Raw genomic sequence first — 57,671 nt, forward strand, 5'->3', positions numbered from 1 at the left:
TCGAAGCAAACGGCATGGTATATGACACGAATGCTTGAAGGGGTTATGGCTGAAGGAACGGGTGCAGGTCACGGCTATGGGGGAGCGATTGCCGGAAAACAGGAACGACACAATATGATGCCGTCCAAGGAGGAAATCGAGACCTATGGTTTGCCGGCTATACGCCCAAATGGACCGGTGTCGTCTGGATGGGGTACGACAAAACGACTACAGAGACATACATCAATGAAGGTAGTCAGGCGGCAACGAAGCTCTTCACGTCTGTCCTTCCAGAAGATCATGAAGCACTTGCTTTCCAAAAGCCAGCTGGTGTGAGTGATATGGAAGAACCAGTGCACCTTGCAGACATAAACGATTTATCCGTCGATGATACATTCCACTTGTTTGATTGGAATCGAATGGAGTTGTCTTGGACACCACAGGAAGACGAGCGCGTCATATATCGAGTCTATCAAAAAACAGCGGACGAGCACCGGATGATTGGTGAAGTGACAGGAAAAGGCTCTTATACCCTCTCGCATCTGCCTGCGTTTTTTTCGGGAAGCTTTTATGTTGTGCCTTATAACCCACAAACAAAGCTCGAGGGAAAACAGTCTAATGTCGTAGAGGTGTCTTAAGTGACGTTACATGTTACACGATGATCGGAGGAGATGGGGGACTTGAATAAAGCATTTCAGGAAGAAAAGGTACGGCTGGAAGCTGTGCTTCACGTGATCGCTAAGCAACACAAAGCGATTTATGAAGAACTAGAAGCGTATCGTGCGGATTTACAAATGGATCGCAAGCATTTTGGGATGGGCTGTCAATTGATAATTCAAGCTGGGAAAGCAAGATGGAAACTTCTGTCGAAATTCGCTCAAAAGCAGTTGAGCTCAAGCGGCTTGAAGATACGTATCGGCAAAAAAGGGATGCCTATGTGAGGCTTGAGAAGCAATTAAATACACCATACTTTGGACGGGTCGATTTTCAGGAGCAAGGAACAAAAGAGGTTGAGCAGCTGTATATAGGGACATTTTCTCTCCGTGATGAACACGGCGAGCTCCTCGTCTACGATTGGCGAGCCCCTATCTCGAATTTGTTTTATAATACGGTGACTCTTGGCGAAGCGTCGTTTCCTTCCCCCGCGGGTACTGTTCGTGGTGACGTGCATTTAAAAAGACAAATTGATATTAAACGAGGCGAGCTGTTGCATGTCTTTGATACCGAAGTGACCGTTGGAGATAAAATGCTAGAATCACTTGCTGGTGAAGCTTCAGATACGAAGATGAAAACGATTGTAGCGACGATTCAAAAAGAACAGAACGATATCATCCGCGGTCAGTTGAAAACGACGATGGTCGTTAACGGTGTCGCCGGCAGCGGAAAAACGTCTATAGCACTGCAAAGGGTCGCTTATTTGCTTTATTCATATAAAGACAAGCTCACACATGAAGACTTTCTTTTACTGTCACCCAACCCAATGTTTAGAGAATACTTGTCTAATGTACTGCCACAGCTCGGTGAAAAAAATATCCACCAGCTCATGCTGTATGATCTTATGGTTCAGTTAAGTGGAAAAGAAAACAAAGTCGAACATCCATATGACTTTTTAGAACGGACACACCGACAGTCTTCGAGTACTGCGAGCGATGCCGTTTATGCATTTAAGACGTCAATGGCTTTTGTTCATTTAGTCGAAGCGTATGTGAGATCACTCAAAGACAAAGGTCCAGTTTTTCGCGATATACGGATTGAAGACAAAGTGCTGCTGTCTGCTGCTTTTCTACAAAAGACATTTAAAGACATGCCGCTTGACCAGCCGATCAGCGAGCGGTTACAACGCTTAAAAAAAGAGGTAAGGCAGCGACTGGCGCATATGGAAAAGCAGGTGTTTCAAAAGCATTTAAATCGCCTGCAAAACCGTGACGATTATGTTGGTGAAGAAAGTGAATTGAAGCAACGGAGTAAAAAGTATGCTCGCCGGTTAATGCAGTCAGCGCTTACGCAAGTACAACAATTGACGTTTATTGATTTTTATCGCACTTACACGCAAATGTACTCACAAGAGCTACCAGACATTGCACATTGGGACGACATATCACGTCAATCACTCGCAGCGCTTCAAAAAGGTCAGCTTCCGTACGCAGAAGCCGCTGGGTTGATTTATATGAAGAATGTGTTGCTCGATCGGCGGTCTTATAAAGAAAGACAGGTCATGGTTGATGAAATGCAAGATTACACGCCAATTCAACTACGCTTGCTTACGCACTATTTTCCTAGAGCGCAGTTTACGCTATTTGGGGACATTCATCAGGCAATTTTTCGATTTCCTACCGAGGACGACCCATTTGCTAAATTTCGCACGCTCTTCGGAGAAGTTCAAGTATCATCTTTGTATACGAGCTATCGATCGACGAAACCAATCGTCTCTTTTGCGTCAAATCTGTTACCTCAACCGATTCGGATGGAGGCCATTGATCGACCGGGAAAGCCACCTGTAGTTCAGCAGTTTTCGGATGAGAGCGAATGGGAGGAGCAGGTTTGTCAAGCGATTCAAGAATGGGAAGGTGAGGGGCTACAAACTTTTGCGATCGTTGCGAAGCATTCTAACCAGGCAGAAAAGCTCTATCAAGTGCTACAGCCTCATCTCGATTGCCAGCTCATTTCGAAAACATCTTCTTCAATATACAAAAAGATTGCCGTCATCCCATCTTATATGAGTAAAGGGCTAGAATTTGATGGCGTTATCGTCGCGGATGCCGGGGAAGCCTATTATAACGATACACAGGATCGATACTTGCTTTATACGATTTGTACGAGACCACTTCACCGGTTGCTCGTACTGCATCAATCGTCTTTTCAAGCTCAATAATTGGTGCTAAGGAGGGACGCATTTGCGTTGCCTCCTCTTTTTGAGATACTTTTAAAGCATTCAGTCTATTAGGCGTCACATGTGATATTAAACGACACATCCTAGGTGAACGGTATGGAACATAAAAAGAAACGTACGCTATATAAGCTGTTAAGGAGACTCATTTTAGTACCTATTGGCGCTATGATTATTGCCATTGGCTTAGAAATCTTTCTCGTGCCTAATGAAATTATTGATGGTGGAATTACGGGGATTTCCATTATGCTTTCAACATTGACGCCAGGTGACCTTGGCTTATACTTGTTTCTGTTAAATTTACCATTTGTATTTTTAGGATACTCACAGATGGGAAAGACGTTTGCACTCACGACCCTTTTCGGTATCTCTTGTTTAGCCGTCAGCACTTATATGCTGCACTCAGTTCCAGCGTTTGTCGATGATACATTGCTTGCTGCTGTATTTGGAGGCTTGCTCGTTGGTTTTGGAGTAGGATTGGTGATTAGAAACGGTGGAACGACAGACGGGACGGAAGTGCTCGCGGTATTATTTACGAAAAAAACGTCGTTCTCTGTCGGAGAGATCATCATGTTTATGAATATCTTTATCATTTCAGCGGCGGGTTTTGTTTTTAATTGGGAAAGTGCGCTTTATTCGATGATTGCTTATTTTATTGCTTATAAAATGATTGACGCGACGGTGGCCGGAATGGATGGCTCGAAATCGGTATGGATTATTTCCGAAAACGCACATACGATTGGTGAAGCGATTAATGAGCAGCTTGGTCGAGGGGTCACTTATTTATACGGGGAAGGTGCTTTTTCAGGCGATAATAAAAAAGTTATCTTTACCGTCATTACACGTGTTGAAGAATCAAAACTACATAATCTTGTGGAAGAGATTGATGAGGACGCATTTCTAGCTGTAGGTAACATTCAAGATGTCAAAGGCGGACAGTTTAAGACGAAGGACATCCATTAAGTCAATCGGATCGATTGATGCGATCCAAAGCGGTTTTCCATGATAGAAAACCGCTTTGGATCTGCCGAGTTACTTTGTCCAGTTCGCTTCGATCCAAGCAATGACTTCGACAAGCGCATGCTCATCGTTGCTACAGCATTGATACGGAGCACATTGCAAAATGGGTCCACAAGCATTTGACACCGCAAAACCAGCGCCGGCAGTTTCAAGCATCACTTTGTCGTTCATATTGTCCCCGACGGCGCACACCCGCTCTATCGGGATCTGTAAAGAAGCAGCCAGCTTTGTCAGTGCTTTTCCTTTAGATACCGCTGGCGGTAGCAACTCTAAAAACATCGCATCTGACCTGACGTAATGTCCGATCGGTGTCTCTTCAGGTGCTTCCAGCTCCATTTGGTCGATTCTTTCATGCTCATCGACGAAAATGACTTTTTGCCATGGCTGCGGCACGTCAACAAGTGAATTGACTTTTTCACTCGTAAATCGCTCAACGCGGAGGTGTTCATCAATTAAGCGGTGGTGACGAGCGATATACAGCACGCCGTCATGATAAATTTCTGTCCCGCAGGTTGGATAAATCGACATATAATTTTTCGTCAGTTCAACCGCATGATTTGAGAGTGTTTCTTGATATAATACCTTGTTTGTATGTAAGTCAAATATGGTGCCGCCATTATAAAAAATACCAGGTGCGTTTATCGTGACATCATTAAGGTAATGCATTGCCGATTCAGGCATGCGGCCTGTTGCTAATGTAAAGGTGCCACCATGTTCGACAAAATAGTCAATCGTCTTTTTATTTTCACGGCTGATTCGTTTATCTGAGTCTAGCAGCGTACCATCCATATCGGATACGAGTAAGATTCCAGAAAATTTTTTATCCTTCAAGGCAATCACTTCCTTCTAGTGGTGATAATCTCACGTTACGGCCATTTGTTCAAGTCCTTTTCGTTGAATAAGCCCTTATGTGGCATAGGTCGTACGTTTCTTATATAATTGAATACGTTTCAATTGATCGACTTGAAAAAGTCGTTTCCGTATGTTGACCTTGAGGCTCACTCGTCCTCTCGTGACTTTTGCCTTCGCTCGCTTCTTTTTCCAGGATTAAAAATTATAGAAGAGTTGCTAAGCAGACGCTAAAAAGCTGTTGAAAAGAGTTAGCAAAGAGTTTATCTATACTTTGCACCGGCTTGAAAAAAGTCGATTTCATGACAATCGCATACGAAGGCTGTTATCTTTATGAAAACTTCGTTACGATATAGTAAAGAAAACGTGATGATTATCGTTGGAAAGGGGTCGTTTAAATGGCGATCATAAATGATGCATATTTGCGGGCGTGCCGAGGGGAGTCGGCTCCGCACACACCTGTTTGGTATATGAGGCAGGCGGGTCGTTCGCAGCCTGAATATCGAAAAATTAAAGAGACCCACTCTTTAAATGAAATTACGTATGACCCAGAATTATGTGCTTATGTCACGCGTCTGCCTGTCGAACAATATGGTGTAGATGCGGCAATTTTGTATAAAGATATTATGACGCCTCTCCATGGGGTAGGACTTAACGTTGAAATTCAAAGTGGCGTAGGTCCAGTCGTTGATGAGCCTGTACGAACGTATAAAGACGTGGAAGCGATCGGGCAATTAAATGCCAAAGAAAGCATTCCTTACGTACTTGATACGATCCGTTTATTAAAAACGCAGCTCGACGTTCCACTTATTGGTTTTAGTGGGGCGCCGTTTACTTTGGCAAGCTATTTAATTGAAGGTCGTCCTTCCAAAAATTATCATCGTACGAAAGCGATGATGTATAGTGAGCCAAAGACGTGGTCTCTGCTGATGGAACGCCTTGGAGACATGGTTGTCACTTATGTCAAAGCGCAAGTAGACGCTGGCGTTGATGCCATTCAATTGTTTGACTCTTGGGTAGGCACTTTAAATGCGGAAGAATACCGCCGAGCGGTTAAGCCAGTGATGCTTCGAATTGTTAAGGAAATTAAAGCGTTTGGTGTTCCAGTGACCATCTTTGGTGTCGGAGCAAGCCATTTAGCATTGGATTGGCATGATCTAGCTGTTGACGTCGTCGGATTGGATTGGCGTTTGCCAATTAATGAAGCACGCGGACTTGGGATTCAAAAAACAGTGATGGGGAATTTAGACCCAGCCTTGCTGCTAGCGCCATGGGACGTGATTGAATCGCGCGCACGTGCCATTATTGATCAAGGAGTGCAAACTGACGGCTTCATTTTCAATTTAGGCCATGGTGTTTTTCCACAAGTGTCACCAGCTACTTTAAAAAAGCTAACGCAGTTTGTACATGCTTATTCTGAAGAAGCTAAAGCGAAAAGAGGCGATGTCCGTTGAGTAAAAAAAGAATTGGGCTACTCGTGATGGCATACGGTACTCCCTATGAAGAAAAAGATATTGAACCTTACTATACACACATTCGCAGAGGAAGAAAGCCGTCTCTCGAAATGCTAGACGATCTAAAAAATCGCTACAAGGCGATTGGCGGCATCTCACCGCTCGCTAAAATAACGAAGGCACAGGCGGAAGCGTTGCAGGATGAGCTTAATAAACGCTACGAAGATCGTGAATTTGTCCTATATATAGGCTTAAAGCATATTACGCCGTTCATTGAAGAGGCTGTCGATGCGATGAAAGCTGACGGAATTGAGGAAGCGGTCAGTATCGTTCTTGCGCCTCACTACTCGACTTTTTCAGTTAAGTCCTATAATGGAAGAGCACAAAAACACGCTGAAGAGATTAATGGACCAACCATTACGTCTGTGGAAAGCTGGTATGAGGAGCCGAAGTTTATTCAGTATTGGGTCGATGCAATCGAAGCCGTTTATCAGGAGCTTCCGGCTGTCGAACAGGACAAGTCTGTGTTGATCGTTTCAGCGCACTCCTTGCCAGAGAAAATTTTGCAGGATGGAGATCCTTATCCAGAACAGCTTCAAGCAACAGCACAGGCGATTAAAGAAGGTGCTCCTTCTGTAGGAGAGATAGCGATTGGGTGGCAAAGTGAAGGAAATACACCCGATCCGTGGCTTGGACCAGATGTCCAAGACTTGACGAGAGATTTATACGAATCACACGGATACGAGGCTTTTATTTATGCTCCCGTCGGATTTGTGGCTGATCATCTTGAAGTGCTTTATGACAACGATTATGAGTGTAAGGTCGTCACTGATGAGCTCGGTGTGTCTTATTACCGGCCGCCGATGCCAAACACATCCCCTCAATTTATTGAAGCGTTGGCAGACGCCTGTCAGCGGAAGTTGACTTAAAGGAGCGTCGAACGATGACAAAGAACATTGTCGTGATTGGAGGAGGGATCACTGGCCTTACAGCAGCGTATCGGTTAGAACAAGCTGCACGAGAGTCAAACGGCCAACTGTCATACACCTTATTAGAAGCGTCACCCCGTCTTGGAGGAAAGATTCGTACTTTGTATAAAGATGGCTTTATTATCGAGCGTGGTCCCGATTCTTTTTTAGAACGAAAAACGAGCGCGGCCGAGCTATGTAAAGAAATAGGTCTTGAGGACGAGCTGGTCAGAAATACGACCGGGCAGTCTTACGTGTTGATTGACGAGACTCTCCATCCTATACCTAAAGGTGCAGTGATGGGGGTTCCGACATCATTTCGGCCTTTTATCACTTCAAAGATGTTTACTCCTGTCGGCAAGCTGCGAGCGAGTGCTGATATCTTTATCCCTAAAAGCAATGAGACCGGTGACCAATCCGTCGGTGCATTTTTTCGGAGACGTCTCGGCGACCAAGTTGTCGATCATTTAATTGAACCTTTACTCTCAGGGATTTACGGAGGCAATATCGACCGATTGAGTCTCTTTGCGACCTTTCCGCAATTTTATGAGGTGGAGCAAAAGAAGAGGTCACTCATTTTAGGAATGAAGCAATCCCGTACCAAGCCTTTACAAAAGAAGAAAGGTCAATTTCTGACGTTGAAAAATGGGTTGGAAACCATCGTTGAGCGTTTAGCTGAAGAATTGACACTTGGCGACATACGAACAGGAATGGCTGTTACAGATGTGGAGAGAAATGGCGACCGGTATGACGTTCATACTGAGGAAGGTGTCATTCAAGCGGATGGTGTCATCTTTGCTGCAGGGCACAGAAACCTGTCAGAGGTCATAAAAGATGAAGCGATCGTGCAACCGATTGTCGACATGCCTTCAGCCTCATTAGCGACGGTTGCGATGGCTTTTCGCGAGGAAGCCGTTGAAGGGCTAAAAGATGGCACTGGGTTTGTCGTTTCAAAGAAAAGCGACTATGACATTACCGCTTGTACATGGACGCAAAAAAAATGGCCGCATACAACTCCGGAAGGACATGTTCTCTTGCGTGCCTATGTAGGAAAACCAGGGAATGAAGGCATCATCGAGCAGTCTGATGATGCGATTGTCGGAATAGCGCTGCACGATTTGAAAAAAGTGATTCAAATTCATGAGGCACCCCTTTTCTCTGTCGTGACCCGTTGGAGACAAGCCACGCCGCAATATGTTGTTGGACATAAAGAACGAATTGAACAACTAAAATCAGCCTTGAATGAGCACTATCTACGGTTTGTACTAGCTGGATCTTCATACGATGGTTTAGGCTTACCCGACTGCATTACACAGGCGAACAAGGCCGCAGAGACGATGCTGTCATTCGTTCAGGATAAAAAGATCTTATCTTAAATAGGCGACCCTGCTTTCTTTTTAGAAATGCAGGGTCATTTTAACGTTCTTCCGATCTGCTAACGTGTCATCATTTCCCAAAGATAACAATCATTATGGAACCTCTTACTCAGCCGTAAAGGTGATCAACAATAGGGAGATCACAGGTCGTGTTTTGGCTTTGCGTTTAATAAGCCGTATACGTCTCGGTAACGCTTCAGCAAACGGAGCCATGCGGGTGAAAGCATTGTCAAAAAAATCACGTTGGATACTGCGTGAGCGGCATCAAACCAAATACTTTGCACATACGTAAAGGCGATCACTTCCCATGAGAGTGTATCTAAGAAAGGGAGAAGAACAGACAAGTTCATCCACCAACCGAATAGCAATCCTGTCACAGCCCCGTATATCGAGAGCGGCGTTCTTAAAGTGAGGCGGTCGTGCCGCCCTAGCCATCCCGCACCAACCCCCATCATTCCCCAGGCGACCATTTGAAAGGGCGTCCACAGCCCTTGACCGAGAAAAATATTTGATGCACAAGCTGCGACCGCACCGACTAAAAATCCTGCGGTCGACCCAAAAGTAACCCCTGTCATAATGACGACAAACGATGTTGCCTGAATAGAAGGAAGGGCAGCAAAGGGCAAACGCCCGAGGGCTGCAATGGCAGCCAAGCTCGACAGGAGGACAACCTCCCGCGCTTCTAAGGCCCTTTGTTCCAAATGGAGAACGAAGCTCAGCAGTGTACCGACAAAAAGCATAACAATAGAAAGTCCGTATTTTGCATACCACAGAAATAGTCCGGCGAGCGAAAAGGACAAAAAGGACAAGGAGAGCAGTATACGTTTTACGCCCATCTTTCTAGTGCCTCCTCAAGCGTTAAAATGTCTTTTGCATAGGGCTGCAGGGCGCGGTGAATTGCCGTTGTATAAAATGCATTATCCGTAAGCACCTCAGTGGGCGACCCCTCTAACAATAGACGCTGGGCAAATATCATAGTGCAGCGATCAGCAGTCCGCGCTGCAAATTCGATATCATGTGTAGAAAAAAGCACTGCTGTTCCATTCTCCGCCCATTTTTTTAGGAGCATATGAAACTGTTTCTTTTCCGCATGATCCAGTCCCTTTGTCGGTTCATCTAAAAGGACGACCTCGGGCTCCCGCAGAGAAAGGCAGGCAAGCGCCACCTTTTGCATTTCACCACCACTCAAATCAAAAGGATGCCGATACAAAAGAGGACGTAGGCAATAAAGGTCGATCGTTTGTTCAATATCGACCACCGAATGATTGCTTGAGCTGGCGTTTTGTAATTCTTGAAGAACGGTGTCTTCACTAAAATAAAACGCAGGCTGTTGCGGTAAAAATGCCAGCCGTTCGTAGAGAGAGGATTTATAGTGTTTTAAAGGCTTAGCGTGTAGCAAGAGGCGCCCGGAATTAGGTTTTTCTATGCCCGCCAACAGTTTCAACAACGTCGTTTTCCCTGAACCATTCCCGCCTAAAAGTGCCGTGATCTCCCCTTTATGAAGTGAGAGAGAGCAATCTGTTAGGATGGGTTCTGATGTCTTGTAGGAAAAATCAAGATGAGACGCACGCATAAGGATCTTTTTCTGGGTACGATCGTGTTTGTCGGTGGACGGTGGCTGAATGGTGGGCGGTTTTTTATGAAGCCACCTCCGTGCATCACGCACATGGAGCGGTGGGTTACCTTCATTTTGGTTTGTCGCCAAGTAGAGTTGCGTAACGTCGGGCAGATAAGCAGCAGCCAAATGATTTTTCGACATCTCTGTCTGTTTAACGAAATCTATTGGTCGCCCTTGAAAAATGAGCCTGCTCTCTTCCATCATCCACAGCTGATCGGCAACGCTAAAAAGGTCTTGATAGCGATGCTCGGAAATCATGACAGTGAGCCCCAATTCTCGATGAATCTGTTGTAAAAGAGAAAGGAAGTGTTTTGCTGAGACTGGATCGAGTTGCGATGTAGGTTCGTCCAATAATAAAACACGCGGACGGAGCATTAGGATTGAGCCAAGGGCGACCCGTTGCTTTTCCCCGTTGGAAAGGGAGTGCACTTGCCGCCCGAGCAATGGCTGTAACTGCAAATAATATGATATTTCCGCCATCCGTTTTCGAATGGTGAGCGAATCAATGCCGACATTTTCCGCTGAAAAAGCAAGCTCTTGAGCGACCTCATCCATGACAATTTGCCGATCGGGGTCTTGGAAGACCATACCTACGAACTGAGCTAGCTCTCGCTTAGACAATGTATGTACAGGTCGTCCATCCACGAAAGAAGAACCAGAAAAGCTCCCTACAGGTAAAAGGGAGGGCAGCCATTGCTTAAGTAATGTTGTCTTCCCGGACCCCGTTGCCCCGAGCAAGAGAACGAAGTCACCTTCCTTGATTTCACCAGTGGCCCGGTCAAGCGAAGCCCTCGTTTCGTTTCCGAAGAAAAATGAACGATTGGTTAACGTAAGCATTGCCAAAGCCTCCTTTCAGCAGCAAGTGGACAAAGAATATAAAAGATGCCGCAAGCCAATGCGGATAGATCAATGAACGATAACGATAGCGGCTCTGCTGCGGGAGATAGTGTCAGTTGGGCACCATCAGAGAGAACGAGTGCCAGATAAAAGAGCAACAATAGTCCAGTGCTCAAGGTCCAATAAAGGTCAAGCTTTTTCCAAATGTATGGGTTGTAGCTTGTTCGCGGACCAGAACCATACCCACGGACATTCATCGCATCAGCCATCACAATGGCTTTTTCCAATGCGTGCTGTGCCATTGCGGTAAACACTTGCAGCTGTCCGGAACGATGGTGTAAACGACGCCACGATGTGCTCGATTTTGTTTTTTGGACTTTATAAAACGATAAAAGCTCATTTTTGTATAAAGGGATGAGTCGTAAAGCAGATACGATCAACATCGCAAATGTCGGGGACAATTTCCCGATGATCGAGAGCCACTTACTAGGGGTGAGACTCGCTGTCATGAGAAGAAAAACAAGAACAGTCATCCAAAAGGATATCCCCATCCGCAGTCCGTAAAGGACAGCTTCCCATGTAATCGGGCGATCACCGAGATAAAAAAGCACGACTGTTCCACGTTGAGAGGTCAATGGATTAAGCAATATGATGAATATCGCCGGAATGCTCGTGGCAAGAAGCAGAGAAAGACTTCGCCGCCCGTGATAAAAAATGACGATAAAAAAAAGAAATAGTCCTAAAAGACTAAGGACAATTGGGTGGCTTGTGCTAAAGCTCATGGTCAGTAAGCCAAGGCCGTAGCATAAAACCGCAACAGGGTGCAGTTCTTGATAGCCGCCCGTTTTTAGGAAGAAGGGTCTGGAAGAACGGTCGTATACACCCACTCGATCACATCTCCTTCTCTTACTTCGTAAGCCCCCGCACTTTTAGAAGCGAGCTTTCCATTGACACGGTAAATCCAGCCGCTTTGTGGCCCATGGTCAAATTCATATACGTTTTGAATCCCTTGGACGTATGCAAAAGGACCAGCCCCTTCGTATTCGATCGGGATGCGTTCTTCCTTTGCCTGTGTGATAAGAATATCTAATACGGTATCTCCTTCATCTATAGCGACTTCATGTGCAGATAGAATTGAAGCATCAACACCTTGAATCGTCAAAGAAACGGTTGTTTGCTTTTGCTCAGACGCTTCTGGTTGTGGGTCAGGCTCTGATGCCTTCTGTTCAGGAGCTGATACCAGCGGGGGTTCGGCTCGTTCTTCTGAAGACGGCGTATTTTCTCTGCTATGAGAAGTAGAAGGTGTCGGCTCCGAGGGGGCATCTTGATCAGATTCATTTGCTTCATCGTCTTTTTCTACTGTCTGAGTTTCAGGCTTTGGGGCGACAGCATCTTGTTCAGAAGGGAGTGCTGGCTCAATGTCCACAAGTGGCTGAGTTCTTAAGATGTCTCCGCTCTTCTTCGTTTTTTGTTCAGCTCGATCAGCAGCCAGCTGTGCAGGTGTTGCTTCTGAGAGGTCTGCCGGTTGGCAGGCTGCCAGTAGCAGCGTAAGCCATGTAAAAATAAGAAAAAAACGAACGTTTTTGCGCCACATTAGCGGTCACTCCTTTTCAAAAAGACTTACAGGAACATCGTGTGATCGTAAAAAAAGAGGGCGCATAGAGCGCCCAAACGGAAGACTAAGGGGTGGCATGCATCCATTTATCGATGCGATCAACGATAACAGCAGCCGATTCCCGCGAAACATCCTCGTGCGGGTGAAAGGCATTACCGTCTCCCTTTAGCAGTCCGGCGGCTGTTAAAGAATAAACAGCGTCACGTGCGTTTGTCCAAATGCGATCTTCGTCAATGTATGAATTGGCATCCTCGTACTCAGGGATTGAAAGCATTCGGTCTATTATCAGAGCGAGCTCTTGTCTCGATATGGCCTGCTTAGGCAAAAACTGACCTTCGTTATTCCCTTGAATCCACCCTTTTTGATAGGCGGCTGCAACAGCGGAATACGAGGGTGTGCGTGACTCGACATCAGTAAATGGCTCAGTCACCTCAGTTGTTTGTACGTCAACATCCATTACGTTAATGAATAACTGAACAGCTTCCGCTCTCGTGACAGATTTATCAGGCAGGAACGCTTCCGTTTCAGCTACGGTGTCCATCCATCCATGTTCAACGGCAGTCGTTACAGACTCAAAAGCATACGGTTCAATCCATAGCGCATCTGGAAAGGCAGGAGACGTATCGGAAAACGGTTCAGCTGTAAAGGATAGTGGTGTCGGTGCGATCTGTGGCAGGTCGGATTCAGCACCAGACTGTGCACGTCCTGTAAAAAGGTCAGCCTCAACATTTGAAAACACGGCGATTCCATGCTCATTTGTTTTTTCGGTTTGTCCATTCAGTTGAACGTCCACTTGAGCAGCCGGGCTCGTTGTTTCGCGTGCGATTCCTTGTTGGTCATAGGTTACGATCATCTTTTCAAGTGCAATGGCTAAAGTATTTTCTTCGATCATCGCAAATGAATAGTCACTCACTGGTTGAACACCAAATCCGCCATAATAAAACTGGACAACATCACCTTCGTGCAAGACATCGGTTGATCCTGCACCTACATTTGGAATAAACGTTTTTCCATCACGAGTTATTGTAAATTGCCATCCGGCATTGCTATCGTAAGTTCCCGCCTCAAGACCGTCGACCGCCGACAGGTAGGGACCAAACGCAGTGTCTTCAATTTGATAAGAGACCGACTGCTTAGTGAGTAACTGTTCAAAGCCATCGATTGGAGTGGACGCATTCACATCCATAGAGAGCCACTCATTTCCTGGCAGTGCAACAGAGACCGTCACGGGAAGCCCAGACTGTCGATCCTCGTTTCGTGTCTCACCTTCTTCTGTCGGCTTTGTAGCAGAAGCATCCGTACGCTGTTCTAATAAGTCATTGTATATTAGACCACTGCCAGTGTTGACGTATGCATCGTATGCCATTAAGGCATGGAACGCATCTTTCGTAGCTAAAGCATTGCTGTCTTGATATTCATGATTCCAAAAAAATGTTCCATCTTCCAGCGCATAGCTTAATAAAGCGTCAATGAGTGTCGTTCCTTCAGAAGCAGTATAGTCACTGCCTGCTGGGTCAATCCCATTTGCGCTTAACGCAATGATGAGCTGGGCGACTGAGTTACTGTTATCAGGAATCGAACCTTCAAAAGCCGATGCAGCTTTTGCTAAGGCGCGTTGAACTTCAGGATAAGCTTCCGTATTGTAAGGTGCTAAGGCTGTCATGACGACAGTTGACATATCCGGCTGAAATCCAGGCCATAATCCGTCTTCGGTTTGCTGCTCGAGTAGAGCATCAATCAGCCAGCCTCTGTCAATGCCTGTCTCAGGTGTGTAAGACCCGCTGTCTAGCGCGATCAGCGTCCAGGCTAGTTCGTTCACACCTGCAGTGTAATAGGATTGATCGAAGCCGACTAAATGATCGACTAAGCCGTCATAAGCAGGTGCAGAAGCATCCTCGCCAGCGGCAGACAATCCAGTCACAATGCGGGCGACAGATGTCGGTTTGGTCGGCCATGGTTCTTCTCTTGATTGATGATTTTTTATGTATTCAACATCTGGTGCCGAATCAATAAACGACCTGTGTAAACTTGACCAGTCATCGGGGGTGTCAACGTTCTCCTCATAATATGCTTTCGTTTTTGCAAGCTGCTCAAGAGCAGTCGGCGTAGGTTGTGCGGATACAGTTGAACTGGCGCAAAGTAAAATGAAAATGGTCAACCAAAAACGTATCATTGATAAATGTTGAAGCTTTCGGTGTTTTTTCTGCATCACAAACATGTCTCCTTTCAAAATGTGTACATATAAAAAAGCCGTCACTCATGTCTTGCAAAAGTAAACGTGCCAGATGAATCGTGCTTGATGGAATGGGTTTAATCGTTTTATTGAGGTTAATCGGTGAAAATAAAAATACAGTTTAAAATATATGCTTGTTGCAACACTCCAAGTCCAGCAAGACACATTTTATCCTACATGAAAAGTACAAATGCGTCTATTAAGATTTCTCGGATTTTACACACGAAAAACACGGCTGAAGCACGTGCCATCATTTTTGCAGAGTGCAAAAAAGAGGTGGTCAGCCAAAGGTTAGGGAAGGGTACAGGGAATATCAAGTTTTCGGGCAAAGATCAAAGGGATGTTGATTTATATTTCAGTGTGAAAGATGCGCTTTACGCGCGGATATCAACAATAGAGCAACATAAGGAAAAAGGAAGGAGAAAACAAACAACAAGAGACAAATGATCGGCAGCAAAATTCGTTACAATGAAGGTAAAACGTGTCATCCATGAAAGGAAGTGTTGTTGTATGGAATTGGTAAATGTCGGTGTGATTGGACTTGGCAATATGGGAGCTGTTCACGCACAGTACCTCAATGATGGTGCGATTGAAGGCGCAAACTTAACGGCTGTCTCTGATGTGAACAAGGAGCGCATTCGCTGGGCTGATGGTGCTTTAGGTGAGCGTGTAAACACATATGATTCAGCCGAAGAGTTGATAGAGTCAGGTAAGGTTGATGCAGTATTAATCGCAACGCCACATTACAGCCACCCAGAGATAGCAAAAAAGCTTTTCAACATGGGCTCCACGTTTTGTTAGAAAAGCCTGCAGGTGTCTATACGAAGGTTGTACGAGAAATGAATGAGGAAGCTAAAAAGAGTGGCAAAGTGTTTAGTATGATGTACAATCAGCGCACAAATCCTCTTTATCAAAAACTTCGAGACTTAATTCAGTCTGGGGAGCTAGGAGAAATCAAACGAACCAACTGGATCATCACCGACTGGTATCGTCCCCAAAGCTACTACGATTCAGGGGGCTGGCGCGCTACTTGGGCTGGAGAAGGAGGAGGCGTGCTGTTAAACCAAGACCCTCACCAACTCGACTTGTGGCAATGGACGACAGGACTCATGCCAAAACGCGTACGATCCTTTTGCGGATTTGGAAAATTTCATGATATTGAAGTTGAAGATGATGTCACCGCCTATGTGGAATACGAAAACGGAGCCACCGGACTGTTTGTTACATCCACTGGTGAAGCACCAGGCACAAATCGATTTGAAATTTCTGCGAACAATGGGAAGGTCGTTGTGGAAAATAATCAATTAATTTTTCACCGGCTGCGCGTACCTGAGCGTCAATTTAATGCCGAGCATACAGGTGGATTCGGAGCCCCAGAATGTTGGGAAATTAATATTCCCGTTCGCGGAGAAACGACAGGTCATCAAGGCATCACGCAAAATTGGATTTCTTCCATTCGGACAGGCAGCCCGTTGCTTGCCCCAGGTGAGGAAGGTATTCACGGCTTAGAAATTTCCAATGCCATCCATTTATCGAGCTGGCTTGATGATTGGGTCGAGCTACCGATCGATGAAGAGTTGTATTATCAAAAGCTCCAAGAAGCAGTTCTTCAATCTGATACTAAAAAGGAACCGACGCACCAAAAAACTTTAAATGTCAAGGGAACCCATTAAAAGGAGGTCATGATCGGTGCAAAAAATGATGGAATGAACTATGCACCCGTTGGCAAAACAGAGCCTGTCGTCCAGCAAGGAGAATTTGTCTTTTCAGTGATTGGCTTAAATCATGGCCATATCTATGGGATGTGCAATGGACTTTTAGAGGCTGGTGCGACGTTGAAATCAGTGTACGATCCTGATCCTCGGCTAGTGGAGGCGTTTCAGGAAAGACATCCAACGGTGCAAATCGCAAAAGCTGAGGAGGACATTTTACAAGACGGTGAAGTAAAGCTTATCGCTGGAGCTAAAATTACATCAGAACGTGCTGCTTTAGGGATGCGGGTGATGGATCACGGTAAAGATTATTTTACGGACAAAGCCCCCTTTACGACATTGACTCAGCTTGAGGAGGCGCGTGCCAAGGCAAAAGCGACCGGCCAAAAATATATGGTCTACTACAGTGAACGACTTCATGTGGAAAGTGCCATTCATGCCGGCCATTTAATTGAGGATGGAGCGATTGGTCGTGTCATTCAAGTGATTGGCACAGGTCCACATAGATTGAACGCACAGTCACGACCAGACTGGTTCTTTAATCATTCACAATATGGCGGCATCTTATGTGATATCGGCAGTCATCAAGTCGAGCAGTTCTTGCATTTTTCCGGCGCTCGTGGAGGGAAGGTGCTGCATAGTAAAGTGGGTAATTATGCAAACCCAGACTATCCTGAATTAGAGGATTTTGGTGATGCAACGATTGTTGCAGATAATGGAGCGACCAATTATTTCCGCGTAGACTGGTTTACGCCCGACGGTTTGTCTACATGGGGAGATGGCAGAACGTTTATCTTAGGAGAAAAAGGGACGATCGAGCTCCGAAAATATATCGACATTGCAAGGTCTGCTAATGGGGATCAGCTGTTCCTTGCCAATCATGAAGGGGAATTCCATATGGACCTTAAAGGAAAAGTAGGGTTTCCATTTTTCGGTCAATTGATATTAGATGTGCTGAATCGCACTGAACGTGCGATGACTCAGGAGCATGCCTTTTTAGCTGCTGAGCTTTCCTTAAAGGCTCAAGAACAAGCGATTCATATTCAAAAAGAGGCTCAATCGCTCATCAATTCATAACCGTCGTTTGAAGAAGAAAAAATAAACAGCTCTCCTATTTGTTTGTTAATCTTGATCGTATGTTTCGCAGGGCTATAAGCGAAAGGTCCGCATATAGTCTATGAAGGAACTAGTGAAAAGAGGCGGATGAGCGTGTTTTCTATAGGTTGGGCCATCGTCTTATGTTACGGTGGCTCTTTTTTATAATATGAATGAACTTCATTGAAATGGTTGGACATTATAGATATGCTTAACGTAAATCTGTGGTAGGGGGAAGAGGAATGATTGAGTTGCAATCAATTCACCATGTTTCATTGGTCGTCACAAATATGGATGATGCCCGTGAGTTTTATGAAAAAAAGCTAGGACTAAAACCACAGGATGACCGCCCTGACTTTGGCTTTCCTGGGGCGTGGTATACGATCGGAAGCCAACAGCTCCATTTAATTAATGCGAATGATGGGCGGAGTCTGCGGGGGACGAATGACATTGATAGTAGAGATGGGCATGTCGCGTTTCGTGTGCAATCGATAGCGGCATTGCTTCAGCATCTCGAAGATACGAATGTACCGTATTTAGATCGACCGAATAATAAGACGCCTTGGCATCAAGTGTATGTGACAGATCCTTCTGGGAATGTCATTGAGTTTAATGCCCCACGCTAAAACTGAAGGATAAGAAGGACGTGCAATTGTGAAGACTTCTTGGAGTGTATACATCTTTGTTCTTATGGCAACGTTGTTTTGGGGCTTTAATGTGCCAGTGTTGAAAATTGTCGTCACGTCGTTTGCCCCATTACCGATCAATGCTTTGCGGATTTTTGTAGCTGGCAGTGTTTTGTTGCTCATCTGTGCAGTAACCAAGCAGCTAAGGTGGGTATCCAAGCAGGAAATGTTTTATGTGTCCGGAGCAGGCTTCATCGGCATTATGGGCCATCATTTTTTTCTTGCACTTGGATTGTCAACGACTTCCGGTACCAATAGTGGACTTATTCTTGGACTTGTGCCGCTGGCCACAGCGATAAGCGCGGCTTTTTTTCTTAAACAGCGCTTTCACCTCATCCGCGTTTTAGGTGTGTTATTAGGGTTGCTTGGTGTATCGCTCGTCGTACTGTTTGGGAGCGGACAATTTACAGGGCTTGTTCAAGGTGATATCAGTATTTTGCTTGCTGTTGTTACCCAGGCCATTGGCTTTATTTTTGTTTATAAAGCCAGTCAAACCGTGCCGTCTTTGCTCCTGACTGCCTATTCTATTTTAATCGGAGCGAGCGGGTTACTATTACTTGCTTTCATGACACAACCAGCGGGCTTCACGACCTTATCATCAGGAACAGTGTCTGCGTGGGGTAGCTTTTTCATGTCCGCGATTTTTGCAACCGCGCTCGGTCAATTGATATATAACCAAGCAATTCCAAAACTTGGACCGGCCGAAACCGCCATCTTTACAAACCTCACGCCTTTTTTTGCTTTAATTGGTTCGGGACTCATTCTAAATGAAGTCGTTACTTGGCGTCATTGGATTGGGTTTATTGCCATTGTCGTTGGTGTTTTTCTTGGATCTGGTGCTTTTGAGTATTGGAAACATAGCAGGCGGATGAAGCATCACATGACACAATCAATATCTAAAGATACTTAAAGGAGAGTGCTTCGTGTGAAAGTGACAGTATTAGGAATATGGGGAGGGTTCCCAGGAGCTGGGGGAGCGACAGCCGGTTATTTATTTGAGTACGATCACTATCGCTTGCTTGTCGATTGTGGGAGCGGCGTGTTGGCACAATTACAAAAGCATATAAAGCTAGAGACGCTTGACGCGGTCGTACTTTCTCATTCGCATCATGACCATGTGGCTGATATTGGTCCACTACATTTTTCTAGCTTAGTGCATCAGCGGATAGAGTGGCGCGATCACCCTTTAACCATATATACAGCGCCAGTGGATACTCCTTACATATCTTCACTAGTTGAAGAACCATTTACAAAAGTCGTTCATTACGATCCCGAGGACGAACTCAACATCGGCCCTTTTCAAATACGTTTTTCTAAAACAGCGCACCCCGTGTCTTGTCAAGCGATGAGAATAACAGCTGCTGGTACGGAAGTCGGTTATACTGCGGATACAAGCTGGCTAGATAAATGGCCTTTATTTTTCAAAAATGTTGATTTGTTAATTGCTGAATGCAGCTTTTATGATGGACAGGATGGGCAAAAGGCAGGACACCTAACGAGCACCGATTGTGGGCACCTTGCTGCAGAGGCCAACGTGGGGGAACTGATTTTAACTCATTTGCCACACTATGGAGATCATGAAACGTTACTAAGCGAAGCAGAAGCAGTTTTTCAAGGAAACGTTCAAATTGCTTCAACTGGACTTGTTTGGCAAAAAGAGTCCACACGATAATGAGAACTTTGTCGAAAGGTGTAAAACCTCCCTATTATGATAGCGTTTTTTAACTTTTGAAAGGAATTTTGAAAAAAAATAGGCTTACGCCTTGCGTTTCTGACAAAAATGCGGTACGATGAATATGCTTATTTTTGTACGTTGCTCGACCTGGAAGAATAACATGAGTTTTCGTCTTGATCAGTTTAACGGCAAGAATAGGGTACTACACATGTGCGCTAAGAAAGAGCGCGCGAGGAGGATTTTAAGATGGTTGAAGGTACAGTAAAATGGTTTAACGCAGAAAAAGGATTTGGCTTTATCGAAGTTGAAGGTCAAGACGATGTATTCGTACATTATTCTGCAATCAGTGGTGAAGGCTTCAAAACTTTGGAAGAAGGTCAGTCTGTTTCTTTCGAAATCGTTGAAGGCGAGCGCGGCAAACAAGCAGCTAACGTTGAGAAAAACTAATTGATACCAAATGTCCAAAGGCAGTCTCTCTTCGGAGAGGCTGCCTTTTTTGGTGTTCTCTACAATATAATTGTTGAGGTTTAAGAAAAACATCCACAAACGCCAAGTCAACCTTGCTAGTGACAAAAGAGTTGTGTAAAGGGGGGAGGGGAGAGTTTGCTGATTCCCCATGACGTATTGACCTTCGTACACAAAGTGAGTTTTTACTTGGTGGGTGAAGAGTCTATCCCCCGCTTGAGTGTGCGTATGTAACGATTACAAATGACGCAGAGCTCGTGCCCGTTGCATAAAGTCGTTTGGAAAAGGTCATGAGGCAGCCTCTAACATTCTTCACACAAACCTCTTCCAGCTATTTCTTTAAAATGCCCTTTAGTACAAATGCCACATTGGCAGGCCGCTCAGCTAAACGGCGCATATTGTAGCCAAACCAGTCCTCTCCGTAAGGTAAATAGATACGTACTTTATAGCCTTCATTTAACAAACGCTCTTGAAGCTCAAGGCGAATTCCGTAAAGCATTTGAAATTCAAATTGCTCGCGTGGAATGTCGTGGGCTTGTTCAAGCTCTTTCGTATAAGCGATGATTTCATCATCATGCGTCGCGATGGCTGTATAATTTCCATAGAGCAAATTTTGTTTGATGATTTTTTTATAGTTTTGATCTACATCAGCTTTATCCGGAAAAGCAACAGTCGCAGATTCTTTGTACGCACCCTTTACTAATCGTAAATATGGGTTATAGTCGTTTAATGCTGATACATCTTCTTCTACACGATACAAATAAGCTTGCAAAACAGTACCGATATTGTCGTACTCTTGTTTGAGTGTTTTGAAGATATGCAATGTTTTATCTAAACGAGCATAATCCTCCATATCAATCGTTACAGTGACATCATGTGCTTTGCCTGCCTGTAGTATATCCCGCATATTCTCCATCACAAGTTCATCTGATATATCTAATCCAAGTGAAGTCAGCTTTAAAGATAATTCGGATTGTAGTTGCTCTTCGGCAATGACTTTGATCGCTTTAATACACTCTTGCGCTGACTGTTTTGCCTCCGTTTCACTATCAATAAATTCCCCTAAATGGTCAACAGTGACAACAAAACCTTGGTGGTTTAAAGCTTTTATTTTTTTCGCTGTTTCATTAATATTTACACCTGCGACAAAGCGCGAAGCTCCGAAGCGGAAGCCGTATTTCTTCGCCGCTTTTGTAAGCGTTTTATTATTCGAGAGAAACAAAAAAAAATTACGCATGATTTGTTCCATGTCCATTTACCTCCAGACCATCTCATAGCTGTTTTTGATCAATGCAATTTGTTTGATAGCGAGTGCTTATGTAAATATTGAATCAATCGTAAATGACATTTTAGCTCTTGGAGTATCAGCTCAAATGATAGGACGAACATGTCCTTGGAAATCCACTTCTAATCGTGCTTTTTCCTAGAATTGGATGAGTATCTCATCTCTTCGAAGTGGGCTTATTTGTGTGTGGATAAAAGTATCTCCCTCTGTTCGCGTGAGATTGAAGCAATCGGCGAATAGAGGGAGCAGTAACTATTCAGTTTGGCACATTATCCGATATTTACTTTTCCATCATTTTTTATGTCAATCTTTAAAATCAGATTAAAACATTTCCGAAGTTGTTTTCCCTTGCATATGGTGGATCAAGTAATCTGGTCCGCCTGCTTTAGAATCTGTTCCAGACATATTAAAACCGCCAAATGGCTGGTAGCCGACAATTGCTGCTGTACAGCCACGGTTAAAGTAAAGGTTTCCAACATGGAAATCTTCCCGCGCTTGCTCAAGGTGAGCGCGGTTATTCGTAATGACGGCTCCTGTCAAACCATAATCGGTGTTATTCGCGATTTCTATCGCTTCCGTAAAGTCCTTTGCCTTAGTCAAACCGACGACTGGACCAAATATTTCTTCCTGCATAATTTGCGCTTGAGGATCCACGTCTGCGAAGACTGTTGGCTGAATAAACCAGCCATTGCTGTCATCACCTTCTCCACCAGTTAAAAGCTCTCCTTCTTTTTTGCCAATGTCAATATAACTCATGATCTTATCATACGCGGCTTGGTCAATGACCGGCCCCATATCATTTGCGTCATTTTTAGGATCGCCTACGGTTAATGCTTTTGTTAACTCAATCACCCGATCCTTTACTTCGTCATATACATCCTCATGGATCACAGCTCGAGAACAGGCGGAGCATTTTTGTCCCGAGAAACCAAAAGCAGATTGTACAATGGATTGAGCGGCCAATTCTAAATCCGCTTCACTATCCACTACGATCGTATCTTTTCCGCCCATTTCAATAATGGTTCGTTTTAACCACTTTTGCCCTTCTTGGACGACAGCCGCACGTTCAAAAATACGTGTACCTACTTCGCGGGAGCCCGTAAAGCTGACAAACCGTGTACGGGGATGGTCAACTAAATAATCGCCAACCTCTTTCCCAGACCCAGGAATAAAATTAATGACACCAGCAGGAAGACCAGCTTCTTCTAATACTTCCATAAACTTATATGCAATTACAGGTGTTGCACTAGCTGGCTTTAACAAAACTGTATTTCCAGAAACCATAGCTGCAGCGGTTGTCCCTGCCATAATGGCGAATAGAAAATTCCAAGGTGAAATAACGACACCGACGCCTAATGGGATATAATGAAATTGATTATGTTCAATTGGGCGACTATTTACTTTAATTCCGTCTTTCAACTCAAGAATCTGTCTTCCGTAATATTCCAAAAAGTCAATAGCCTCAGCCGTATCTCCATCCGCTTCTTTCCAAGGCTTGCCGCCTTCTTTTATTAAATGGGCAGTAAACTCATGCTTTCTACGACGAATAATGGCGGCTGCACGAAATAGCAAATCAGCGCGGAATTGCGGGTCAGATTTCCGCCATGTTGTAAATGTTTCATCAGCGACTTGCATTGCTTTTTCAGCTAAGTCTTGATCTGCTTTGGAAACATAGCCAATGACTTCATCTTTATTTGCAGGATTTACGGAGATCAATTTTTCTTCCGTCGTAATTCTTTCGCCACCTATAATTAAAGGATAATCTTTACCAAGGTCTTGCTCTACTTTTTCTAAGGCTCTCAACATGTCTTGTCTGTTTTCATCTTTTGTAAAGTTTGTAAATGGCTCATGCGTATAAGGTACTACCATACTAAAAAACCTCCTCAAATGTGATCGTTCCCTTGGTCTGGGAAGCGTTTTCAATTCCTGATAAGTGTTCATGTAACCATAACTTAATGTGCGTAACAATGAATGCTTATGCTTTTTCACAGGTGGTCACCAGAATTAATAAATAAAACGAAACATTTGATGAACATGTAGTTTAAAAATAATAGCTTTCTAAAAATTAAATGATAAACTATTCATTATTAGTTAAATTATGGTTACCAGAATTATAAGATAGTTTCAGCTTTTTCGTCAACTCATTCTGACGACAAAATGAGCCAACAGGAACAGTCTACGCAAGCTCATAAAGCTAAATAGTCAATGACACAAAATGATATAAGAAAAATTCAGGAGCAAAAATGAACGCTAAAAACCTGTAGGAAATGATCATTGTGTTTGAACTAAATCATTTCTGCTGTGCGCAGGAGATCACTTTTAGCTGATAAATTAAGTGAAATCATTGATGATCGTAATGTTAAGGTAGTCAAAGAAATCATAGTGATGAGGATCTTTTGCAGGTTATTTTTCATAAGATTTGATGGCGTACACTCAGTTTCCAGAAATAAACTCGTTTAAATTTAATGCGATATGGAGAAAACTTGAATGAATCATCATGGCGTATTATAATAAGAATGTAAAGTTTGTGAAAAAGTGAGCAAACAAATTGTGGGGGTGCTTTTTATGAGAGCAGCAGTTGTAAATTCTACGAAAGACAAACTTGTTGAAGTAAAAGACGTGACGTTGCGCCCGTTAAATACTGGTGAGGCTCTTGTTGATATTGAGTTTTGTGGTGTCTGCCATACCGATCTCCATGTTGCCCAAGGCGATTTTGGCGAAGTGCCTGGACGTGTGCTTGGTCATGAAGGCGTAGGCATTGTAAAAGAAATTGCTGATGATGTCACTAGCTTGAAAGTTGGCGATCGCGTCAGTGTGGCGTGGTTTTTTGAAGGATGCGGGGCATGCGAATATTGTGTGACCGGTCGCGAAACGTTCTGTCGTGATGTGAAAAATGCTGGTTACAGCGTCGATGGTGCGATGGCGGAGCAATGTATCGTCGCAGCTGATTATGCCGTCAAGGTACCAGATGCCTTGGATCCACAGCAAGCAACAAGTATTACATGTGCGGGTGTGACTACTTATAAGGCGATTAAAGTCTCCAATGTCCGACCTGGTGAATGGATCGTTATTTTTGGGGCTGGTGGTCTTGGGAACTTAGCGATCCAATATGCTAAACAAGTATTTAATGCTAAAGTCATTGCTGTTGATATTAACGACGATAAATTACAGCTGGCAAAAGAAGTTGGCGCAGATGTGACTTATAACGCGAAAAAAGTCGCAAACGTCGATGAAGCCATTCAAAAAGACTTCGGTGGCGCGCATGCTGCTGTTGTGACGGCTGTATCAAAAGCGGCTTTTAACCAAGCTGTGAATGCCGTTCGTCCGACATCTAAAGTGGTTAATGTCGGTTTGCCACCTGAAAAGATGGACTTGGACATCATTAAAAGTGTCCTCGATGGAATTGAAGTCATCGGGTCCCTCGTTGGAACGCGAAAAGATTTAGAAGAAGCGTTTATGTTTGGTGCGGAAGGGAAAGTCGTTCCAGTCGTTCAACCGCGAAAACTAGAAGAAATCAATGATATCTTTCACGAAATGGAAGAAGGGACGATTCAAGGCAGAATGGTCATTGATATGAAAATGAAATAAGGTCTTGTCACAAGCGAAGGCGTTGTCGAGGAACAATTCCTTCGTTTTTTTATCGTTTCCATCTGCATACGTTTAACTATGTAAGAAAATAGTGCGCTGTCACCACTTTTTTGATGAGCAAAATATTGCTTTTGAAGTTCAATCTCTCTTTAACATTTACATCATCATAGAAAAAATGAGTGATTTAAACAAACTGTCACAAAATATACATGTGAAATTGGCCAATTTCTATATAGGATATAACTATATGTAGTTGTTTGGTGGATTTGTTATACTATATATAGGATTTTATATTTGAGTTAGACCATAATAACAGTTTGGTTAGAGAGGGAGTAAATCATGGCACCAAAGAACGATTTTTATGTCAGTGAAACAGATGAATTAATGACCATCTTTGATGAAATTGTCTCAAATTCAAACCAAGACCTCATGCAGGAAAATGCAAATGTCGATGGGCGCTCTCCGTGTGGACAAATGAACAAATTTGCGAGTGAAAGTGCCAAATTATATGCAAAAAAACATTTACTCAGTAACGAAGCGAACGAGGCAATGAAGGAAAACTACATTCACATACATGACCTTGATTATATGCCGACGGGAACGACGACATGTTGTCAAATCCCTTTAGGAAAGCTGTTGGAACAAGGTTTTAATACAGGGCATGGTCACATGCGTCCTCCACAAACGATCATGAGTGCGCTAGCTTTAGCGGCGATTGCTTTTCAAAGTAATCAAAATCAACAGCATGGCGGGCAAAGCTTCCAAGCGTTTGATTACGACTTAGCGCCATATGTCAAAAAAACCTTTCAAAAAAGGCTACATAAGCTTCAAGGGTACAACCTTCAGCTTTCGCAGGACGAATTGGAGAATCTAGCATGGGAAGACACGAATACGGAGTGTTATCAAGCTTGTGAAGCTTTTATTCATAATTTAAACAGCCTGCATTCTCGAAGTGGCGGTCAAGTTCCGTTTACGTCGATTAATTACGGGACAGATACGAGCACTGAAGGGAGAATGATCGTAAGAAATTTGTTATTGGCTACACAAGCCGGTTTAGGAAATGGTGAAACGCCAATTTTTCCGATTCAGATATTCAAAATGAAAAAAGGTGTTAACTTTTTTCAAGAAGATCCGAATCACGATTTATACCAATTGGCATTAAAAACGACTGCCAAGCGTCTGTTTCCGAATTTTAGCTTTATCGACGCGCCTTTTAATTTAGCCTATTATAAAAAAGACAACCCCGACTCAGAAGTGGCCTATATGGGATGCCGCACGCGTATTATGGCAAATCGACACGGTGAAGAAAATAGTGTAGGACGAGGGAATTTGTCTTTTACAAGTATTAATTTAGTTAAAATCGCTTTAACATCGGCAACGATTGCAGCGTTTATGCACAAATTGGACAGCTACACCGATGTCGTCATTCGCCAATTGTATGATCGGTATGTATTTCAGGCGCAAAAACTTGTGAAAAACTTCACATTTTTGCATGCTGAAGGTGTTTGGAAAGGAAGTACTGAACTACAGGCGAATGACCATTTGGAAAACGTTTTAAAGCAAGGAAGTTTAAGTGTAGGATTTATCGGACTTGCCGAATGCTTAGTTGCACTAACAGGTAAGCACCATGGTGAGTCAGATGAAGCACAAAGTTTGGGTGAGGAGATTGTCGCCTTTTTAAGGGAAAAATGTGATCAAGCGTCTGAGCAGTATGATTTAAATTATTCTTTAATCGCCACACCAGCCGAAGGATTAAGCGGAAGATTTACGAAGCAGGATCAGGCTGATTTTGGCGAAGTGAAAGGTGTAACCGATCGAGCGTACTATACAAATTCTTTCCACATCCCTGTGTATTATCCAATCTGCGCAATAGAGAAGATCAAAAAAGAAGCAGTCTATCATTCTTACACGAATGCAGGGCATATTACGTATATTGAGGTGGATGGAGATGTCAGTAAAAACATTCAAGCGTTAGATACGCTCATAAAAGCAATGGCAGAAAGCGGTGTTGGCTATGGCAGTATTAATCATCCAGTCGATCGATGTAAAAACTGTGGTTATAGCGGAATCATTGCTAACGAATGTCCTACATGTCAAACAACGGACTTTGTACACATTGAACGAATTCGCCGTATTACAGGCTATCTCGTTGGGACGATGGATAAATGGAATACAGCTAAAACGAAGGAAGAAGATGATCGTGTGAGGCATATATGATGGAAACGGCACATATTCTATCCATCTACCATGATTCGGTTGTTGACGGGGAAGGTTTACGTACAGTTATCTTTTTTGCGGGCTGTCCACATCATTGTCAGGGGTGTCACAACCCTTCGTCGTGGAATAAAAGAAATGGGCATGAGATGACTATTGAGCAAATTGTTCAACAGTCACTCAACCCGTTAACCAATATCACGTTCAGTGGGGGAGAACCTTTTGATCAAGCAAGGACAGCAGCGAAAGTAGCTCAACAGCTTAAAACATACGGGAAAAATATCTGGGCCTATACAGGATGGACACTTGAAGAGCTTTTGGAAAGTCAGCACCCCGACCAGTTAGAACTTTTAAACTATGTTGACGTGCTAGTCGATGGACGATTTAAAATAGAGGAAAGGGATATTGCGCTGTCTTTTCGTGGCAGTCGTAATCAAAGAATTATTGATATGAAGCAGTATCGTTATCAATAGTAAAAAAGGAATTGCTGAAGTGTAGATAGCCCATGTGCTCTTGTCTACACTTCTTTCTACTGGATTGACGTAGACACTATTTTTTCATGTAATTTGATTGAACGGATGTGTGAAGGTGTTCGTTCGCACTGACCGATAATGAGTGGGACCTGTAACAACATGGTGTATCTCTTTTAGAATCGAAAAATGTTTTGTGGAACTTAGTATTGCTGGACATCCACATGAAAGAATATCCGAATTTTTTACAGAGAAGTATTGCCAATGCGAAGCAGTATCGTGATTGTGGTCTTTAGGTCAGGGGTAATTGTTAAGAGGGAGCAAAAAGTGTAATCTCAAGGTTGTTTTCAGAAAATTACTATGTAAATACAGTGAGAATTTGGCAGTGGTGTTATGACATCATGAGTAAGTTTGTTTTATGTAAAGTTATTACATCTCATCATTAAATAGATGTTACCTATAAAATGGATCATGATTAAAAGGATTGAAATGACAGTGCCATAGATTTTTTCATAATCTGCCAAGAAGAATCATGGATTGATAAATTATTTTTTTCTGTATAATTTACTCAATGAAAGCGAAAAAGCAGGAAAGCAGCAATGTAGTAAAAAAGGGGGATTTAATATGATGGAGAAGCAGAAGTTTTTGATTATTTTAGCAGCGTTCTTTCTTCTTCTGCTCGCCGCGTGTGGCGGGGGACAAAACGGAGAAGCAGATGGGGCGGAGACAGAAAGTACTGAAACGGAGAGCACAGACACAGATCAGACTTCTGAAACTGAAGAAGCAACAAATGAAAACGACGAGTCATACCTCGTTGGCGTTTCGCAAATTGTTCAGCATCCGTCGTTGGACAATGCAACAGAAGGGTTTAAAGCAGCTCTCGAAGAATCTGGTTTAAACGTTGAATTTGACGAGCAAAACGCCCAAGGAGATCAAAATAACGTTCGCAACATTGTAAATAATTTTATTAGTAGTGAAGCGGATCTCATCTTTGCCAACGCAACACCAATGGCACAAGGTGCGTTAGCGGCAACGCAGGATATTCCGGTTGTGTTTACATCCGTGACCGATCCAGTTGGTGCTGAATTGGTCGAGTCGTTGGAAGCGCCGGGTGGGAATGTCACAGGGACAACCGATTTAGCTCCTGATGCCATGCAAAAATCCGTCGATTTTATGGCGAATGAGTTAGGTGCACAATCGATTGGCATGGTGTATAGCGCCGGGGAACAAAACTCGGTTCGCCAAGTTGAATTAGCGCAAGCAGCTGCTAAGGAAGCAGGCGTGACGATTGAAGAAGCAACCGTTGCGACAAGTGCTGACGTTTTGACATCAGCAGAGAGCCTTGTCGGAAAAGTCGATGCTTTTTATATTGTGACAGATAATACGGTCGTATCTGCGCTTGAATCTGTCATCCAAGTCGCTGAGGACAACGGAATTCCGTTGTTTGTCGGTGAATTAGACTCTGTAGATCGAGGCGGATTTGGCGGATTTGGCTTCTCTTATCATGATATCGGCTATGCCGCCGGTGAAATGGCAGCCGCGATTTTGGAAGGGGAAGACCCGGCGGATGTTCCTGTTCAAACGCCTCAGTCGTTAAAATTGACGTTGAATAAAGGCGCTGCTGAGCGTATGGGCGTTGAATGGAAAGACGAGTGGGACGACCTCGCTGAAGACATTATTGAGTAAAAAGATCATTTAAGAAAGGAATGAAGCCCTGTGTCGATCTGGTTTACTGGCTCCTTAGAAATGGGATTAATCTACGGCATCATGGCACTCGGCGTCTATCTCTCCTTTCGCGTGCTTGACTTCCCCGATTTAACCGTTGATGGAAGTTTTGTCACAGGGGGAGCCGTCGCTGCGCTTATGATTACAAATGGAATACATCCCTTGCTGGCTACGATTGCTGCACTTGCAGCAGGGTTTTTGGCTGGATGTATCACGGGATTATTAAATACTAAAGGAAAAATCAATGCGCTGCTCTCAGGTATTTTAATGATGATTGCATTGTATTCCATTAATTTGCGGATTATGGGACAGCCCAACCTGCCATTATTAAACGATGAAACATTGCTTTCGCAGTTTGAGGGCGTGCTTGGCGGCAACGAGTGGAGCACGATGATTTTCATGGTTGTGCTCGTTCTGCTCGTCAAGGTCATCGTCGATCTCTTTTTGAAAACAGAGGTCGGTTTGGCTTTGCGCTCCACGGGAGACAACGCGCGGATGAGTCGAAGCTTTTCCGCGAATACGAACACTTTAACGGTACTAGGGCTCGGCCTTTCGAATGGTCTTGTTGCACTTTCAGGTGCGTTCTTCGCTCAATACAGCAAGTTTAGTGATGTAAGCATGGGAATTGGGATGATCGTGATCGGCCTTGCCTCTGTCATCATCGGCGAAGCACTTTTCGGCAAAAAAACGATCATGCGTGTCACGCTCAGTGTTATTCTTGGGGCGATTATCTATCGTATCGTCGTGGCGCTCGCCTTACGAGTCGGCTTTTTAGACACGGGAGATATGAAGCTGATTACAGCTGTGATCGTTATTATCGCGCTCATCGTACCGCGCCAAGTCGATGTATACCGAGAGAAGGCACGCCGGAAGCGAAAACGGCAGGCTCTCCAAATGAACGGTAAAGGGGGGAACGGGATTGCTCCAGCTAAATCAGATCTCTAAAGTGTTTAACGAAGGGACCGTCGATGAAAAAAATGCTTTGGAACAAATTCAGCTGATCCTTGAGCCAGGAGACTTCGTAACCATTATTGGCAGTAATGGTGCCGGGAAATCGACGTTGATGAATACCATTTCAGGAGCCCTTGAGCCAGATGTTGGCGAAGTTATTTTAGATCATAAAGATGTGACACACTTAAAGGAGCATCAGCGAGCGCGTATGATTGGCAGGGTCTTCCAGGATCCTATGGCCGGCACAGCTCCAACAATGACCATTGAGGAAAATATGGCCATTGCTTACAGCCGAACGGCACGTCGTTCCTCTTTTCGTTTAGGAATTCTCAAGTCAAGAAAATCATTTTTTAAAGAGCAGCTTGAATTGCTCGGTCTAGGTTTGGAAAATCGTTTTGGTGCCAAGGTCGGTCTTTTATCGGGTGGTGAGCGCCAAGCTTTGTCCTTATTAATGGCGACATTCACTTCACCTTCATTATTACTTTTAGATGAGCATACAGCTGCACTAGACCCATCAAGGGCTGAGTTAATTACGAGGCTTACGAAAGAGATCGTTGAGCGGGTTGAGCTGACGACCCTTATGGTGACGCATAATATGCAGCAAGCGCTCGATTTAGGAAATCGTCTAATCATGATGGATAAAGGGCAAATCATATTTGAAGCATCCGGTGCCGACAAAGAGGCACTGACGATTGAACAGCTGATGAAAGCTTTTGAGCAAATTCGCGGTGAACAGATGGGGAATGACCGTGCGTTGCTCGGATGAGGGAATGCAATATATAGTGCGGAAAAGCTGACGGCCTTTTATAAAGTAAAGGTAGTCGGCTTTTCTTTTTAAGAGTGTCCGTCTACAATGAAAGAAGAGATTATGTTGGAAGGAGATTAATGATGTTATTTTTAGATAATTTAGGTCATACAGACCCTCGTTACAATCTTGCTATGGAGGAGTACGCTCTTAAAAACCTCCCGTTAAATGACTCTTATTTATTGTTTTACATCAACCAGCCCTCGATTATTGTCGGAAAAAACCAAAACACGCTTGAGGAAATTAACCCTCAATTTGTCGATGATAATGACATCATCGTTGTACGACGTTTGTCCGGCGGGGGCGCTGTCTATCACGATTTAGGAAACTTAAATTTTAGTTTTATTACAAAGGATGATGGCGAAAGCTTCCATAACTTTAAAAAATTTACCGAACCAGTTATTCAAGCACTGCAGCGTTTTGGCGTTCAAGCTGAGCTAAGCGGGCGAAACGATATCGTTGCTGAGGGTAAAAAGATTTCCGGAAACGCCATGTTCGCAACGAAAGGACGCATGTTTAGCCACGGCACTTTGATGTTTGATTCGGAGATCGAAAATGTCGTTTCGGCACTTAATGTAAAAATGGATAAAATTGCTTCGAAAGGCATTAAATCCATTCGTAGTCGCGTGACAAATATTTTAGAATTAATGGACGAGGAAATGAGTATTGAACAATTTAAACAACTCTTGCTTCGTTACATTTTTGATACAGAAGGAGATATACCGAAGTACGAATGGACGGAAAAAGACTTACAAGCCATCCAGGAGCTTTCTGAAAAACGATATCAGCAATGGGATTGGAATTATGGACGTTCACCTAAGTTTAATGTCCAGCACTCTCATCGCTTTCCCGTAGGACAAGTTGATATCCGGCTTGACGTCGTCAAAGGGAAAATTAAAGACAGTAAGATCTTTGGTGACTTTTTCGGTGTTGGCGACGTAAATGATATTGAAGCACGGTTAAATGGAGCCATTTACTCAAAAGAAGGCATTGAAAAGGCCCTAGAAGATGTGGATATTCAACATTACTTTGGCAACGTTTCTAAAGAAGAAATTGTAAGCTTATTATTTTAATATTTTTTGAAAAAAGTCCCAATAAGACCCCCAATAATTCCCTGTAATAAAAGAACGTGCGTTCGATTATAATGGGCGTTAAGGGGGTTCTTTTTATGGGGCAACGTTGGTCGGATGAGGAAGTGCAAATCATTGACAGATTTATTGAGGTGTCTTATGCACGGAAGGTGCTTACGAGAGACTTAGCTTTGCTGCAGGCTGGGCAATGCGCATGGAAGCTGCTACAGCCATATGAAAGACTGCTAAGACGTGTGTTGCAGCAAATGTCGGAAGAACTTTATCAAACGAAAAATGAGCTGGCTGCAAATCGTATCGTGATTCATGAAGAAGAGCGCCAAAAACAATATGATGGTACGACGCGTCTTATTTTTAGGGTCTTTTTCAGAGGGTATGAGCGAAAAAGAGAATGGCAGGGTACACACCTGCGCCAGCGCGTTGAAAAGACCATTGATGCTTATTTTCAGCGCAATTGTCAACAGACCTCTTAAAAATTGGATGATGATTGAGGAGGGGTAACTCTGAAAACGTGGTATCGCTATATGGTTTTTGGATATGTAGGTTATGCGCTTTGCATCGTGGCGTATTTTACATGGGGAGTCTCCTTTAACGTTCCAGAGGTTTATAAGGGAACACCTGCAGATCCTCATACATTTCTATCAGCAGGGGAATGGTCAGCTCATGTCGCCATGGTCCGGCTACGTGCAGTCGTTTTTTTTCTGAAGTCTCCTCTAATATGGCTTGCCTTAGTGGGTTTGATTTGGACTCCAGCTGGGAAAGAGCTTCAGTCGCGCATTAAACAAAAATTTCCCGAAAAAATTCATGTCCCTATATTTGCGCTGTTCGTGCTCACTATCGCGCAAATCATTTCCCTGCCTTTTCGTTTTGCACAGTATCGTTTGGCATTTAGAGAAGTGTTAAATGTACAGTCGTTTTTTGAATGGTTTACTGATTTTTGGCTTGGCTTTGTCGTCAATGCATTGTTACTCGTTTTTCTTGTCACTTTTGTCTTCATTTTGATCAAAAGGTTTCGCTATTGGTGGCTGATTCTTTGGACGTTTGTCACACCGCTGGCTATAGCCTATGTGCTCATTCAGCCCGTTTGGATTGAACCACTATTTTATGAAACGACTCCATTGGAAGGTACACCGATCGCACACGAGATTCGCTCGTTTGCAAATCGGCATGATATTGGCGTAGAGCATTTGTATGAAATGAATCGTTCTTCGACTAGCACAGCTTTAAACGCATTTGTTTATGGGATTGGGGATAGTGCTCGCATTGTCGTTTGGGATAATACATTAAAAGCATTGCCTCTTCAGGCGGTTTTATATATTACAGCTCATGAGTTTGGACACTTTCAAGACAAACATTTTTATCTCGGTCTTGCTAGCGTTATATTGTTCATGTTTCCTGTTTTGTATATTGTTCATCGCTGCATCCATTGGTTCGCACATAAGGCTGGGCACCTTTCACTTACAGATGCGCGCACCGTGCCGTTTCTTCTTCTCATTGTGAGCATCATGATGTTTTTATCTTCTCCCCTTCAGCAAGGCGTCTCGCGTGGTATGGAGTATGAAGCAGATCGCTTTGCATTAGAAGCCTCCTCAGAGCCAGAAGCTGGGATAGCAGCGTATCAAGCCATTGCAAAACGTAATTTCTCCACAGCGTATCCACCGCCATGGGTGCAATTTTGGACAGCAAGTCACCCGCCTATTGTTGAGCGAATTTATCGAATTTGGCGTTATCTTGAAACATCTAGGTCAAGTGTTCCGTAAATAATTGTAATGAGTGAATAGATCAGAAGGTGGCGAAGGAATGTGAAGGTCATTAATGAACGATTGTGGGATATCGAAGAATGCTTACAGAAGGAAGAGAGATTCAAACGACGGTTAGATGATGTCATGCAAGAATTGGATGACATTCGACAGAAAAAGGAGCATCTCTTAGAAAGATTGCAAAAAGAAGAAGAAGATGTGGAGCAGTTGACAGGCTTTCATCCGTATAATGTATTTTACCGTTTAATGGGAACGAAAGAGGAACGGCTTTTAAAAGAAAGGCAAGAAGCAGCACAGGCAAAGCTTTCGTATGATGAAATTATTCAGGCTGAAAATGACCTTCAACAAGAAGCGGCAGCTTATCGAGAAGAGATTGCAAAGCTAGGCACTCTGCATCAGGAATACGAGGAACTCCTAAAAGAAAAAGAGGACTTTTTAAAGAACCAGGATTCATTTACCCGTAAAGCGTTAGAGGAACTTATTCAAAAAGAACAAGAGACTCACGCGCTAGGTAAAGAGTTAGATGAAGCAGTCAATGCAGGAAAAGCTGTTCAAAGGGCTCTAAATGAGGCGATTGCTTCGTTTGAAAAAGCAAGCTCATGGGGGACCTTTGACATGTTTGGCGGTGGTCTAATATCGACCGCAATAAAGCAGTCGCATATGGGAGATGGGAGAGAGATTGTGCATCGTGCTCAGCAGGCTTTACGTAGATTTAAAAGAGAACTAAAAGACGTCCAGCATTCACTTGACCTTCACCTTGAAGCTGATGGATTTAGTCAATTTGCAGACTTCTTTTTTGACGGATTGATTACGGATTGGGTTGTTCAAGGAGAGATAGAGCTTTCATTAGAGCACCTAAAAAAGCAAAATCAAGAAGTTCGGCGCGTTTTACGAATCATTGAGCAGCATAGTCTCGAGGTAAAAAAAGAGGAAGACCAATACAGCGATGCGCGAAAACGACTGGTTATGAATTCGTAAATACGTCGATGATCTAGAAGGGTATGACTTGATCATCGGCGGGAAACCCTTTAAGCTTAAAACAATCCGCAGAATCAGTCGTTAAAGAAATAGAGAAAAAGCCTAAGGAGGGTGTTTTTTGGAAACATTGCAATCGGTTACAGAAATCTTAAATCAACGTGGCAGAGAGCTGCCATTGCGGCCAAAGACCTTGTGGGATGAAGAATTGTCAGAAAAAATAAAAGATCTTCCGAACAGTGAGTTGGCTCGAGAAGATGCACCGCACTGGGGCGCAGACGCACTACGTAGCGCACTTTTGTTATGGAATGATGACTTATACGCGTCTCACGAACTTTCACAGAAAATAGAACAGCCGACCGGAAGCTTTCTTCATGGTGTGATGCACCGACGAGAAGGGGACTTTTCCAATGCAAATTATTGGTTTAGAAGGGCAGGAGTACATGAAATTTATCCGGAATTAAATAAACACGCCTCGGAGCACTTGCCTGATTTTAACAAGTCAGCTTGGGATCCGGTAGCGTTCGTCGAAGAAGTCGAGAAAGCCACTTCACAAAAGGATGCCGTTTTAATTGTGAAATGTCAGGAAGTTCAACGTATTGAAATGGATTTGATTATTCAGTATATACGTACTCTTTAAAAGTCAAAAACAGCCCGTTCGCTGAGATGAACGGGCTGTTTAATGTCATTAAACATGAATAAATGAGAGCTTTTGGGCGGTTAAAGGGAAGACATTAAGCGATGATATTCTTTTGAATACACCATAAACGCTTCCTTGTCTTTACGTTCTAACGCATCATCAATCTTGTCCTGTAGCTGTTGGATCCGGGCTTTTGTAAGTGCCTCATCAAGAACCATATCAATATACAGGTCAAGGACAAAGGACTTGACATTCTTTCTGTTCGACGGTGCAGATGCATACATCTTTTCAGTGTAAGAATATTCATTGTTCATATCAATCACCCCTGAGCCCTTTTTTTATTATAGAGAGTTCATAAATCCGATGCAAGTATTTTTAAATAATTTAGAAAAAGTTATGAGAGTAAAAGTTACAGGCTGGATAAATCAGTCTTGGCGAAAGGATAAATTTTGAATTAGAGAGAAGATTACGAAAGACGAGTAACGACCAACGAGAGTGTTTGTCAAAAGAGTGACACGCCACAAGAAAGTGGCGTGTCGAATGGTGCTTTAAGACAATCTATGAACCGACCAAATCGTTCCTTCAGGAGATCCGCCGCCTAAGTTTAAGTCGATCGTTAACCCATCTGATTGATAAAGGATGCTAATGACGTCGCCTGCATTTAACTCAACATCTCCTTGTAAAATGACTTGACCATTTCCTAAAATTGCTCGTAATGTGAGAACTAAAGCAACGTTTACATTTAATAATGGGAATAGTCCTTCAACAAGGTTTGTAGGAGTAGGCGAAGTACGTTGGACGACGAATGATGGATTAATACCGCTACCAAGCGAGACTGAAAGTGCAGCCGTTGTCTGATAGCTAATAATCGCTTTAATGGAATATCTTCCAGTTGCAGGAACAGTGTATTCACCAGTCGTTGGGTTAAAGTCAGGTGATCCATAATAAGGACTTGTCACGGTCCAATTGTCTAATACAGTGTTAGCAGAAACAGTTGCGGGTGTTCTAGAGGCAGAAAAGCCAACACTCGTTATATCGCCTCCAGTAGGTCCGATGGGTCCAGTAGGCCCCGCATCACCTTGCGGTCCAGCAGGTCCAGTAGGCCCCGCGTCGCCTTGCGGTCCGGCAGGTCCAGTAGGTCCGGTAGGTCCTCTTTCTCCACCAGCGGGTCCAGGCGGTCCAGGTGGTCCTTGAGGCCCTCGTGATCCAACTCTTCCAGGTGGTCCAGTAGGCCCTCTCGAGCCACAACAGAAATCATCAAAGTCCATGACCATGTCCTCCCTAATACGAATAAATAATTTATCCGCAGCGATTTAAAAAACTAAGGGTCTTGTTATAGCAAGACAAGATCATCTTATGAGCCGCAGAGCACAATGCTTGTGCCATTGTTCCAATAAAACAGAGAAAAGCAAGGAAAGATAATAATGAAAAAATAGGTGGAATATTACTATAGGACTTAATATTATTAGCGAATAAAAAAGACACCTGTCATGAGAGAAAGCAAATGATATTTAAGAGGTCGCCATTTTTATGTTGACAAATATATCCATCATCGATAAGATAAAGATAGGTCGGAGGTACTAAATATTAAGGAGTGAATTTTTTGAAAAAACTATTTCCTTCGTCTATTTATAATATTCAATCTAAAGCCTTGGCTGTTTTTCCGGAAATATGCTCAAATGGACAATTATTCTCGAGAGTTTTGGAAGAGAATGCTGATTATTTGCTCGATATCAAACCGTTCGATCTTGTAAGGCTTAGCTGTGAATATTATGGCAGTAGTTTACGTGGACGCCAGGACGGAACAAAAGCGTTATCGGGAATTACATACAAACCTCCAATTGTTCTATCCACATCAGCTGACATTTATTTGTTCCCCACAACTTCACCATCATCAAGTCAATGTTGCTGGATTTCTTTTAAATGCATTGAAAAGATTAAACCCATTTCTAAAGAAGTATTTATTCAGTTTAATGAAAAAGAAAAATGGAGAGTAAATATCTCCCCATCCTCCTTGAAGACACAAATTAATCGCATTACTCATTTGCGACAGTTAATGAACAATCGTGTGATTTAATCCTCTTGTTGCACATAACGTTTATCCTTCATGAATAACCTCCAAAACAAATAAAATCCAGGCACTAAAATAATTGAACCAACAATATACGTGACAAAAAGCGCACGAAATGTATTTGGGGTTGTAAAGCCAGAAGAGATTGTCACATCCGGATAAATCATGTAGGGTAAGTGAGCATTTCCATAAGCATAGCTTGCAAGCACATATTGAAACACAGTCAAAAGGACAGCGGTTCGTGGCAGTATGACTGGCACCGCACGATTTTTAGCGGTGATTAAAAGAGCATAACCGATCATGAAACAAGCTGTCGAAGCGAAGAGCCACAATTGATTGTCCCATAAGCCAGCATATAACCATGGAGCCTCCGACCGAACGCTCCATACAATCCAAAGAGCAGAGACAAACGATAACGGACCGAGAATCAATGCGTTTTTTCGATATACGTCATACGCTGTGCGCGCTCCAGCAACGTTAGAATAATCTGCAAGCAGTAGCGCAGATAAAAAAAGCGTTGAAAAAACGGCGAATAAAATGAACGCGTAGATGCTAGGGCTTGTCAGTAATGCGTCAGGTAAAAGGGAAGGACGACCTTCAATAAAGCCAATGTAATTTCCATGAGTAATAGGTAAAACGAGGATTAGAAGCGCTGGAATTAAAATACCAGACAATCCGGAGATCACTTCCAGCGTTCTTTTATACCTTGGGTGTGCTGATGCCGAAAAAACGAGAAACGCACTTCTCAATGCCAGTAATAATACAATCATGCTTCCGGGAATCAATAGAACTGTCCCTAATGAGAAGGAAGCCCCTGGAAAAAAGCTAAACAGTGCGACGACAATCATGACAATAAATACATTTGTAACTTTCCACGATGGAGAAAGGTATTTATTAGCAATGGTTGTCGCTCGCGTTTGAGGACGTTTTCTGTAAAGCATTGAATAAAAGCCTGACCCAAAATCAATTGTTCCAGCGACAGAGTACAAAACGACAAAACCCCAAAGTAAGGTAATTGCCAAGACATCGTCATTCATGAGGTTGCCCTCCTTTTTGCGAAGCCAGAAGTGGTTCTAATGGGTTTCGCTTAAAATAATGGAAAAGAACAAGGATTACGGCAATGATTAAAATGACGTAGATGACTAAGAACGCCATAAACATTTCTGGCAGTCCAGCTGCGACCGTCACAGACTCAGACGTTTTCATCATTCGATAAATGACCCACGGTTGTCGACCAGAGCAGGCAAATATCCATCCTGTTTCAATTCCTATAAGCGCAATTGGGCCAGAAAAGACAAATCCCCATAATAGCCACTTTGGAAAGGGCTTTTTTTTCCGAATAAAATACATAATCGTTGCAAGTGCTGACCATGCAAGTAAAAAAACACCTGAAAAAACCATCGTATTGAAGAGGGTGTGTGAAAAAGAGGTGGCCACCATTCCTCGGGAAATGCGTTTAAGCCTAGCACTTCCTCATCAAATCGATTGTTGGCCAAAAAACTGAGTGCCCAAGGGATTTCAATGCCGAATTTGACTTCTTCTGATTCACGATCCGTATACCCGCCAATAGAAAGTGGGGCATAGGTTGTCGTTTCAAACAAACCTTCAGCCGCAGCGAGTTTTTCAGGCTGCTCTTGATGAAGGTGTTGAGCTGATTCATGGCCATTTAGACTTGTTAAAAATGAAAAAATCCCACCAGTAATGAGTGCCATCAGCAAAGCTCTTTGGTGAAAGCGACGAACCTTTTCATTTTGTCTGTTTTTGAGAAGCTTAAATGCAGCGATAGAAGCGATAAAAAAAGCGCCAGTCATAATCGCAGTTAAACCTACGTGTGTTGCAGTGACCAAAAAACTGGAGTTAAAAAAAGCCTTCCACGGGTCGACGTCCGTAATCTCTCCATTTACAAGAGAAAAACCAGCAGGTGTTCCCTCAAAAGCGTGCACATTTGTAATCAGGATCGCAGAAGCCAATGCACCGATCGCAACAAAGACAAGCGATATAATACGTTGGGTTGATGAGAGCCTGTCGGCCGCATAGACATAAATGGACATGAACAGCGCTTCGAGAAAAAAAGCAAACACTTCGATTTGAAAAGGCAAGGAAATAACTTTCCCAACAACCTCCATAAATCCAGGCCATAAGAGCGCGAGTTGAACACCAGCAATTGTGCCAGTCGGAATACCTACACCGAGTATGACGGCGAAGCCCCGAGTCCATCGATCTGCCATAATTGCATAATCTCGTTCACTCGTTTTTTGATACAATAGTTCAGCGAGTAAAATCATGACAGGCAAACCGACACCAAGTGTTGCGAAGATAATGTGTACACCCATTGTCATGCCAAAGAGAGAACGGGCAATCGTTAAATCTTCCATTTATCGTGACCTCTTTTCGTGAAGTTAAGCTTGGTGTGTTACAGTATGACTAATGCCGTTAACCTTTGATTGGTCATATCATTTGATAGAAACAGCGACTTTATTCACAAAGTCTGGAGATATGTTTCCATCAGCTATGAATATGATTGTGGATGTAGTAAACTAAAGTGGAAGATAGCAATAATGAGGAGCTAATAAATGCATGAGAGAATGGTTAGATGAAGTCAACATCTGGATAAATGAAGGAAATGTATCTCATTTTGTGGAACAATATGAAGCATACCCGGTGCTTGGCTTTCTCTTGCCTTTTATCGAAGCTTTTATTCCAATTCTTCCAGTGGTGCTGTTTGGTCTTGCGAATGCTCAAGCTTTTGGACTTTTACAAGGGTTTATTCTTTCGTGGACAGGCGCAACGGCTGGGGCGTTTTGCGTCTTTTTGATCGTTCGATCGCTTGGAGAAGCGCGATGGCTACGCTTTATTCGTGAGCAGAAAAATGTAAAAAAAATGACGCTGTGGGTCAAAGAACGTGGCTTCGGTCCACTATTCATCTTACTTTGTTTTCCATTTTCGCCGTCATCATTAATTAATGTTGTGGCAGCCTTATCGCGGGTGAGTATCCATCAGTTTTTGTTAGCCCTCATGATGGGGAAAGCAATGATGTTTTTTTTAGTATCTTATATAGGTCATGATCTACAAGCGTTGATTACTCAGCCTATTAGAACAATTTCAGCATTACTTGCCATCACTATCTTATGGTACATTGGAAAGAGGATTGAAAAACGATTGCAAATGAAGGTTGAACGCAGTCGTGAAAGGTAGCGGGAAGGGAGTTACAAAAGAGCGTATGGAAGAACAAGACCAACAAGACCAAAATCGACGTAATGAAAAACAACGAAGTCAGTGGTTTGATTGGGTGAAAACCATTGGAATCGCTTTGATTGCAGCTTACATTATTCGAAGCTTTTTGTTTTCAAGCTATGTTGTTGAGGGAAGCTCTATGGAGCCAACGCTTCAAGATGGCAATTTGTTACTAATCAATAAAATTGGTTATACCATTGGGGATATTGAGCGTTTTGATGTGCTTGTCTTTCATTACAATGATAAAAATGATTATGTAAAGCGCGTCATTGGTCTTCCGGGAGATCATGTGGTCTATAAAAATGACCAACTCCTGATTAATGAAAAGCCACTTCCTGAGCCTTACTTGTCTGAGTTAAAAGAACAATCCCTTGGAAGATTAACTGGAGACATTGACCAGATTGTCCCTAAAGGAAGTTTGTTTGTTTTAGGTGACAACCGACGAGGAAGTTCAGACAGCCGTCATTTCGGTTTTGTACCAATTGATCATGTTGTTGGAGAAGTCAGTTTGCGTTTTTGGCCATTAAATCAGTTTGATTTTAATTTTCATTCATGATGATGAGACGTACGCCGGGGAAACTCGGCGTATCACTCATATTGATCAAATGAGTGGATTGACATTTTTATAAAACATTGTATGATGCAATCGATTACATTTATAAGTTCGGAAAGGATGCGAGTATGTATGACAGTAGAAAAATTGCGAGTAGGTATTGTTGGTAGTGGTGGTATAGCTAAAGCTGCACATATCCCTAACTACAAGAAGTTAGAAGACGCGGTTGTTTTAGCTGCTGTAAGTGATGTAGCAATCGAAAGAGCAGAAGAAGTGAAAGAAGAGTTTGGTTTTGAGGTTGCGTATAGCGATTATGAGGAAATGTTCCAGAAAGCAAATTTAGATATTGTTTCTATTTGTACCCCTAACAAATTTCATGCACCTATTGCTGTGGCTGCCCTTAAAGCTGGCATTCATGTTCTTTGTGAAAAGCCGCCGGCAATGACTGTTGAAGAGGCTGAACAAATGAAGCAAGCTGCTGAGGACGCGGGCAAAATTTTAGCGTATGGCTTCCATTTCCGCCAGCAGCCACAAACGCAATTGCTCAAAAAATATATTCTTAACGGAGATTTGGGCCGCGTTTATGCAAGTAACGCGATTGCACTTCGTCGCCGCGGTATTCCAGGATGGGGCGTTTTTACAAACAAAGAACTGCAAGGTGGAGGTCCTTTAATCGATATCGGTGTTCATATGCTTGACACGGCCTTATACTTAATGGGATATCCCGAGCCATCGGTCGTTATGGGTGCGACGTATGCAGAAATTGGCACAAGACAAGGTCCTGGCCTGATGGGTGCATGGGATTGGGAAAACTTCACAGTTGAAGACATGGCTCGTGGAATGATTCGTTTTAAAGATGGTGGTTCTTTAGTAGTAGAGAGTTCATTTGCAGCAAACATTGAAAAGAATGAAACGATGAACGTTAAGGTAATGGGGTCCCACGGAGGAGCTGACTTGTTCCCATTACATATTTTCCAAGAGAAGCACGGATCATTAACAGATACAAAACCAGCTTACTTGCAGGAGATCAACCCGTATGAAGAGCAAATACGCTTATATGTAGAAAGCATCCAAAACGGATCACTTTCCGATAAATTATGTTCAGCTGAACAAGGGGTGATCGTCCAAAAGATTATTAATGGATTGTATCAATCTGATGAAACTGGTGTGCCAGTTCAATTTTAATTTTATGTGGGGGTAAATTCAATGGCTATTCGAGTAACGATATGGAATGAATTTCGCCATGAGCAACAAAATGAACAGGTAAAAGAAGTGTACCCAGACGGAATCCATGAAGCGTTAGCCTCTTATTTAAACAAATGCAAAGGAATAACAACAAAAACAGCCACTTTGGATGAGCCGGAGCACGGGCTCACTGATGACGTTTTAGAGAATACTGATGTGCTTATTTGGTGGGGGCATACGGCTCACCATGAAGTAGACGATGCTGTTGTTGAAAAAGTGTACAATCGAGTTCATGCTGGTATGGGGCTTATCGCATTGCATTCAGCCCACTTTTCTAAGATTTTCAAAAAGCTAATGGGGACAACATGTGATCTAAAATGGCGTGAAGCCAATGATAAAGAACGTCTTTGGGTCACTGCGCCAAATCACCCTATTGCTCAAGGCATTGGTGACTATATCGAATTGCCAGCAGAGGAAATGTATGGTGAGTTCTTTGATATCCCTCAACCTGATCACGTCATTTTTACGAGCTGGTTCACAGGTGGGGAAGTTTTTAGAAGCGGATGTACATTTACAAGGAGTAACGGAAAGATTTTTTACTTCCGCCCTGGTCATGAAACATATCCAACTTACTATAATGAAGAAATTCTTCATGTGATTGAAAACGGTGTGCGCTGGGCTGCACCAGTAGATTGGAAAGACTTTAACTTCGGCAACGCACAACCCCTTGAAGATATGTAAATGAAAAAAGAACCGGTCATTGGGAGCGGTTCTTTTTTAGGTGCATTTAGTTTTCAATAACAATTTGGTTTACTTTTAATTGCACAGGTTGCGCTAACGTGTCACCGACAGGGCATGTCTGTTCAATAAAGGCAACAAATTCTTCCACTTTTTCTTTTGGCGCATCCGTTTTAATATGAATGTTGTAGCGAATATCTGTATAACCTTTTCTAACATCGGCTTTTAATAAAAATCCGTCTGGATCAAGGTCTCCTTCAAGCTCTATCCAAAAATCACTAAACTCGATTTGAAATTTTTTAGCGTAAATTCTAGCCACAATCGCCTGGCATGCGCCAAGTGCCCCTAAAACAAGCTCTACTGGATTCATTCCTGTATCAGTTCCGCCTAAGTTTTTAGGCTCGTCCACAGTAATTTCAAAATTTCTTGATTTAACCTTTACTTGAACCCCGTCTTGTAAATGAGCAGTCGTTTTAAATACCGTTTTAGCCATAATCATCTGACCCTCTTTCTTTGGAGTATAATTACACCTTCAGTATACCTCTTAAATGTGAAACAATCTACATGTATTTGTGAAATGTTGAACAATTTTTTTACTAGAAGAAAGCTTAACAGATTTTTTACTCTCTTTTTCTATTTAACATTTGCTAAAGTTTTTAAACAAATATTAATTTGATATAACGAAGGATAGTAAGAAATGCTGATAAAATAAGGAGAGATTATTTTGTGCTTTATTAAGAACGATTTAAACAATAATACAAAAGCGCAAACGTAAGTTATTTCAAGTATTAGCAAGTAAACACGGTGTTTATTGCTAAAAATGATCAAATTTGCCGAAAAATGATTGTTTTAACTATTCAGTTCTATGGATATACTAAATGCGGTTGTTCTTAAAAGAGAACAATAGTGATCATGTTTTAAGAATTTAAATGATAACAGAGGAGGGAGGGGCAATTCGAAAAAAAAGAGTCACTACTTATCGTTCTCAAAAAAGAATGGTTCGACATGTGATTGTTTCTACATTCTGCATTTCACAAATGGGTATCTGGGCATTTGTGACAACAGTAGATGGAACGCTGGCAAAGTATAATGATGTCATTCATTATAATGGAGAACTTCATGTATCATGGGAACCAGCATTTCCGTGGGACGGAAGTGAGCTAGTGATCGAAAGTGGGGAATTTCACTTTACAGATCAAGCTGTAGAGTTTGTTGTTACGAATGATACACCATATGAAATGCTTGGAGAGACGATGTACATGTTCGACGGTCCTGGGTATGAAAGTGAAGAAAAAGTATTTAAATCATTAAAAGGTCATTCTAGTAAGACGCTTTCGTTTTCAGTTACTGAACCGGGAACATATACGCTTACTGTACAACAAAGATATGGATATCAAGGTGAAAAGGAAACTGTCACAAAAAGCATAGAATACACGAGTGACATGGCACGCCTTGCAGAATTGCCTCACATCAATTCAAAAATGATTGATGAATTTCAACAAGGAAAGTGGACACTTGCAGAATTGGAACAGTGGTCTGAAAAACCGGAATATTATGATGTCTATAAAAAAGGTACAATATCACAAAATGTTTGGCGGCTATGGCTTGATGGAGAGCTTTCAGAGGATACAATCGACCAAATCATTGATGGAAACCGTTCTGAATCAGATATCCAGAAGTTTGTTGATCTTCCTTTAGATCCTGAGCTTCGCCGCAAGCTATTGGAACAAAATATTTCTAATGCGTTATTGAAAGCGATAGAGGAACAAAAAGTATCGGAAGAACAATTGAAATCATTTTTAGAAGGTTCCATGAATGAGGAAGATCTGTTATCAGCCGCAAGCGAACGTTCTGAAGACGTTTCGAAATCAGAAGATTTACTTAATGAGATGGTAAACAAAGGGTATGACCTTGATGAATTAAATGCAAAATTAAAAACTGGTGAAGTTACAGCAGAGGATATTCATTCTTTTCTTGAGGGGACGTTGAGTAAAGAAGAATTTGAGAAGCAGTTATTTAATGATGAAGTCGACGCTGAGACGCCAGGAACAACGGAATTAGAAGGTGAAACTGACCAGCTCCCTGAGCATCCCGCTTCAAATGAAGAAGGGGTTCAGGAAGGTCATGATTCAACGGAGGACACAATTCCTGTGGAAGAGGGAGAAAGCGGTCAAGGTGAAGAGCTTCCGCCACCTGATGGAACTCAGGAGGAAAATGTTTCAGAAACCGATAAATCTGAGGAAGATACTTCATTAGAAGATAAATCAACCTCGGGAGACGAGGATGGGACTCCACCAACTGAAGATGGTACATCGGAAGAAGATACTCCAGCAAAAGAAGAACCAGTCGCTGAGTCAGATGAATCTGCCGAACAAGATCAAGATGCAGAAACGCCGACGTCTGACGAGGTATCGGAGAACGAGGATTCTGATGCAACGAAAGAAGAAGGTTCCGAGAAAGAACAAGCACCTTCTGAAAGTCCAAAAGATGCTGTTGAAGAAAAAACAGCTGAGCGTCAACCGAGTGATCTCACCGATGCGAATCAAGTCGACAAAGACGAAAAAGAATCTTCAGCAAAAAATCAAAAGCAAGACGTTAATGAACAGCAAGCTAAACGAGAAAAAACTGACACTCCAGTGAGTGAAAAATCAAATGCTGAAAGGGGTGAAAAGTAATGTCAGTGCTACGTCTTTTGAAAGGTCTCGGTAATGTTTTATTCTACACAGCTGTAATTACAGTGGCCATAATGTTTATTCTAACGAAAGCTGGTCAAGGAGAAGCATCTTTATTTGGATACCAGTTTAAGGTGGTTCTTTCTGGGTCAATGGAGCCTACGATGCAGACAGGTTCAGTCATTGCAGTAGAGCCGGTAAAAAGTGATGCGGACATAGGTGTTCAGGACATCGTTACGTTTATCACTCCAGAAGAACAACTCGTGACTCACCGCATTATCGAAGAGCGGTCCGAAGGTGTTTTTCTAACAAAAGGAGATAACAATGACGCTGCTGATGCAGAATTGTTACGCTCTGAAAATATTACTGCGACGTACGCAGGCTTTACAATTCCCTTACTCGGATATTTGATCATGTTTATGAAATCGAACTGGGGTCCAGTCGTCATGCTCATTGTCCCTGGCATCATCCTTATTGCCCATGCCATCTTCACTGCATGGAGCATTATTCGTGAGCTTGAGAGGAAAGCCAAAGGAAATGAGGCAGTAGCAAACCAACAAAACAAAGCACAGGAGGAAAAACAATGGGTTTAAAAAAGAAACTAGCAGGTAGCGTACTTTCAGCAAGCTTAGGATTATCATTAGTTGGAGGAGGAACGTGGGCAGCATTTAACGATATTGAAGAAGCAACAGGAACGTTTGGCGCCGGTACGCTTGACTTAGATATCAATGATCAAGATGGCGTAGAAACTGCGTTAGTCTTACGCAATTTAAAACCTGGCGATTCTTTAGAGCATGAATTTGTCCTACACAATAACGGTACACTTGCCATTAAAGATGTATTAATGACTATTGATGTACCTGAAGAAGGATTTATGAATGGTGATAACGAGTACGAAAGACATACTGGAGAATCAGCAGACAATACAGCTGGTGAATTCCTTGAGCAATTTCAGGTTGAAATTTTACGGGTAGATGAGGCAACAGGTGACAATTTCCGAATTATTGAGCCTGAAGATGGTATCACGTTAGAAGACATTCGAAACGGTAATTTAGATGGTGTTGTCACAGTTGATGACAAGCTGAATTTAGCGCCAATGCATCCAGGAGCAGAAGACTATTCAGGTCTCCCAGTCCTTCCTGAAGAAACAGAAACGATTAAGTTCAAGTTAACTTTTGTCGATGATCAAACAACTGTTGGTGATTCCAATTACATGGAACAAAACAAATTCCAAGGTGACGAAGTGACGATCAATATGAGCCTTGAAGCTAGACAATGGAATGGTCTTGACATTACTGAGGAAACAGATGTTGATCCTGATACAGGAGAAGTCATTGACAATAAGCGTTCTTATAATGGATTGACTCCTGAAGAGTATGAAGCTGCTGCGGATAGCGAATAAGTCGCATATTAAATAAGCAGGGGTGAGTGCATGAAAAAACGGTTTGTAGCCTTGATTGCTAGCGGTTTTATTGCTTTTGCCCCAACCGATGTAAATGCTGAAAAACAGGAAGTGGACATTGGTCTGCTTCCTGTGGATCAGTTTTTCACATTAAAAAATATTAAGCCAGGAGATACAGCTGTTCAGACGTTGGAAGTGGCAAACGACGGTCGGCGTGATTTTTGGTATGAAGCAGAAGCTACGTATGTCAAGGGCAGCGAAATGTTCTTTGAGCAATTGGAATTACTTGTGACCCACATGGAAGAGGGGGTCATTTATAGAGGAAAACTGGCTGATTTTACGGACTTTGAGCGAACGCAACGACTCGAAGCGGGCAGTTCGGAGGCACTCACTTTTAAAGTACACTTTCCTTGGGAATCAGGTAATGAATTTCAAGGGTTAAACTCGGAGTTTAAATTGCGGTTTTATGCAGCTGCAAAGCCGGACGATCCTGATGACCCGGACGATCCCGATGACTCGGACGATCCCAACGATCCTGATGACCCGAACGATCCAGACGATCCTAAAGAACCAGGTGACCCAGACGATCGTGGAGAACGTGAAGATTTGACAGATATAGAGCATCCAGAAGATGATGATTCAAAAGACATTTCAAATGATACAGAAGATTCGGGCGAGCAGGATGCACCAGGGTTAAAAGACGACACAGGTACAAATATTCAAGCGCCAAAAGATCCATTCGATGGGAGCAGTGTTCCGCTATTACCACAGGCAGGACATGCGAATCCTGCTATTTATTTTTTGCAGGTGGGGCGCTTATATTGTTCGGGTTTGTCACGATATTCTGGAGACGAATATGGATACTACTTAAAAAGGGTGTGAGTAGCCTGTGATCATGCGAATTGGAAAATGGGTATTAGCATTTTCTAGTCTGATAGCAGGTGCTGCCCTTATTTTTTATCCAATTGTTCAAAGTCAAAAAATTGACGCAAAGCAATCTGAGCTACTGAACACATTAGCGGCTCAACGCAAGGAAAGTAACTCTGCATTGGACGCTATCTTCCAAAATGGCCCTCCTGTTGACAGTAGTGTGACTGCCGAGACGGCTACTTCTTCAGCAATTGCCCAGTTAACCATCCCGGGAATTGAGGCTAACATGCCGGTTGTCAATGGGGCATCCCTTGAAGATATGAAGTATGCTGCAGGACGGATGAAAGGGACAGCCCCAATCGGCAGTGTTGGAAACGCAGCCGTGGCAGCCCATCGCAGTTTTACTGAAGGCCAATTTTTTAATCGTTTAGATGAAGTGAAAGATGGAGATCAAGTCATTGTTCAAACTGCAGATGAAACTTATATCTATATCGTAGAACAGACTACGAGAGTTTTGCCTAATGACGTTTCAGTCTTAGAGCCTTCAGGAGAATCTTCGGAGTTAACATTAATTACATGTGATCCTATGATTAATCCGACACATCGACTTATTGTGAAGGCAAAGTTAGCAGAAAAGCCTACTTCTGATGCTCTTTCTGATGACGCCAACGGTGGTACTCAATAAAGTCTCGTAGTTCTTTTTTAGTCATACCAGAATCCATCGCCTCTTTGGCAAGTTGAAGCCAACCATCGTCCAGGAGATTTTCTTTTTCAGCGTGAGAGAGAAAGTGGGTTACCTGGACGTTTAATTCATTGGCAAGTTTATTCAGCACGTCAAGTGAAGGGTTTTGCTGCAAGCCCCGTTCGATTGAGCTTAAATATGATTTTGCCACATTTGCTCGACTGGCTAGCTCAGAGAGGGATAGATTCCGTAACAAACGCAATCGTTTAATTTCGTCACCTATCATCGGCCTCACCTCTTTAGAAATATACCATAATGATAGGGGTGTTGGCGCGATTTTATAGTAAGTTGTTATTAATTTGAGTGATTGTGCTTATAATGTCGCATAAAGTGACGCACTTCTTCCTTCGAAATACCCTCTTCTTTCATTTGGATAAACAATTCAACCCATTCCCAATCAAACTCTTCATCTATTTTTTCAGAGCACAAAGGACAAATTGATTCATCTTCCAAATTAAACACTCCCATGTATGATTAGATCCTTTAATATGAATATCTTTATGATGACACAGGCTCAAATATATTTTTCTAATGAATCATTGTTTAAAAGAGAAAATGGAAACTACTATTGTTTAGTGAAGTTTATAAACGTTTGCTAAACTAGGTTTATCGTCTAGTACACGAAACAATTTAAATAAGATGAAGGATGATAGCGGTCAATGAAATATGTTGTAAGAAGAATGGCCGGACAGTCTTTTTTGATAGTACGTGTGTTCGCATGATATACTATGAGTAGATTTAAGGGAGGTGGTAGGTTGTGACACTTCGATTGATTCTTGGAAGGTCTGGTCAAGGAAAAACTTCTTTTATACATAATGAAATTGAACAAAACGTGGTCGATTTTCCCCATCGTAAAACGATCATCATTGTACCAGACCAGATGACCCACCAAACAGAGTATTCTTTGATCTCAAGACCTCAATTTCCAGGTATGCTCGGAACGGAAGTGCTCAGCTTTTCTCGATTGGCTTTAAGAATCATGCAAGGAACATCAGGTGCGGAACAGCCTTTTATTAATGAAACTGGGGTTCACATGCTTTTGCGTCAATGCTTTGAAAAGGTGAAAGATGATTTGCTCGTATACCATTCCTCTATTTCTAAGCATGGTTTTATTCAAGACGTTTACGCGTTTTTTCAGGAACTAAAACGATACCAAATGACTGCAGACGATGTGTCTGCTTATGAAATGAGTGCTGAAGAACGTGCAGACACTTGGCAGGGTCAGCGTTTATTAAATAAAAAGATAAATGACCTAGCCAAAATGTATAGTGGGTTGGAGAAAGCGCTCCAAGGTCATTATACGGATGCAGAAGATTTGTTACGAATGGCTGCTGAACAATTGCAATTATCATCAATGTTTCAAGATACACACATCTATGTGGATGGTTTTAATGAGTTTACGCCCTTAGAAAGTCAACTTTTACTTGCTCTCATCAAAGGTTCTGCTCGTTTTTCAATTGCATTTACGATGGAGGGGGATCCTGAGCTTCCTCCTGAACATTCAAGCATGTTTCGCAAGACGCATGCAGCTGTCTATAAATTGTTGGAAGAAGCAAGGTCAGAAGGGATTGCCATTGAGGAACCCGTAAAATTGCATAAATCATTTTATGAAGATGCAGGTCTTCGCCATCTTGAAGCCCATTTGAATACATTACCCATTCAACCTTTTCATCAATCTACAAATATCAGTGTTCGAGGAGCGGTGAGTCGAAGAGCTGAGGTAGAAGCGTGTGCACGAGAAATCCTTTCACTCGTCCGTGATGAAGCGTATCGATATAAAGATATTGCGGTAATTTCCCGTGACATGGACGCGTATGCCCATTTGTTAAAAAATACTTTTGAAGAACTCGACATTCCTTTTTTTATTGATCAGAAAAGAACGATGCTTTCCCATCCTCTCATTGAATATATTCGTTCGGCTTTAGAGGTTGTAGAAACGGGCTGGCGCTACGAAGCCGTATTTCGCTGCGTCAAAACAGGATTATTGATTGAGCATTGCCCAACGGTTGATCAATTGGAAAATCATGTATTGGCATACGGAATTTATGGTTCTAAACGTTGGGGGCAGCATTGGGAGTATCGCAGATACCGTGGAGCGACTGGAGGCGTCCAAACTGACGAAGAAGTTCAGCATGAAAATCGTTTAAATACCGTTCGTAAACAAATCTATAGCCGATTAATTCAACTGGATGACGATCTCAAAAAAGCAAAAACCGTGAAAGAGCGATGCATCGCTGTATTTGAATTTCTTGAGCAAACAGAGGTCGTAAAAACGTTGGAAAAGCTTGCTGAGCAAGATGAAGACAGCGGCGATATGGTCAAGGCACGCGAGCATCAACAGGCATGGCAAGCAATCATTGATTTGTTTGATCAGCTTGTAGAAACATCTGGCCAGGAAGGTATGTCGCTCAGCCTTTTTAAGGAAGTGACTTTATCCGGGCTGGAGAGCTTAAATTTTGCGCTCGTCCCTCCTGCTGTAGATCAAGTGATTGTTGCTACACTCGATCAGTCGCGGGTGACTGGAATTCAAGCGGCCTTTGTCCTTGGCGTAAATGATGGCGTTCTCCCGTTAAACGTTCAAGAAAGCAGTCTATTGAGTGAGGAGGAGCGGGAGCATTTGCAAGAAGAAGGCTTCTCTTTAGCACCAAGCTCTAGACAGCGAATGGCTGATGAGACGTTTATGGCCTATACTGCATTTACAAAAGCTTCAGCTAAACTATACGTCACCTATCCGCTCGCTGATGAAGAAGGAAAGACGTTAATGCCTTCTCAATGGATTGCAAGATTAAATGAAATGTTTCCAACAACCAAATCGGAGCGTATCATCGTTGGAGATCCGTCAGAGGATTTACCGGAGGCGCAAATGAATTATATTGTTCGCCCAAGACAAGCACTGTCTTTATTAGCGACACAGCTGTCGCATGCTAAACGGGGGTATCCTGTTCATGATACGTGGTGGGCTGCGTACAATTTTTTTATGCAGCATGAAGAATGGCAAGTTCTGAGCCGAATGATTTTGCAAAGTCTATTTTTTGAAAACGAGGCGAAGCGTTTAACGAAAGAAACAAGTCGGCAGCTGTACGGTGACAAAATTCAAACAAGCGTTTCGCGAATGGAGACCTTTCAAGCTTGTTCTTTTTCCCACTTTTCGGGGTATGGACTTGGTTTGAAAGAACGAGCTGTTTTTCGACTTGGCGCTCCTGATATCGGTGAATTATTTCATTCCGCAATTAAAGAAATGAACGTATTTTTACAAAACAATAAGAAAAGCTGGAGCGATCTCGCAGATAAAGAATGTGAAGAGCTTGCTAGCAACACAGTAGAAAAACTTGCTCCAAGAATTCAAAAAGAGATTCTCTTGAGCAGTTCACGTCATTTGTATGTACTTAAAAAGCTTAAAAGTATTGTTTCAAGAACGGCAATGGTGCTCCGCTCACACCAGCAGCAAAGTGGATTTGTACCTTTTAAAAATGAGGTGGGGTTTGGTCCTGGCGAGGAGATTGATTCACCAATTTTCACACTGAGTAATGGGGTGAAGATGCAGTTGGTTGGGCGAATTGACCAAGTGGATATTGCCCGAACCGATCAAGGCCCTTTGCTGCGGGTCATTGATTACAAATCAAGTGCAAGAGGGCTGAGCCTTGCTGAAGTGTATTATGGACTTTCCTTACAAATGCTCGTGTATTTAGATGTCATCGTAAGTGAAGCAGTACAGTGGCTAGATGAGAAAAGTGCTCTTCCTGCGGGGATGCTATATTTTCATATTCATAATCCACTCGTGAGTGGAAGCTATAACGATTCCCGAGAGACGATTGAAGAGAAAGTGCTAGAGCAATTTCGGATGAAGGGCTACATGCTCGCTGATGATACAGTCGCATCAATGATGGACCAGAGCGTACAACAGAGTGAAAAGTCAAAGATCGCTCCATTCAAACGAAAGAAGGACGGAGGCTTTGATGCGTATTCCTCGGTAATCAGTACGGAAAACATGACGACGCTTAGAAAATATGCTCGCTTTTTAATGAAGCGAATTGGATTGCAAATTACGGAGGGTCAGACGACAATATCTCCGTATGTTTATAAAAATCAGACGCCATGTACGTATTGTGCATTTAAAAAAGTGTGCCAAGTAGACGAATCATTAGCTGAAAATAAGGCTCGTCTGCTTTTCCCAGATAAAGATGCAAATGTCATTCATCACATGATTGAGCAGCTTGGAGAAGAAGGGGGAGAAGAGAATGAATGAAGACTTTGCCCCACCGCTAGGGAGTAAATGGACGAAAGATCAATGGCAAGCCATAGTCGATGGAGGACAATCACTACTTGTTTCTGCTGCTGCTGGCTCAGGGAAGACAGCCGTACTCGTCGAACGAATTATCCAAAAAGTAACAAATGACGAGTATCCTATTGATATAGATCGTATGCTTGTCGTTACTTTTACAAATGCAGCGGCTGCGGAAATGAAAAGTCGGGTTGCGTCTGCTTTGGAAAAAGAGTTAATCAAACAGCCTTCTTCGTTGCATTTACGTCGACAGTTGTTACTCGTTAATCGTGCGTCGATTTCAACATTGCATGCTTTCTGTATGAAGTTAGTTAGGCAATATCACCATATCACCGATATTGATCCGGCTTTCCGAATTGGAGATCCGACAGAGATGGAATTCCTTCAGGAAGAGGCCTTAGAAGAGTTATTGGAAACAGAGTACGGGCAGGAAGACAACCAGGCGTTTTTTGATTTGGTTGATCGCTATAGCGCCGATCGTCATGATATAGATGTGGCCCAGTACATTAAACGTTTATATGAATTTTCGCGAGCGCACCCGTGGCCCTTTCATTGGCTGCAATCCCTGCAAGAGATGTATCAGCATGAAGGCGAAGGTACAATCGATGATTCGATGTACGGTCAAGTGGTTTTGGATGCAGTTCAAGTAAAGGCAAACAGTTGGGAAGCCTTACTTAAAGAAGCATGTTTAATTTGTGGACAGGATGGCGGTCCTGCCTCATATCTAAATCAGCTGGAAACCGAAGTCGCAACCATTCAAGCATTCAATAACGCATGTCAACATTCATGGAATAAAGCTGCAGAGATCAGTGCCAACAGTCCGTTTACACGCTTACCGTCTATCCGAAAGAATGATGGTGTAGATGAAGAGCTAAAAACAGCCGTAACGAACATAAGGAACAAAATAAAAAAAGACTGGAACGACGTATATACAACGTATTTTGCAAGAAAGCCTGACTCTTATTTAGACGATTTGCTTAAGCTAGCACCAGTAGTCGGTGAGTTTAAACGGCTTGTCATTAAATTCCATCAACGGTATGAAGCAAAAAAGCAGCAGCGGGGCGTTGTAGACTTTTCTGATTTAGAACATGCGGCGTTAGCGATTTTAAGAGCGCCTGAATCTACACCTGGCAAAGTCATTCCTTCAGAAGCTGCGTGTAGTCTAAGTGAGTTCTTTGAAGAAGTGATGGTCGATGAGTACCAAGATACAAACCTCGTTCAGGAGGCGCTTATTGAATTAGTATCCCGGCAAGCTCAGGAAAAGGGAAATCGTTTTATGGTCGGTGATGTAAAGCAGTCTATTTACCGATTTCGTTTAGCAGAGCCTACACTTTTTACAGAGAAGTACAGGCTATTTTCAACTGAGCAAGGTGGTAAAAAAATTGATTTGGCCATGAATTTTCGAAGTCGGGCAAGTGTTTTAGAGGCCACGAATGTTGTCTTTCGTCAGCTTATGGATGAAAAGGTCGCCGGCATCGCCTATGATTCCTCCGCAGAGCTAGTAGCAGGACTGCGAGGTACATATACCGAGAACAACCATTTTTCTCCAGAGTTATTGGTGATTGATGGTGCTGATCAAGCAGAAAACGTACACATTGAGGATGAAGAGACAGATAAAGCTGTGTTTGAAGGGCGTCTGATCGCGCAAAAAATTAAGTCATGGGTATCTCGGCCTGATCTTTACGCTGTTTACGATAAAGACAGTGACCAAAGCCGGCCTGCGCAGTATCGGGATATCGTCATTTTGCTGCGATCAATGCCGTGGGCTTCGGCAATCATGGACACGCTACGGGAAGAAGGGATTCCTGTATATGCTGAATTAGGTGGCGGCTATTTTGATGCGACTGAAGTGTCGGTTATGCTCTCTTTACTCCAAATCATTGATAATCCGTATCAAGATATTCCGTTAGCGGGTGTCCTCCGTTCACCGATTGTCGGTTTGGATGAAGAGCTGTTAGCAAACATTCGTTTAGTTGATCGAAAAAGCTCTTTTTTTGAAGCTGTGGAGACATACGTATCCGAAGGAAGCGATCATGCCCTCGTGACGACACTCCAGCTGTTTTTAGGGAGATTGAAAAAATGGCGAAAACGTGCAACCTCGCTGTCCGTTGCTGATTTAATTTATGAGCTCTATAGAGATACAGGATACATCGATTTTGTCGGAGGACTGCCTGGCGGAAAGCAGAGGCAGGCAAATCTACGTGCTTTATATGATCGGGCAAAACAATATGAAGACACGTCATTTCGAGGGTTGTTTCGGTTTTTACGCTTTATTGAGTGGATGCAAGAACGTGGAGACGATCTTGGAGTAGCACGCGCTTTAGGTGAGCAGGAGGATGTCGTGCGTATCATGACGATCCATAAAAGTAAAGGGCTTGAATTTCCTTTTGTTTTACTTGCTGGACTTGGCCGGTCATTTAATAGGCAGGACGTGAAAGGAAAACTGTTGCTTCACCAGCATCTTGGACTGGGAACGCAAATGATTCGGCCGGAGTCTAGGTATCGGTACCCAACGCTGGCACAGCTTGCGATCATAGAACAGTTAAAAAAGGAACAAATTGCTGAAGAGATGCGAGTGCTTTATGTCGCAATGACACGTGCGCGTGAGAAGCTTTGTATGATTGGAACACTGAACAATGCAGAAAAAACGATTCAAGCTTATGAATTGAGCGCAGCGATGAGACATGATGGACGATTACCAGAAGCTGTTCGGGTAGACGCGAAAGCCTATATAGACTGGCTATACCCTGCGCTATTGCCTGATCAAGCTAATGAAGACCCGGTTGTATCCGTGGAAGTGATCCCTCAGTCTTCATTATTAAAAGGTAAGTCGTCTTCAGCGGAAAAACCGTTCGCCTTTGATACCGTGCAGCAAGGTCATGCTGTCGAAGTGGATGATGTAATGAGTGCCACGGTCGAGGCGCGACTTACATGGAAGTACGGTAAGCTTCATCTTACAAAAGCGAAGGCTAAACAAACGGTTACAGAGTTAAAGAGAAAAATGGATCTTACAGATGAACATATGTTTGACTATGACCAGATGCCGATGCTGCAAGTCCCGTCGGTACGCTCTTCGTCAATGGAGCGTCCACGCTTTATGCAGGATAAACAATCATCGTTAACACCGGCAGAGCGAGGGACAGCACTGCATGCGGCATTGCAACGAATAAATTGGCAATCGATCCATACAGTTTCGGACGTTGCAAAAGAACTGGAGGCGCTCGTTCATAAAAAACAGCTGACGCCTGAGCAACGTGAGTCGCTAGATGCAGAAAAGTTGTTTCCTTTTTTTGAGCATCCGGTGATTGAGCGTATTCAACGAGCAAAACGCGTTTTCGAGAAATTCCTTTCACCTATGGTCTTTCAGCTCAACTCCTCGGCCTCGGGGATGACGAAGATCCGATCATGATTCAAGGGATGATTGACATCGTTTGGGAGGAAGAAGATGGTTGGTGTCTTTTAGATTACAAGACAGATCGAATTCTCGGACGCTATGAAAATAAAGCGATAGGAATTCAAAGGTTAACAGAAGCTTATCGACGTCAAATTCAGCTTTATTGCTACGCACTGCAGCAAATTTGGCGGACACCTGTTCTTCAAAGCTATTTGTATTTTATGGACGTGCACGAAGCAATAGAAGTGCCCGAGGCAAGTGTGGATGAAATGTTTTCTAGTTTGATAAAGGGGGAGACACGTTGAGAATCTTGCATACTGCCGATTGGCATTTGGGGAAATCCCTAGAGGGCAGGGATCGCATGCTGGAGCAGGAAGCTTTTTTACAAGAAATTTTAGAGATTGCGGATGATCAACAAGTAGACGCGATTTTAATGGCTGGCGACGTGTTTGATACAGTCAATCCCTCAGCTGCTGCAGAAACGTTATTTTACAATTACGCTTTAAAAATGGCGTCTCCAAAACGTCCTTTGTTTGTGATTGCTGGAAATCATGATCA

52 protein-coding genes and 3 pseudogenes (1 of these 55 running past the window's edge) are annotated in these 57,671 nt (G+C 43.0%); 40 read left to right on the forward strand and 15 right to left on the reverse strand.

The annotated features are described in order from the left end of the window. The 5 genes and pseudogenes from G4V62_RS19530 to G4V62_RS05640 form a co-directional block, all read left to right on the forward strand. Positions 1 to 315: pseudogene (locus G4V62_RS19530) on the forward strand (hypothetical protein); the annotation flags it as partial. Between the two features lie 5 nt (positions 316 to 320). Continuing rightward, positions 321 to 617: a hypothetical protein gene (locus G4V62_RS05625; protein ID WP_212508678.1), complete on the forward strand. Its 297-nt coding sequence runs from the start codon at positions 321 to 323 to the stop codon at positions 615 to 617. Positions 618 to 659: 42 nt separating this feature from the next. Continuing rightward, complete coding sequence (locus G4V62_RS05630; RefSeq protein WP_165200091.1) at positions 660 to 920, forward strand: hypothetical protein; 261 nt, start codon at positions 660 to 662, stop codon at positions 918 to 920. Next, a complete protein-coding gene (helD, locus tag G4V62_RS05635) occupies positions 833 to 2,851 on the forward strand; it encodes an RNA polymerase recycling motor HelD (RefSeq protein ID WP_165200093.1) in 2,019 nt (672 codons plus the stop codon). Before G4V62_RS05630 ends, helD begins: the two co-directional genes overlap by 88 nt. Positions 2,852 to 2,965: 114 nt before the next feature. Next, positions 2,966 to 3,829, forward strand: a complete 864-nt coding sequence (locus tag G4V62_RS05640) for a YitT family protein (RefSeq protein ID WP_165200095.1) — start codon at positions 2,966 to 2,968, stop codon at positions 3,827 to 3,829. 69 nt (positions 3,830 to 3,898) lie between these two features. Here G4V62_RS05640 and G4V62_RS05645 read toward each other — a convergent pair whose 3' ends face one another. Then, positions 3,899 to 4,717 (reverse strand): Cof-type HAD-IIB family hydrolase, encoded by an 819-nt coding sequence (locus tag G4V62_RS05645; protein ID WP_165200097.1) that lies wholly within the window; start codon positions 4,715 to 4,717, stop codon positions 3,899 to 3,901. A gap of 416 nt (positions 4,718 to 5,133) precedes the next feature. Here G4V62_RS05645 and hemE point away from each other — a divergent pair, with 416 nt between their 5' ends. Genes hemE through hemY form a run of 3 tightly spaced genes read left to right on the forward strand, consistent with a single transcriptional unit; the run spans position 5,134 to position 8,533 of the window. Further along, entirely contained in the window at positions 5,134 to 6,189 is a 1,056-nt protein-coding gene (gene hemE / locus G4V62_RS05650; protein WP_165200099.1) for a uroporphyrinogen decarboxylase, read from the forward strand. After that, complete coding sequence (hemH, locus tag G4V62_RS05655; protein WP_165200101.1) at positions 6,186 to 7,118, forward strand: ferrochelatase; 933 nt, start codon at positions 6,186 to 6,188, stop codon at positions 7,116 to 7,118. The genes hemE and hemH overlap by 4 nt, the downstream gene beginning before the upstream one ends. 14 nt (positions 7,119 to 7,132) lie before the next feature. Further along, the gene (hemY, locus tag G4V62_RS05660) at positions 7,133 to 8,533 is read left to right on the forward strand and encodes a protoporphyrinogen oxidase (RefSeq protein WP_165200103.1); all 1,401 of its coding nucleotides are present in this window, start codon (positions 7,133 to 7,135) and stop codon (positions 8,531 to 8,533) included. Positions 8,534 to 8,673: 140 nt separating this feature from the next. Here hemY and G4V62_RS05665 read toward each other — a convergent pair whose 3' ends face one another. The 5 genes from G4V62_RS05665 to G4V62_RS05685 all read right to left on the reverse strand — a co-directional run bounded on the left by G4V62_RS05665 (position 8,674) and on the right by G4V62_RS05685 (position 14,812). Then, positions 8,674 to 9,369, reverse strand: coding sequence for an ECF transporter S component (locus tag G4V62_RS05665; RefSeq protein WP_165200105.1), 696 nt, complete (start codon positions 9,367 to 9,369; stop codon positions 8,674 to 8,676). Further along, complete coding sequence (locus tag G4V62_RS05670) at positions 9,360 to 10,988, reverse strand: ABC transporter ATP-binding protein (RefSeq protein ID WP_165200107.1); 1,629 nt, start codon at positions 10,986 to 10,988, stop codon at positions 9,360 to 9,362. Before G4V62_RS05670 ends, G4V62_RS05665 begins: the two co-directional genes overlap by 10 nt. Continuing rightward, positions 10,976 to 11,875, reverse strand: a complete 900-nt coding sequence (locus tag G4V62_RS05675) for an energy-coupling factor transporter transmembrane component T (protein ID WP_165200109.1) — start codon at positions 11,873 to 11,875, stop codon at positions 10,976 to 10,978. The genes G4V62_RS05670 and G4V62_RS05675 overlap by 13 nt, the downstream gene beginning before the upstream one ends. Then, positions 11,836 to 12,582 (reverse strand): DUF4430 domain-containing protein, encoded by a 747-nt coding sequence (locus G4V62_RS05680; protein WP_165200111.1) that lies wholly within the window; start codon positions 12,580 to 12,582, stop codon positions 11,836 to 11,838. Before G4V62_RS05680 ends, G4V62_RS05675 begins: the two co-directional genes overlap by 40 nt. Positions 12,583 to 12,667: 85 nt before the next feature. Continuing rightward, positions 12,668 to 14,812 carry an S-layer homology domain-containing protein gene (locus G4V62_RS05685; RefSeq protein WP_246218285.1) on the reverse strand — a complete coding sequence of 715 codons (2,145 nt, stop codon included), beginning with the start codon at positions 14,810 to 14,812 and terminating at the stop codon, positions 12,668 to 12,670. Positions 14,813 to 14,938: 126 nt separating this feature from the next. Here G4V62_RS05685 and G4V62_RS05690 point away from each other — a divergent pair, with 126 nt between their 5' ends. The 7 genes and pseudogenes from G4V62_RS05690 to G4V62_RS05720 all read left to right on the forward strand — a co-directional run bounded on the left by G4V62_RS05690 (position 14,939) and on the right by G4V62_RS05720 (position 20,451). Beyond that, a complete protein-coding gene (locus tag G4V62_RS05690) occupies positions 14,939 to 15,283 on the forward strand; it encodes a hypothetical protein (RefSeq protein ID WP_165200115.1) in 345 nt (114 codons plus the stop codon). A 63-nt stretch (positions 15,284 to 15,346) separates the two neighbouring features. Continuing rightward, positions 15,347 to 16,509 (forward strand): annotated as a pseudogene (locus G4V62_RS05695) (Gfo/Idh/MocA family protein). Positions 16,510 to 16,518: 9 nt separating this feature from the next. Next, the gene (locus tag G4V62_RS05700) at positions 16,519 to 17,625 is read left to right on the forward strand and encodes a Gfo/Idh/MocA family protein (RefSeq protein ID WP_165200117.1); all 1,107 of its coding nucleotides are present in this window, start codon (positions 16,519 to 16,521) and stop codon (positions 17,623 to 17,625) included. A 260-nt stretch (positions 17,626 to 17,885) separates the two neighbouring features. Next, positions 17,886 to 18,269 carry a VOC family protein gene (locus G4V62_RS05705; protein WP_165200119.1) on the forward strand — a complete coding sequence of 128 codons (384 nt, stop codon included), beginning with the start codon at positions 17,886 to 17,888 and terminating at the stop codon, positions 18,267 to 18,269. A gap of 28 nt (positions 18,270 to 18,297) precedes the next feature. Then, on the forward strand, positions 18,298 to 19,239 hold the full coding sequence (locus G4V62_RS20525; protein WP_165200121.1) for a DMT family transporter: 942 nt from the start codon (positions 18,298 to 18,300) through the stop codon (positions 19,237 to 19,239). Between the two features lie 15 nt (positions 19,240 to 19,254). Then, positions 19,255 to 20,001, forward strand: coding sequence for an MBL fold metallo-hydrolase (locus G4V62_RS05715; protein WP_165200122.1), 747 nt, complete (start codon positions 19,255 to 19,257; stop codon positions 19,999 to 20,001). 249 nt (positions 20,002 to 20,250) lie between these two features. Continuing rightward, on the forward strand, positions 20,251 to 20,451 hold the full coding sequence (locus G4V62_RS05720; RefSeq protein WP_165200123.1) for a cold-shock protein: 201 nt from the start codon (positions 20,251 to 20,253) through the stop codon (positions 20,449 to 20,451). Between the two features lie 349 nt (positions 20,452 to 20,800). On the opposite strand, the gene G4V62_RS05725 is transcribed toward G4V62_RS05720, so the two are convergent. Both G4V62_RS05725 and pruA read right to left on the reverse strand, forming a co-directional pair. Further along, a complete protein-coding gene (locus G4V62_RS05725) occupies positions 20,801 to 21,718 on the reverse strand; it encodes a proline dehydrogenase family protein (RefSeq protein ID WP_165200124.1) in 918 nt (305 codons plus the stop codon). Positions 21,719 to 22,075: 357 nt separating this feature from the next. Continuing rightward, a complete protein-coding gene (gene pruA, locus G4V62_RS05730) occupies positions 22,076 to 23,623 on the reverse strand; it encodes an L-glutamate gamma-semialdehyde dehydrogenase (protein WP_165200125.1) in 1,548 nt (515 codons plus the stop codon). 696 nt (positions 23,624 to 24,319) lie between these two features. Between pruA and adhP the strand changes: the two genes are divergently transcribed. The 11 genes from adhP to G4V62_RS05785 all read left to right on the forward strand — a co-directional run bounded on the left by adhP (position 24,320) and on the right by G4V62_RS05785 (position 35,970). After that, positions 24,320 to 25,342, forward strand: coding sequence for an alcohol dehydrogenase AdhP (gene adhP, locus G4V62_RS05735; RefSeq protein WP_165200126.1), 1,023 nt, complete (start codon positions 24,320 to 24,322; stop codon positions 25,340 to 25,342). Positions 25,343 to 25,681: 339 nt separating this feature from the next. After that, complete coding sequence (locus G4V62_RS05740; RefSeq protein ID WP_165200127.1) at positions 25,682 to 27,559, forward strand: anaerobic ribonucleoside triphosphate reductase; 1,878 nt, start codon at positions 25,682 to 25,684, stop codon at positions 27,557 to 27,559. Then, entirely contained in the window at positions 27,559 to 28,029 is a 471-nt protein-coding gene (gene nrdG / locus G4V62_RS05745; RefSeq protein WP_165200128.1) for an anaerobic ribonucleoside-triphosphate reductase activating protein, read from the forward strand. Before G4V62_RS05740 ends, nrdG begins: the two co-directional genes overlap by 1 nt. A 621-nt stretch (positions 28,030 to 28,650) precedes the next feature. Then, positions 28,651 to 29,712, forward strand: coding sequence for an ABC transporter substrate-binding protein (locus tag G4V62_RS05750; protein WP_165200129.1), 1,062 nt, complete (start codon positions 28,651 to 28,653; stop codon positions 29,710 to 29,712). A 60-nt stretch (positions 29,713 to 29,772) separates the two neighbouring features. Continuing rightward, positions 29,773 to 30,696, forward strand: coding sequence for an ABC transporter permease (locus G4V62_RS05755; protein ID WP_165200303.1), 924 nt, complete (start codon positions 29,773 to 29,775; stop codon positions 30,694 to 30,696). Continuing rightward, positions 30,671 to 31,468: an ABC transporter ATP-binding protein gene (locus G4V62_RS05760; protein ID WP_165200131.1), complete on the forward strand. Its 798-nt coding sequence runs from the start codon at positions 30,671 to 30,673 to the stop codon at positions 31,466 to 31,468. Before G4V62_RS05755 ends, G4V62_RS05760 begins: the two co-directional genes overlap by 26 nt. A gap of 122 nt (positions 31,469 to 31,590) precedes the next feature. Then, entirely contained in the window at positions 31,591 to 32,580 is a 990-nt protein-coding gene (lplA, locus tag G4V62_RS05765; protein ID WP_165200133.1) for a lipoate--protein ligase, read from the forward strand. 95 nt (positions 32,581 to 32,675) lie between these two features. Continuing rightward, the gene (locus tag G4V62_RS05770) at positions 32,676 to 33,068 is read left to right on the forward strand and encodes a YhjD family protein (RefSeq protein ID WP_165200135.1); all 393 of its coding nucleotides are present in this window, start codon (positions 32,676 to 32,678) and stop codon (positions 33,066 to 33,068) included. 51 nt (positions 33,069 to 33,119) lie between these two features. Then, complete coding sequence (locus G4V62_RS05775) at positions 33,120 to 34,355, forward strand: M48 family metalloprotease (RefSeq protein ID WP_165200137.1); 1,236 nt, start codon at positions 33,120 to 33,122, stop codon at positions 34,353 to 34,355. A 42-nt stretch (positions 34,356 to 34,397) separates the two neighbouring features. Then, positions 34,398 to 35,333 carry a hypothetical protein gene (locus G4V62_RS05780; protein ID WP_165200139.1) on the forward strand — a complete coding sequence of 312 codons (936 nt, stop codon included), beginning with the start codon at positions 34,398 to 34,400 and terminating at the stop codon, positions 35,331 to 35,333. A 118-nt stretch (positions 35,334 to 35,451) separates the two neighbouring features. Further along, positions 35,452 to 35,970 (forward strand): hypothetical protein, encoded by a 519-nt coding sequence (locus G4V62_RS05785; protein WP_165200083.1) that lies wholly within the window; start codon positions 35,452 to 35,454, stop codon positions 35,968 to 35,970. Between the two features lie 80 nt (positions 35,971 to 36,050). Here G4V62_RS05785 and G4V62_RS05790 read toward each other — a convergent pair whose 3' ends face one another. Together G4V62_RS05790 and G4V62_RS20275 are read right to left on the reverse strand one after the other, a co-directional pair. Further along, positions 36,051 to 36,284 (reverse strand): IDEAL domain-containing protein, encoded by a 234-nt coding sequence (locus G4V62_RS05790; protein WP_165200141.1) that lies wholly within the window; start codon positions 36,282 to 36,284, stop codon positions 36,051 to 36,053. Between the two features lie 234 nt (positions 36,285 to 36,518). Next, positions 36,519 to 37,238: a collagen-like protein gene (locus tag G4V62_RS20275; RefSeq protein WP_165200143.1), complete on the reverse strand. Its 720-nt coding sequence runs from the start codon at positions 37,236 to 37,238 to the stop codon at positions 36,519 to 36,521. Between the two features lie 335 nt (positions 37,239 to 37,573). Here G4V62_RS20275 and G4V62_RS05800 point away from each other — a divergent pair, with 335 nt between their 5' ends. Then, a complete protein-coding gene (locus G4V62_RS05800; RefSeq protein WP_165200145.1) occupies positions 37,574 to 38,047 on the forward strand; it encodes a competence protein ComK in 474 nt (157 codons plus the stop codon). On the opposite strand, the gene G4V62_RS05805 is transcribed toward G4V62_RS05800, so the two are convergent. Together G4V62_RS05805 and G4V62_RS05810 are read right to left on the reverse strand one after the other, a co-directional pair. Beyond that, positions 38,044 to 39,078, reverse strand: coding sequence for a cytochrome d ubiquinol oxidase subunit II (locus G4V62_RS05805; protein WP_165200147.1), 1,035 nt, complete (start codon positions 39,076 to 39,078; stop codon positions 38,044 to 38,046). The genes G4V62_RS05800 and G4V62_RS05805 overlap by 4 nt on opposite strands. Then, positions 39,071 to 40,416 (reverse strand): annotated as a pseudogene (locus tag G4V62_RS05810) (cytochrome ubiquinol oxidase subunit I). The gene G4V62_RS05805 and the pseudogene G4V62_RS05810 overlap by 8 nt, the downstream one beginning before the upstream one ends. Before the next feature lie 202 nt (positions 40,417 to 40,618). On the opposite strand from G4V62_RS05810, the gene G4V62_RS05815 reads away from it, so the two are divergent. The 4 genes from G4V62_RS05815 (at position 40,619) to G4V62_RS05830 (ending at position 43,754) form a co-directional block, all read left to right on the forward strand. Continuing rightward, entirely contained in the window at positions 40,619 to 41,236 is a 618-nt protein-coding gene (locus tag G4V62_RS05815; protein WP_165200149.1) for a TVP38/TMEM64 family protein, read from the forward strand. Between the two features lie 25 nt (positions 41,237 to 41,261). Next, a complete protein-coding gene (gene lepB / locus G4V62_RS05820; RefSeq protein WP_165200305.1) occupies positions 41,262 to 41,831 on the forward strand; it encodes a signal peptidase I in 570 nt (189 codons plus the stop codon). 129 nt (positions 41,832 to 41,960) lie between these two features. Next, positions 41,961 to 43,013: a Gfo/Idh/MocA family protein gene (locus tag G4V62_RS05825; protein WP_165200151.1), complete on the forward strand. Its 1,053-nt coding sequence runs from the start codon at positions 41,961 to 41,963 to the stop codon at positions 43,011 to 43,013. A gap of 21 nt (positions 43,014 to 43,034) precedes the next feature. After that, entirely contained in the window at positions 43,035 to 43,754 is a 720-nt protein-coding gene (locus G4V62_RS05830; RefSeq protein ID WP_165200153.1) for a ThuA domain-containing protein, read from the forward strand. A gap of 46 nt (positions 43,755 to 43,800) precedes the next feature. Here G4V62_RS05830 and G4V62_RS05835 read toward each other — a convergent pair whose 3' ends face one another. After that, entirely contained in the window at positions 43,801 to 44,244 is a 444-nt protein-coding gene (locus tag G4V62_RS05835; protein WP_165200155.1) for an OsmC family protein, read from the reverse strand. Positions 44,245 to 44,758: 514 nt separating this feature from the next. Here G4V62_RS05835 and G4V62_RS05840 point away from each other — a divergent pair. From G4V62_RS05840 to G4V62_RS05860, 5 genes are read left to right on the forward strand one after another with little or no spacing between them, the layout of a single operon-like run. Then, entirely contained in the window at positions 44,759 to 46,426 is a 1,668-nt protein-coding gene (locus G4V62_RS05840) for a hypothetical protein (protein ID WP_165200157.1), read from the forward strand. After that, the gene (gene sipW, locus G4V62_RS05845) at positions 46,426 to 47,016 is read left to right on the forward strand and encodes a signal peptidase I SipW (RefSeq protein WP_165200159.1); all 591 of its coding nucleotides are present in this window, start codon (positions 46,426 to 46,428) and stop codon (positions 47,014 to 47,016) included. The genes G4V62_RS05840 and sipW overlap by 1 nt, the downstream gene beginning before the upstream one ends. After that, entirely contained in the window at positions 47,007 to 47,825 is an 819-nt protein-coding gene (locus tag G4V62_RS05850) for a TasA family protein (RefSeq protein WP_165200161.1), read from the forward strand. Before sipW ends, G4V62_RS05850 begins: the two co-directional genes overlap by 10 nt. 30 nt (positions 47,826 to 47,855) lie before the next feature. Continuing rightward, complete coding sequence (locus tag G4V62_RS05855; RefSeq protein WP_165200163.1) at positions 47,856 to 48,707, forward strand: hypothetical protein; 852 nt, start codon at positions 47,856 to 47,858, stop codon at positions 48,705 to 48,707. A gap of 13 nt (positions 48,708 to 48,720) precedes the next feature. Next, entirely contained in the window at positions 48,721 to 49,380 is a 660-nt protein-coding gene (locus tag G4V62_RS05860) for a class D sortase (RefSeq protein WP_246218287.1), read from the forward strand. Here the strand turns inward: G4V62_RS05860 and G4V62_RS05865 are convergent. Together G4V62_RS05865 and G4V62_RS05870 are read right to left on the reverse strand one after the other, a co-directional pair. After that, positions 49,334 to 49,663, reverse strand: a complete 330-nt coding sequence (locus G4V62_RS05865; protein WP_165200167.1) for a helix-turn-helix domain-containing protein — start codon at positions 49,661 to 49,663, stop codon at positions 49,334 to 49,336. The genes G4V62_RS05860 and G4V62_RS05865 overlap by 47 nt on opposite strands. A 68-nt stretch (positions 49,664 to 49,731) precedes the next feature. Beyond that, the gene (locus tag G4V62_RS05870; RefSeq protein ID WP_165200085.1) at positions 49,732 to 49,890 is read right to left on the reverse strand and encodes a hypothetical protein; all 159 of its coding nucleotides are present in this window, start codon (positions 49,888 to 49,890) and stop codon (positions 49,732 to 49,734) included. A 304-nt stretch (positions 49,891 to 50,194) separates the two neighbouring features. Here G4V62_RS05870 and addB point away from each other — a divergent pair, with 304 nt between their 5' ends. The 4 genes in view from addB to G4V62_RS05885 are tightly spaced (each overlapping or abutting the next) and all read left to right on the forward strand, a layout consistent with a single transcriptional unit that may run on beyond the window. Then, entirely contained in the window at positions 50,195 to 53,683 is a 3,489-nt protein-coding gene (gene addB, locus G4V62_RS05875) for a helicase-exonuclease AddAB subunit AddB (protein WP_165200169.1), read from the forward strand. Next, complete coding sequence (gene addA, locus G4V62_RS05880; protein ID WP_246218281.1) at positions 53,676 to 57,128, forward strand: helicase-exonuclease AddAB subunit AddA; 3,453 nt, start codon at positions 53,676 to 53,678, stop codon at positions 57,126 to 57,128. Before addB ends, addA begins: the two co-directional genes overlap by 8 nt. Beyond that, positions 57,062 to 57,418 (forward strand): PD-(D/E)XK nuclease family protein, encoded by a 357-nt coding sequence (locus G4V62_RS19765; RefSeq protein WP_312855442.1) that lies wholly within the window; start codon positions 57,062 to 57,064, stop codon positions 57,416 to 57,418. Before addA ends, G4V62_RS19765 begins: the two co-directional genes overlap by 67 nt. Then, on the forward strand, positions 57,415 to 57,671 hold the 5' portion of the coding sequence (locus G4V62_RS05885) for an exonuclease SbcCD subunit D (RefSeq protein WP_165200171.1). It continues 946 nt past the right edge of the window; the window shows 257 of its 1,203 coding nt (coding positions 1–257); it begins with the start codon at positions 57,415 to 57,417; its stop codon lies off the right edge, out of view. Before G4V62_RS19765 ends, G4V62_RS05885 begins: the two co-directional genes overlap by 4 nt.

Source organism: Litoribacterium kuwaitense (genome assembly GCF_011058155.1).
Lineage (GTDB): Bacteria > Bacillota > Bacilli > Bacillales > DSM-28697 > Litoribacterium > Litoribacterium kuwaitense.

Coding starts and splice junctions, on each gene's coding strand:
- G4V62_RS20275 (WP_165200143.1), bottom strand. CDS start 37,238: ATGGACTTTGATGATTTCTGTTGTGGCTCGAGAGGGCCTACTGGACCA.
- G4V62_RS05835 (WP_165200155.1), bottom strand. CDS start 44,244: ATGGCTAAAACGGTATTTAAAACGACTGCTCATTTACAAGACGGGGTT.
- G4V62_RS05860 (WP_246218287.1), top strand. CDS start 48,721: ATGCGAATTGGAAAATGGGTATTAGCATTTTCTAGTCTGATAGCAGGT.
- G4V62_RS05725 (WP_165200124.1), bottom strand. CDS start 21,718: ATGGAACAAATCATGCGTAATTTTTTTTTGTTTCTCTCGAATAATAAA.
- addA (WP_246218281.1), top strand. CDS start 53,676: ATGAATGAAGACTTTGCCCCACCGCTAGGGAGTAAATGGACGAAAGAT.
- G4V62_RS05705 (WP_165200119.1), top strand. CDS start 17,886: ATGATTGAGTTGCAATCAATTCACCATGTTTCATTGGTCGTCACAAAT.
- G4V62_RS05790 (WP_165200141.1), bottom strand. CDS start 36,284: ATGAACAATGAATATTCTTACACTGAAAAGATGTATGCATCTGCACCG.
- G4V62_RS05680 (WP_165200111.1), bottom strand. CDS start 12,582: ATGTGGCGCAAAAACGTTCGTTTTTTTCTTATTTTTACATGGCTTACG.
- G4V62_RS05625 (WP_212508678.1), top strand. CDS start 321: ATGGAAGAACCAGTGCACCTTGCAGACATAAACGATTTATCCGTCGAT.
- G4V62_RS05720 (WP_165200123.1), top strand. CDS start 20,251: ATGGTTGAAGGTACAGTAAAATGGTTTAACGCAGAAAAAGGATTTGGC.
- G4V62_RS05700 (WP_165200117.1), top strand. CDS start 16,519: ATGATCGGTGCAAAAAATGATGGAATGAACTATGCACCCGTTGGCAAA.
- G4V62_RS05685 (WP_246218285.1), bottom strand. CDS start 14,812: ATGCAGAAAAAACACCGAAAGCTTCAACATTTATCAATGATACGTTTT.
- sipW (WP_165200159.1), top strand. CDS start 46,426: ATGTCAGTGCTACGTCTTTTGAAAGGTCTCGGTAATGTTTTATTCTAC.
- lepB (WP_165200305.1), top strand. CDS start 41,262: ATGGAAGAACAAGACCAACAAGACCAAAATCGACGTAATGAAAAACAA.
- nrdG (WP_165200128.1), top strand. CDS start 27,559: ATGGAAACGGCACATATTCTATCCATCTACCATGATTCGGTTGTTGAC.
- hemE (WP_165200099.1), top strand. CDS start 5,134: ATGGCGATCATAAATGATGCATATTTGCGGGCGTGCCGAGGGGAGTCG.
- lplA (WP_165200133.1), top strand. CDS start 31,591: ATGTTATTTTTAGATAATTTAGGTCATACAGACCCTCGTTACAATCTT.
- G4V62_RS05805 (WP_165200147.1), bottom strand. CDS start 39,078: ATGAATGACGATGTCTTGGCAATTACCTTACTTTGGGGTTTTGTCGTT.
- G4V62_RS05855 (WP_165200163.1), top strand. CDS start 47,856: ATGAAAAAACGGTTTGTAGCCTTGATTGCTAGCGGTTTTATTGCTTTT.
- G4V62_RS05750 (WP_165200129.1), top strand. CDS start 28,651: ATGATGGAGAAGCAGAAGTTTTTGATTATTTTAGCAGCGTTCTTTCTT.
- G4V62_RS05865 (WP_165200167.1), bottom strand. CDS start 49,663: ATGATAGGTGACGAAATTAAACGATTGCGTTTGTTACGGAATCTATCC.
- G4V62_RS05640 (WP_165200095.1), top strand. CDS start 2,966: ATGGAACATAAAAAGAAACGTACGCTATATAAGCTGTTAAGGAGACTC.
- G4V62_RS05775 (WP_165200137.1), top strand. CDS start 33,120: ATGGTTTTTGGATATGTAGGTTATGCGCTTTGCATCGTGGCGTATTTT.
- G4V62_RS05770 (WP_165200135.1), top strand. CDS start 32,676: ATGGGGCAACGTTGGTCGGATGAGGAAGTGCAAATCATTGACAGATTT.
- adhP (WP_165200126.1), top strand. CDS start 24,320: ATGAGAGCAGCAGTTGTAAATTCTACGAAAGACAAACTTGTTGAAGTA.
- G4V62_RS05830 (WP_165200153.1), top strand. CDS start 43,035: ATGGCTATTCGAGTAACGATATGGAATGAATTTCGCCATGAGCAACAA.
- helD (WP_165200093.1), top strand. CDS start 833: ATGGAAACTTCTGTCGAAATTCGCTCAAAAGCAGTTGAGCTCAAGCGG.
- G4V62_RS05740 (WP_165200127.1), top strand. CDS start 25,682: ATGGCACCAAAGAACGATTTTTATGTCAGTGAAACAGATGAATTAATG.
- G4V62_RS05755 (WP_165200303.1), top strand. CDS start 29,773: ATGGGATTAATCTACGGCATCATGGCACTCGGCGTCTATCTCTCCTTT.
- G4V62_RS05665 (WP_165200105.1), bottom strand. CDS start 9,369: ATGGGCGTAAAACGTATACTGCTCTCCTTGTCCTTTTTGTCCTTTTCG.
- pruA (WP_165200125.1), bottom strand. CDS start 23,623: ATGGTAGTACCTTATACGCATGAGCCATTTACAAACTTTACAAAAGAT.
- hemY (WP_165200103.1), top strand. CDS start 7,133: ATGACAAAGAACATTGTCGTGATTGGAGGAGGGATCACTGGCCTTACA.
- G4V62_RS05850 (WP_165200161.1), top strand. CDS start 47,007: ATGGGTTTAAAAAAGAAACTAGCAGGTAGCGTACTTTCAGCAAGCTTA.
- G4V62_RS05825 (WP_165200151.1), top strand. CDS start 41,961: ATGACAGTAGAAAAATTGCGAGTAGGTATTGTTGGTAGTGGTGGTATA.
- G4V62_RS05815 (WP_165200149.1), top strand. CDS start 40,619: ATGAGAGAATGGTTAGATGAAGTCAACATCTGGATAAATGAAGGAAAT.
- G4V62_RS05670 (WP_165200107.1), bottom strand. CDS start 10,988: ATGCTTACGTTAACCAATCGTTCATTTTTCTTCGGAAACGAAACGAGG.